General features: G+C 70.9%; 31 protein-coding genes (1 of these 31 only partly in view). 9 read left to right on the top strand and 22 right to left on the bottom strand.

The window, feature by feature from the left end; all coding sequences use genetic code 11:
* Nucleotides 1-21,542, bottom strand: partial view of a non-ribosomal peptide synthase/polyketide synthase gene (locus MT347_RS12730; RefSeq protein WP_243501557.1) — the 5' portion only. Its footprint begins 3,958 nt before the window's first position; only the first 21,542 of its 25,500 coding nucleotides appear in the window; the start codon lies at nucleotides 21,540-21,542; its stop codon lies beyond the left edge, outside the window.
* Between the two features lie 165 nt (nucleotides 21,543-21,707).
* Here MT347_RS12730 and MT347_RS12725 point away from each other — a divergent pair, with 165 nt between their 5' ends.
* The gene (locus tag MT347_RS12725; RefSeq protein ID WP_243501556.1) at nucleotides 21,708-28,004 is read left to right on the top strand and encodes a non-ribosomal peptide synthetase; all 6,297 of its coding nucleotides are present in this window, start codon (nucleotides 21,708-21,710) and stop codon (nucleotides 28,002-28,004) included.
* Between the two features lie 11 nt (nucleotides 28,005-28,015).
* Nucleotides 28,016-28,951: a methionyl-tRNA formyltransferase gene (locus tag MT347_RS12720; RefSeq protein ID WP_243501555.1), complete on the top strand. Its 936-nt coding sequence runs from the start codon at nucleotides 28,016-28,018 to the stop codon at nucleotides 28,949-28,951.
* 22 nt (nucleotides 28,952-28,973) lie between these two features.
* On the opposite strand, the gene MT347_RS12715 is transcribed toward MT347_RS12720, so the two are convergent.
* On the bottom strand, nucleotides 28,974-30,719 hold the full coding sequence (locus MT347_RS12715) for an ABC transporter ATP-binding protein (protein WP_243501554.1): 1,746 nt from the start codon (nucleotides 30,717-30,719) through the stop codon (nucleotides 28,974-28,976).
* The gene (locus tag MT347_RS12710) at nucleotides 30,716-32,362 is read right to left on the bottom strand and encodes an ABC transporter ATP-binding protein (protein WP_243501553.1); all 1,647 of its coding nucleotides are present in this window, start codon (nucleotides 32,360-32,362) and stop codon (nucleotides 30,716-30,718) included. Before MT347_RS12710 ends, MT347_RS12715 begins: the two co-directional genes overlap by 4 nt.
* Before the next feature lie 150 nt (nucleotides 32,363-32,512).
* Between MT347_RS12710 and MT347_RS12705 the strand changes: the two genes are divergently transcribed.
* Nucleotides 32,513-33,403, top strand: a complete 891-nt coding sequence (locus tag MT347_RS12705; protein WP_243501552.1) for a siderophore-interacting protein — start codon at nucleotides 32,513-32,515, stop codon at nucleotides 33,401-33,403.
* Here the strand turns inward: MT347_RS12705 and MT347_RS12700 are convergent.
* The 5 genes from MT347_RS12700 to MT347_RS12680 all read right to left on the bottom strand — a co-directional run bounded on the left by MT347_RS12700 (nucleotide 33,370) and on the right by MT347_RS12680 (nucleotide 37,846).
* Nucleotides 33,370-34,083, bottom strand: coding sequence for a formyltransferase family protein (locus MT347_RS12700; protein WP_243501551.1), 714 nt, complete (start codon nucleotides 34,081-34,083; stop codon nucleotides 33,370-33,372). The two genes, MT347_RS12705 and MT347_RS12700, sit on opposite strands and share 34 nt — an antisense overlap.
* The gene (locus tag MT347_RS12695; RefSeq protein WP_243501550.1) at nucleotides 34,080-35,699 is read right to left on the bottom strand and encodes a (2,3-dihydroxybenzoyl)adenylate synthase; all 1,620 of its coding nucleotides are present in this window, start codon (nucleotides 35,697-35,699) and stop codon (nucleotides 34,080-34,082) included. Before MT347_RS12695 ends, MT347_RS12700 begins: the two co-directional genes overlap by 4 nt.
* A complete protein-coding gene (gene panD / locus MT347_RS12690; protein WP_243501549.1) occupies nucleotides 35,690-36,112 on the bottom strand; it encodes an aspartate 1-decarboxylase in 423 nt (140 codons plus the stop codon). Before panD ends, MT347_RS12695 begins: the two co-directional genes overlap by 10 nt.
* Nucleotides 36,113-36,129: 17 nt before the next feature.
* A complete protein-coding gene (locus MT347_RS12685) occupies nucleotides 36,130-36,396 on the bottom strand; it encodes an MbtH family protein (RefSeq protein ID WP_243501548.1) in 267 nt (88 codons plus the stop codon).
* Between the two features lie 88 nt (nucleotides 36,397-36,484).
* Nucleotides 36,485-37,846, bottom strand: a complete 1,362-nt coding sequence (locus MT347_RS12680; protein ID WP_243501547.1) for a lysine N(6)-hydroxylase/L-ornithine N(5)-oxygenase family protein — start codon at nucleotides 37,844-37,846, stop codon at nucleotides 36,485-36,487.
* Nucleotides 37,847-38,104: 258 nt separating this feature from the next.
* On the opposite strand from MT347_RS12680, the gene MT347_RS12675 reads away from it, so the two are divergent.
* The gene (locus MT347_RS12675) at nucleotides 38,105-38,797 is read left to right on the top strand and encodes a metal-dependent transcriptional regulator (RefSeq protein WP_243501546.1); all 693 of its coding nucleotides are present in this window, start codon (nucleotides 38,105-38,107) and stop codon (nucleotides 38,795-38,797) included.
* An 18-nt stretch (nucleotides 38,798-38,815) separates the two neighbouring features.
* On the opposite strand, the gene MT347_RS12670 is transcribed toward MT347_RS12675, so the two are convergent.
* On the bottom strand, nucleotides 38,816-40,384 hold the full coding sequence (locus tag MT347_RS12670) for a helix-turn-helix domain-containing protein (protein WP_243501545.1): 1,569 nt from the start codon (nucleotides 40,382-40,384) through the stop codon (nucleotides 38,816-38,818).
* A 275-nt stretch (nucleotides 40,385-40,659) separates the two neighbouring features.
* Between MT347_RS12670 and MT347_RS12665 the strand changes: the two genes are divergently transcribed.
* The 4 genes from MT347_RS12665 to MT347_RS12650 all read left to right on the top strand — a co-directional run bounded on the left by MT347_RS12665 (nucleotide 40,660) and on the right by MT347_RS12650 (nucleotide 44,763).
* Nucleotides 40,660-41,700: an ABC transporter substrate-binding protein gene (locus MT347_RS12665; RefSeq protein WP_243501544.1), complete on the top strand. Its 1,041-nt coding sequence runs from the start codon at nucleotides 40,660-40,662 to the stop codon at nucleotides 41,698-41,700.
* Between the two features lie 79 nt (nucleotides 41,701-41,779).
* Nucleotides 41,780-42,841, top strand: a complete 1,062-nt coding sequence (locus MT347_RS12660; protein WP_243501543.1) for an iron ABC transporter permease — start codon at nucleotides 41,780-41,782, stop codon at nucleotides 42,839-42,841.
* On the top strand, nucleotides 42,838-43,911 hold the full coding sequence (locus MT347_RS12655) for an iron chelate uptake ABC transporter family permease subunit (protein WP_243501542.1): 1,074 nt from the start codon (nucleotides 42,838-42,840) through the stop codon (nucleotides 43,909-43,911). The genes MT347_RS12660 and MT347_RS12655 overlap by 4 nt, the downstream gene beginning before the upstream one ends.
* Before the next feature lie 30 nt (nucleotides 43,912-43,941).
* Entirely contained in the window at nucleotides 43,942-44,763 is an 822-nt protein-coding gene (locus MT347_RS12650) for an ABC transporter ATP-binding protein (RefSeq protein ID WP_243501541.1), read from the top strand.
* A 300-nt stretch (nucleotides 44,764-45,063) separates the two neighbouring features.
* On the opposite strand, the gene MT347_RS12645 is transcribed toward MT347_RS12650, so the two are convergent.
* The 6 genes from MT347_RS12645 to dnaB all read right to left on the bottom strand — a co-directional run bounded on the left by MT347_RS12645 (nucleotide 45,064) and on the right by dnaB (nucleotide 50,858).
* Complete coding sequence (locus MT347_RS12645) at nucleotides 45,064-45,876, bottom strand: ABC transporter permease (RefSeq protein WP_243501540.1); 813 nt, start codon at nucleotides 45,874-45,876, stop codon at nucleotides 45,064-45,066.
* The gene (locus MT347_RS18415; RefSeq protein ID WP_243501539.1) at nucleotides 45,873-47,609 is read right to left on the bottom strand and encodes an ATP-binding cassette domain-containing protein; all 1,737 of its coding nucleotides are present in this window, start codon (nucleotides 47,607-47,609) and stop codon (nucleotides 45,873-45,875) included. The genes MT347_RS12645 and MT347_RS18415 overlap by 4 nt, the downstream gene beginning before the upstream one ends.
* The gene (locus MT347_RS12635; protein ID WP_243501538.1) at nucleotides 47,606-48,058 is read right to left on the bottom strand and encodes a MarR family winged helix-turn-helix transcriptional regulator; all 453 of its coding nucleotides are present in this window, start codon (nucleotides 48,056-48,058) and stop codon (nucleotides 47,606-47,608) included. Before MT347_RS12635 ends, MT347_RS18415 begins: the two co-directional genes overlap by 4 nt.
* Nucleotides 48,055-48,480, bottom strand: a complete 426-nt coding sequence (locus MT347_RS12630; protein WP_243501537.1) for an ester cyclase — start codon at nucleotides 48,478-48,480, stop codon at nucleotides 48,055-48,057. The genes MT347_RS12635 and MT347_RS12630 overlap by 4 nt, the downstream gene beginning before the upstream one ends.
* 210 nt (nucleotides 48,481-48,690) lie before the next feature.
* Nucleotides 48,691-49,389 (bottom strand): class I SAM-dependent methyltransferase, encoded by a 699-nt coding sequence (locus MT347_RS12625; protein ID WP_243501536.1) that lies wholly within the window; start codon nucleotides 49,387-49,389, stop codon nucleotides 48,691-48,693.
* A gap of 101 nt (nucleotides 49,390-49,490) precedes the next feature.
* Nucleotides 49,491-50,858: a replicative DNA helicase gene (gene dnaB, locus MT347_RS12620; RefSeq protein ID WP_055952596.1), complete on the bottom strand. Its 1,368-nt coding sequence runs from the start codon at nucleotides 50,856-50,858 to the stop codon at nucleotides 49,491-49,493.
* 614 nt (nucleotides 50,859-51,472) lie between these two features.
* Here dnaB and MT347_RS12615 point away from each other — a divergent pair.
* Entirely contained in the window at nucleotides 51,473-51,994 is a 522-nt protein-coding gene (locus MT347_RS12615) for a hypothetical protein (RefSeq protein WP_243501535.1), read from the top strand.
* Between the two features lie 190 nt (nucleotides 51,995-52,184).
* On the opposite strand, the gene MT347_RS12610 is transcribed toward MT347_RS12615, so the two are convergent.
* From MT347_RS12610 to rpsF, 7 genes are all read right to left on the bottom strand, one after another.
* Nucleotides 52,185-52,928 (bottom strand): amino acid ABC transporter ATP-binding protein, encoded by a 744-nt coding sequence (locus tag MT347_RS12610; protein WP_243501534.1) that lies wholly within the window; start codon nucleotides 52,926-52,928, stop codon nucleotides 52,185-52,187.
* Complete coding sequence (locus tag MT347_RS12605; RefSeq protein WP_243501533.1) at nucleotides 52,925-53,791, bottom strand: amino acid ABC transporter permease; 867 nt, start codon at nucleotides 53,789-53,791, stop codon at nucleotides 52,925-52,927. Before MT347_RS12605 ends, MT347_RS12610 begins: the two co-directional genes overlap by 4 nt.
* 5 nt (nucleotides 53,792-53,796) lie before the next feature.
* Nucleotides 53,797-54,663, bottom strand: a complete 867-nt coding sequence (locus tag MT347_RS12600; protein ID WP_243501532.1) for an ABC transporter substrate-binding protein — start codon at nucleotides 54,661-54,663, stop codon at nucleotides 53,797-53,799.
* Between the two features lie 823 nt (nucleotides 54,664-55,486).
* Nucleotides 55,487-55,939, bottom strand: a complete 453-nt coding sequence (rplI, locus tag MT347_RS12595) for a 50S ribosomal protein L9 (protein ID WP_243501531.1) — start codon at nucleotides 55,937-55,939, stop codon at nucleotides 55,487-55,489.
* 10 nt (nucleotides 55,940-55,949) lie between these two features.
* Nucleotides 55,950-56,204, bottom strand: a complete 255-nt coding sequence (gene rpsR / locus MT347_RS12590) for a 30S ribosomal protein S18 (RefSeq protein WP_055832386.1) — start codon at nucleotides 56,202-56,204, stop codon at nucleotides 55,950-55,952.
* A gap of 101 nt (nucleotides 56,205-56,305) precedes the next feature.
* Nucleotides 56,306-56,839, bottom strand: coding sequence for a single-stranded DNA-binding protein (locus tag MT347_RS12585; protein ID WP_243501530.1), 534 nt, complete (start codon nucleotides 56,837-56,839; stop codon nucleotides 56,306-56,308).
* Nucleotides 56,840-56,844: 5 nt separating this feature from the next.
* On the bottom strand, nucleotides 56,845-57,237 hold the full coding sequence (gene rpsF, locus MT347_RS12580; protein WP_058622540.1) for a 30S ribosomal protein S6: 393 nt from the start codon (nucleotides 57,235-57,237) through the stop codon (nucleotides 56,845-56,847).
* Between the last annotated feature and the right edge of the window lie 434 nt (nucleotides 57,238-57,671).

The raw sequence follows: 57,671 nt of genomic DNA, 5'->3' as shown, positions 1-57,671 counted from the left end.
ACCCGATGCTCGGGGCGCACGCCCTCGGCCAGCAGCAGGCGCGCGTAGCGGTTCACCTCGGCCGAGAACGCGGCGAACGTGAAGCTGCGGTCACCGGCGACCAGCGCCGTATCGCCCGGCGAACGCCGCACCTGCTCGTCGAGGAGCGCCGCCACGGTGCGCTCGTCGACCGGCACGGCCGGCCACTGCCGCGGATCGAGCGACCACCCCGCGGGGCCGGCGGGCCGTCCACGCTCGGCCGGCAGCAGCACCGAGAGTTGTCCGACGGGTGTGTCGAGGCGGCGCACGAGCGCGCGCAGCACCTGGGTGTAGCGGTCGAGCACGTGCTGCGCGGCATCCCTCTCGTACGCATCGAGGCGGTACGACAGTCGCACGTGGAGGTGCGCCTGGCCGTCGCTCTGCCACGGGTTGACCGCGAAAGTGACCGGGTAGTGCGTGGCGTCGTCGATCGAGCCGCCCACCACGCGGATGCCGCCGACCTCGTGGTCGGACTTCACCCGCGAGGGGTGGTTCTGCACGACGAAGAGGGTGTCGAACAGTGCGCCGAGACCGACGGCGGTCTGGATGCCGGTGAGCGAGGCGTACGGGTGCTCGATGACGCGCAGCTGCTCGTGCTGCACCCGGGTGAGCAGGCCCTGCACCGACTCGACGGGCGAGAACCCCACCCGCATCGGCACGGTGTTGAAGAGGAGGCCGATGATGCGGTCGCCGTCGGCCAGCTCGGGTGGGCGCCCGGAGACGGTGTTGCCGAACACGACGTCGTCGCTGCCCACCAGGCGGCCGAGGGTGATGCCCCACGCCGTCTGCAGCACGGTGCCCACGGTGACGCCGGCGCGACGGGCCGCGTCGTAGACGGCGGTGGCATCTGCCGGAGCGAGATCGTGGTGCAGCTCGCCGGTCTCGACCCGCGCGTCGCCCTGGCTCGCGCCCTGCGGCCAGACCAGGGTGGGCCCCGAGAGGTCGGCGAGATAGTCGGCCCACGACGACTGCGCGACGTCGTGATCCTGCTCGTCGAGCCAGTCGAGGTAGGAGCGGAACGACGCCGGGCGCACGCGCTGGGCGTACCCGGGGTCGGCGTAGACGGCGAGGATCTCATCCAACAGCGCGTTGAGCGACCAGCCGTCGAGCAGCACGTGCTCGAAGGTCATCACGAGTTTCCAGCTGTGCGCCGCGTGCTCGATGAGCGTGAAGCGCAGCAGCGGCGGCTCCTCGAAGTCGAACGGCTCCTGCCGCTCGGCCCGGAGGAACGGGGCCAGCTCGGTGCCCCGCGCGGCCCAATCGGTCGAAGCGATGATGCGGAACGGCACCTCCACGCCGGCGGGCACGACCTGCGCCTGACCCGACGGCAGGAAGGCCGCCCGCAGGTGGGGGTACCGGCCGACCGCGACGCGCGTGGCCTCGCGGAGGCGCTCGGCGTCGACCGCGCCGCTCAGGTCGCGGGTGGCCTGCGAGACGTAGGCGTTGCGATCGCCCGATTCGCGGGCACGCACCATGTGGTACACCAGGCCGCGCTGCAGCGGGGTGAGCGCGAAGAGCTCTGCATCGGCGCCGTAGCGGTCGCGGGCGGCCGCGTCGTCGGCCGACGACAGCGCGAGGCGGTCGACGCGGCCGAGCCGCAGCAGCGCGGGCGCGTCGGGCACGGCGATGCCGGTGGACTCGATCGCCGCCGCGACCGCCGCGGCGAGGGCGTCGGCGTCGACGCGCAGGCCCGAGGCCGTGTCGACCTCGACGCGCACCGCGCGGAGTACTGTCACGTCGGCGGGGATGCCGGCATCCGTCTCGTCAGGCGAGGGTGCCACCAGCACGCGCACCGAAACCGGCACGGCGGGGGCATCGGCGACGTGGCCCTCCGCATCCGAGGCGAACATCGCGACGCGCACCTGCGCGGGTGGCACGTCGTCGAAGACGGCTCCGAATCGGGGATGCCGCGCCAGCGCGTCGCAGGTGGCGGACCGCTCCGCGAGGGGGGCGATGACGGCCCGGAGCTCCGCGGCGTCGTCGAGGCCGGGCGCGACCACGACGGGGAAGACGCGCACGCCGGCATCTCGGCTCGGCTCGACGATCTCGACCACGAGGTCGGCGTCGACCCGCAGGGTGCGCGCCACCGCGGCCACGACCTCCGCCCACGTGTCGGCACGATCGGCCGCCGCACGTGGGGACGCGGAGAGAGCGACTCGGGCGTGCGCGGGTGCGGCCGCGGCATCCGTCTCCACATCGGCCGGATCGGCGTCGGCGAGGTCATCGATCAGGTCGGCGAAGAACGGGTCATCGAGCGCCGCCGCGAGCTCGGCTTCGGTGAGCGGCGCCTCCGACGACACGCGCCGCTGTACGTCCATCGGCGTGGGCGTGCGGTAGGCGGCGACCAGCTGCGCTGCGGCGGTGCGTGCAGCATCCAGCAGCTCGGGGTTGTCTGCCCGGCCGATCAGCGCACCGCTGCCGTCGTCGCGCACACCGAGGCGCAGGTCGAGTCGCACGCTCAGGGCGGTCTGGGCGATCGCGGCGCGCCAGAGCGCGTCGTCGCGCACGTCGAATGCCGGCAGCGCGAGCGTGTACCCGACCGCGTGTGCGGCGTCGTGTGAGACGTCCGCGCCGGTGAGAGCGGCCTGCACGAGACGCGCCAGGTGCGGCACGGGCAGTTCGGGGTGGCGCGCGCCGAGCACGAGGAAGAGCCGGCTGCGCTCGAGCAGGCGCTCGATGGTCGCGGGGGCGAACAGTTCACGGGCGGCGTCGAGATGCAGCGCGAGGAAGCCCGCCTCGTCGCGGCGGATCGAGAAGACGAGGTCGAACAGCGCCGGCGCCTGGTCGGCAGCGGGGTCGGCTGCGGGGTCGGCAGCGGCGGCATCGCGACCGGCACCGGGGGCGAGGTGGGGGGTGAGCGTGCCGGGCGAGGCGTCGTCGTCGGCGTCGGCGTCCGGCGCGTCGAAGTACGCCGCCATCACCTGGAACACCGGGCTCACTCCCGGCAGGCGCGGTGGCCTGGTCGCTTCGACGATGCTCTCGAACGGCACGAGCGTGCGTCCGGCGGCGTCGATCACGCGATCGCGCACACCTCGCACGGTGCCCGCGAAGCCGGCTGTCTCGTCGATGTCGGCACGCACCACGACGGTGTCGATGAAATAGCCGATCAGATCGGTGAGCGCCGGGTCGTCGCGCAGACTGACCGGCGTGCCGATCGGGATGCTGCGCCCCGCCCCCTCGTGCCACAGCGCGAGGGTGATCGCGGTGATCAGTGCCTGCAGCGGCGTGGCGCGTTCGTCGCCCAGCAGTTCGTCGAGCTCGACGCTCTCGTCGAGGGTGAGCTCGCCGCGCGCGACGCCGATCGTGCGCTCGACCGCCTCGTCGCGCGGACGATCCAGTGGCAGGGCGGTCTCGGCGGGGAGGCCGACGAGCACGTCGGTCCAGTGGTCGAGTTCGGTGCGGAAGGGCGAACCGCTGTCGGCGGGGTCGCCGAGCACGGCCCGCTGCCACACCGCGAAGTCGGCGTACTGCACCGGCAGGGGGTCGAGGACGGCGGGCCGGCCGGTGAGCTCGGCGGTGTAGAGCGCGTCGAGGTCGCGCAGGAACGGGTCGGACGATTGCTCGTCGGTGACCAGGTGGTGCCCGTACGCCACGACGACGTCGTGCGCAGCGGTGCGCAGCAGCGCGAAGCGCAGCCCGAAGTCGGTGGCGACGTCGAGGGGTTCGGCGAGCAGCTCGGCGATGCGGGCATCGACGTCGGCCTCCCCGAGTTCTTCGACCCTCAGCAGGGTGGCGGCGGGCGTGGCGTGCACGTGCTGACGCAGCGTGCCCGAGTCGTCGTCGAAGGTGAACGTCGTGCGCAACACCTCGTGCCGCTCGACGAGTCGCCCGACCGCGGCGACCAGCGCATCGACGACGGCCGGCTGCGTGAGGCGCAGGACGAACGCCGTACGGTAGATGCTCCGATCAGCGACCTGTTCGGCCAGCCAGAGGGATTGTTGTCCGTAGGAGGCGGGGATGGTGTCGGGTCGGGCGAGGTCGCCGACGCGCAGGGTCGTGGCAGCCGGGGTCTCGATGTCGACTCGAGCCGCGAGGGCGGCGATGCTCGGGTGGTCGAACACGTCGCGGAGGGTGAGGGCGGCGTGCAGGGTGGCGTTGGCCTTGGCGACGACGCGGGTGGCGAGGAGGGAGTGTCCGCCGAGGCGGAAGAAGTCGTCGTCGACCGACAGGGCGGTGGCGTCGACGCGGAGCACGTCGGCGAACACCGCGGCGAGAGCGCGCTCGGTGGTGGTGTGCGGAGCGCGGCCCGTGGATGACGTGGTCAGGTCGGGCGCCGGGAGGGCGCGGCGATCGAGCTTGCCGTTCACCGTGACCGGGAACGCCGCCAGCACGGTGACGGTCGCCGGGACCATGTAGTCCGGCAGAGCGGCTGCAGCGTGCACACGAAGGTCGCCGGAGAGCGCAGAGTCGTCTCTGACAGAGTCGCCCACGACCGTGACATAGGCGGCGAGGAGGGTGCCCGCAACCGGGTGCTCCACCGGCACCACAACAGCGGCGGTGACCGACGGATGCCGCTCCAGTACGTGCCGGATCTCGTCCAGCTCGATGCGGAACCCGCGCACCTTCACCTGATCGTCCCCGCGGCCGAGGTACTCCAGCACCCCGTCACCGTTCCACCGGACCAGGTCACCCGTGCGGTACAGACGTGCGCCGTCGTCGGTGAAGGGATCGGCGACGAACCGGTCCGCCGTCAGCGCCGCGCGGCCGACGTACCCATCGGCGAGCTGCACACCCCCGAGGTAGAGCTCCCCCGCAACACCCACCGGCACCGGACGCAGCCACGAATCCAGCACCCGCACCGTCGTGTTCGACACCGGACCACCGATCGGGACAACGCTCTGGCCGTCCAGAGAGACCTCCGACAGGGCGACACCCGTGGTCTCGACCGCGGCCTCCGTGGGCCCGTACGTGTTCCACACGTTCACCTTGGTGCCCGACAGGGCGACCCCCAGCGAAGCCGGGAACGCCTCCCCGCCCACCGACAGGTGACGCACCTGCGACGCCGCAAGCTCGAACCCGTCATCGAGCATCGCCTGCAGCACGGTCGGGACGAGCTCCACGAACCCGACGGGCTCCGTGGCGAGAGTCGCGGCGAGGAAGCCCGGGTCTTTCTCCGCCCCCGCCGGAATCAGCCGCACCGTCGCGCCGACGGCGAGAGGCCAGAACAACTCCGGCACCGACACATCGAACCCGACCGACGTCTTCTGCAACACCCGATCACCGACCGCCAACGGGAACACGTCCTGACGCCACCCGATGAGGTTCACGATCGCCTCATGCGACACCGCGACACCCTTCGGGCGCCCCGTCGTCCCCGACGTGAAGATCACATACGCCGCATCCCCCGGGGTGAGCGGACGCGACAACACCGGCGCCGACACCTCGGCCGACGCATCCACTGACAGAACCGCACGAACATCCGCGTCGTCCACGACCAGCAGCTCGAACGCCGACAGCGCGCCCACGTGCCCGGCCGCCACGACCTCCGAGGTCACGACGACCGACGGCGCAGCATCCTCCAGAATCACCGCGACACGATCCGCCGGATACCCCGGGTCGATCGGCACATACGCCGCCCCCGCCCGCACCACCGCAGCCACCGTCACCACAAGATCGACCGAACGACCGAGGAGCACACCGACCCGATCCCCGACGACCACTCCGCGCGAGACCAGCAGCGACGCCAGAGCATTCACGCGTGCGTCGAACACCGCGAACGACAGCTCGGCACCATCCGCCGACACGACCGCAACCGCATCCGGCACCACGGCCGCACGCTCCCGCACCAGAGCATCCAGGGTCACCCCCGACGACGGCACCACCGCACCGATGCACCGAAGGGCGCCGGCGAGGTCGTCCTCGGACGCCGCCGGATCGAGCTCGGCGACCGGCAGCGACGGGTTCTCGGCGATCGCGGTGAGCACCCGGCGCAAGACGTCGAGGAAGCGCTCGGCCGAGGGGCGATCCAGCACGTCCGTCGCGTAGGTGAGGGAGCCGCGGAGTCCGGCGGGCGTCTCTTCGAGGCTCAGATCGAGGTCGGTCTTGGCCGCGCCGAGGATCCCGGGCAGGACGCTCGCCGTGAGACCACCGCCGAGATCGAGCCCGTTCTCGTGCTCGCCGAGGAAGTGCGTGAGCATGACCTGGAACAGCGGGGTGCGGTTGGTGGAGCGCTCGGCGCCGACCGTGGCGGTGATCAGCTCGAACGGCGCCGCCTGGTGCGCGAACGCGTCGAGCACGGCCGACTTCGCCGACCGCAGCACGCTCTCGAGTGTGTCGCCGGGGGCCAGGCGATACCGGATCGGGAGGGTGTTGACGAAGTATCCGACCATCTCGTCGAGGCCCTCGATGTCGCGTCCGCCGACGGGCGATCCGATGACGAGGTCGTCGCCCCCGCCGAGCGCCGAGACGGTCAGCGCGACCGCCGCGTGCGAGAGCATGAACATGCTGACGCCGTGCGCCTCCGCGACCTGCCGGAGCGCGGCGGTGGTGGCGGCCGCGACCTCGAACACGACATCGTCGCCGCGGTGAGTGGGGTCGCTCGGGCGGGGCCGGTCGAGCGTCACCGTGGACTCGTCGGGCGCGTCGGCCAGCGCATCGCGCCAGTGGTCGAGGTGCGCGGCGAGAAGGGGTGACGGCTCGGCGGGGTCGCCGAGCACCGTGCGCTGCCAGAGCGCATAGTCGGCGTACTGCGTCGTGAGCGGCGCCCATCGCGGCGCGTCGCCCGCGGCACGGGCGCGGTAAGCGGTCGAGAGATCGCTCATCAGCGACGGGAACGACCACTCGTCGACGGCGTGGTGGTGCACGGCGAGCACGAACACCCACTCGCGCCGGCCGGTGCGCAGCAGCCCGGCGCGCACCGGGAGGTCGGCGGCCAGGTCGAATCCGCGCTGCACCAGCTCGGCCACACGCGCGTCGACCACGGCGGCGTCGGCGTCGCGGAGGTCGTCGGTGATCAGCTCCACCCCGGCGCGCGCCTGCTCGACCGGGACGATGATCTGTCGCAGCTCGCCGTCGTGCGAGGCGATCAGGGTGCGCAGCGACTCGTGCCGCGCCACAACGTCGCGGAGGGCCGCCTGCAGCGCGCCCGCGTCGAGATCCGCCCCGGTGATCCGCAGCACGGTCGGCACGACGTAGAGCGAGCCGGGCCCGCCGAGCTGTTCGATCAGCCAGAGCGACTGCTGTCCGTACGACACCGGCAGCACATCGGGGCGGGCGATGTCTCCTACGCGGGGGGCCGCGGTCACGCGCTCGCTCCGAGTGTCGACCGCCAGGGCGAGCGACGCGAGGGTGGGGTGGTCGAACACGTCGCGCAGGGTGAGCGCGGAGCGCAGGGCGGCGTTGGCCTTGGTGACGACGCGGGTGGCGAGGAGGGAGTGTCCGCCGAGGCGGAAGAAGTCGTCGTCGACCGACAGAGCCGTGGCATCGACGCGGAGAACCTCGGCGAACACCGCGGCGAGAGCGCGTTCGGTCTCGGACTCTGGGGCACGACCCGCGCTGCCGAGATCGGGAGCGGGCAAGGCGCGACGATCGAGCTTGCCGTTGATCGTGACCGGAAACACGTCGAGCACGGTGATTGTGGTCGGCACCATGTAGTCGGGCAGGGCCGCTGCCGCATGACGGCGAAGTGCGTCGGCAGAGTCCTCCCCCGGGCCGGTGACATAGGCGGCGAGCAGGGTGCCCGCGACCGGGTGCTCCACCGGCGCCACAACAGCGGCGGTGACCGACGGATGCCGCTCCAGTACGTGCCGGATCTCGTCCAGCTCGATGCGGAACCCGCGCACCTTCACCTGATCATCGCCGCGGCCGAGGTACTCCAGCACCCCATCGCCGTTCCACCGGACGACGTCACCGGTGCGGTACAGACGTGCGCCGTCGTCGGTGAAGGGGTCGGCGACGAACCGGTCCGCCGTCAGCGCCGCGCGGCCGATGTACCCCTCGGCGAGCTGCCTGCCCCCGAGGTAGAGCTCACCCGCAACCCCCACCGGCACCGGCCGCAACCACGAATCCAGCACCCGTGCCGTGGTGTTGCTGACCGGACCGCCGATCGGGACGACGCTCTGGCCGTCCAGGGAAACCTCTGACAGGGCGACACCCGTGGTCTCGACCGCGGCCTCCGTGGGCCCGTACGTGTTCCACACGTTCACCCCCGTGCCGGACAACGCGTGGCCGAGAGAAGCCGGGAACGCCTCCCCACCCACTGACAGGTGCCGCACCTGCGACGCGGCGAGCTCGAATCCGTCATCGAGCATCGCCTGCAGCACCGTCGGCACCAGCTCCACGAACCCGACCGGCTCCGCCGTGAGCACCCCCGCGAGGAAGCCCGGATCTTTCTCCGCCCCCGCCGGAATCAACCGCACCGTCGCCCCGACAGCGAGAGGCCAGAAGAACTCCGGCACCGCCACATCGAACCCGACCGACGTCTTCTGCAACACCCGATTCTCGACGCCGAGCGGGAACACACTCTGACGCCACCGGATCAGATTCACGATCGCCTCGTGTGAGACCGCGACACCCTTCGGGCGCCCCGTCGTCCCCGACGTGAAGATCACATACGCCGCATCCCACGGCGACACGGGACGCGACAGCACCGGCGCCGACACCTCGGCCGACGCATCGACCGACAGGGCGGCGAGAATTTCGGGCTCATCGACGATCGCCACCGCCGGCACAGCCTCCAAAGCGCCCGCGAGTGATCCCGCGACGGCGGTCGAGGTCACGACCACCGACGGGACGGCATCCTCCAAGATGACCGCGACACGATCCGCCGGATACCCGGGATCGATCGGCACATACGCCGCCCCCGCCCGCACCACCGCAGCCACCGTCACCACAAGATCGACCGAACGATCGAGGAGCACACCAACCCGATCCCCGACGACCACTCCGCGCGAGACCAGCACTCGGGCCAGGGCGTTCACGCGTGCGTCGAACACCTCGAACGACAACTCGGCACCCTCCGCCGACACCACCGCAACCGCATCCGGCACCACGGCCGCACGCTCCCGCAACAGATCGTCGAGGGTCACACCCGGAGACGGCGCCGCGGCGCCGGCACGGCCGGCGACGGCATCCGTCACCCGAAGCTCTGCCACCGGGAGCGTCGGCGTCTCGGCGAAGGCGGCGAGCGCCCCCTGGAAGACCGTCACGAACCGGTCGGCCGATGCCCGGTCGAGAACATCGGTGGCGAAGGTGAGGAACCCGGTCAGGCCGTCGGGCGCCTCCTCGATCGTCAGATCAAGGTCGGCTTTCGCGGCGGCGAGAACGCCGGCCTCCGCCGCGACGACGGTGTTCTCACCGAGGTCGAGGGCGCCGCCGTGGCCCCGGAGGAAGTGCGTCAGGAGAATCTGGAACAGGGGGGTGCGGCTCGCGGTGCGTTCTGCGGAAACCGCGGCGGTGATCAGCTCGAACGGCGCCGCCTGGTGCGCGAACGCGTCGAGCACCGACCGGTGAGCATCGCGCAGCACCTCGTCGAGGCGCGCGTGTCGGGCGAGCCGGCGCCGGATCGGCAGGGTGTTGACGAAGTAGCCGACCGTGTCTTCGACGCCGTCGGCGTCGCGACCGCCGACGGGCGAGCCGATGACGAGGTCGTCGCCGCCGCCCAGCGTCGACACCGTCAGTGCGAGTGCCGCGTGCGCGGTTGTGAACATGCTCACCCCGTGCGCCGCGGCGACGCGGCGCAGCCCGTGGGTGGTCTGCGCGTCGACGGTGAAGACGAGATCGTCACCGTGCGAGCTGGGGACGCTCGGCCGGGCGCGATCGAGGGTGATCGTCGACTCGTCGGGCGCGTCGGCCAGCGCCTCGCGCCAGTAGTCGAGGTGACCGGCGAGCACCGATGACGGGTCGGCGGGGTCGCCGAGCACGGCGCGCTGCCACACCGCGTGGTCGGCGTACTGCACTGGCACCGACTCCCACCGAGGGGCCCCACCCGAAGTTCGGGCGCGATAGGCGACCGAGAGATCGCCGAGCAAGGTGGGGAACGACCACTCGTCGACGGCGTGGTGGTGCACGGCGAGCACGAACACCCACTCGCGTGCACCGGTGCGCAGGAGCCCGGCGCGGACGGGGAGGTCGACGCCCAGGTCGAAACGCTGGTGCAGCAGTTCGGCGACGCGCGCGTCGACCGCGTCGGGGGCGAGATCCTGTGCGATGAGGGGCAACCGCGCCGCGGAGGTGTCGGGGTCTGCGATGACCTGCACGAGGTCGCCGTCGTGAACGGCCAGCAGAGTGCGCAGCGACTCGTGCCGCGCGACGACGTCGCGCAGGGCCGCGCCGAGTGCCTCCTCGTCGAGCTCGCCGGAGATCCGCCGCACGGTCGGCACGACGTAGAGCCCTCCGGGGCCGCCGAGCTGTTCGATCAGCCAGAGGGATTGTTGTCCGTAGGAGGCGGGGATGCTGTCGGGTCGGGCGAGGTCGCCGACGCGCAGGGTCGTGGTGGTCCCGGTGGTGCTGCCTTCGACCCTCGCGGCGAGGGCAGCGAGGGTGGGGTGGTCGAACACGTCGCGGAGGGTGAGGGCGGAGCGCAGGGCGGCGTTGGCCTTGGCGACCACGCGGGTCGCGAGGAGGGAGTGCCCGCCGAGACGGAAGAAGTCGTCGTCGACCGACAGGGCGGTGGCGTCGATGCGGAGCACGTCGGCGAACACGGCGGCGAGAGCGCGCTCGGTGGTGGTGTGCGGAGCGCGGCCCGTGGATGACGTGGTCAGGTCGGGCGCCGGGAGGGCGCGGCGGTCGAGCTTGCCGTTCACGGTCGTCGGGAACGCCGCCAGCACGGTGACAGTGGCCGGGACCATGTACTCCGGCAGGACCGCCGCCGCATGGGTGCGGAGCGCGTCGGTGAAGGCAGAGTCCTCCCCCGACACTCCCGCGACCGTGGTGACGTAGGCGGCGAGCAGGGTGCCCGCGACAGGGTGTTCCACCGGCACGACGACCGCGGCGGTGACGGAGGGATGCCGCTCCAGCACGTGTCGGATCTCGTCGAGTTCGATGCGGAACCCGCGCACCTTCACCTGATCGTCGCCGCGGCCGAGGTACTCCAGCATCCCGTCGCCGTTCCACCGGACGACGTCACCGGTGCGGTACAGCCTCTGCCCCGAATCAGAGAAGGGATCGGCGACGAACCGGTCCGCCGTCAGTCCCGCGCGACCGATGTACCCCTCCGCGAGCTGCCTGCCCCCGAGGTAGAGCTCACCCGCAACACCCACCGGCACCGGCCGCAACCACGAATCCAGCACCCGCACCGTGGTGTTGCTGACCGGACCACCGATCGGAACCACCGCGACGTCTGTCAGATCGAGGTCGGCGAGCCGCGCCCCGGTCGTCTCGACCGCGGCCTCCGTGGGCCCATACGTGTTCCACACGTTCACCCCGGTGCCCGACAGGGCGACACCCAGCGAAGCCGGGAACGCCTCCCCACCCACCGAGAGGTGACGCACCTGCGACGCGGCGAGCTCGAATCCGTCATCGAGCATCGACTGCAGCACGGTCGGCACCAGCTCCACGAACCCGACCGGCTCCGTGGCGAGGGTAGCGGCGAGGAAGCCCGGGTCTTTCTCCGCCCCCGCCGGAATCAACCGCACCGTCGCACCCACAGCGAGGGGCCAGAAGAACTCCGGCACCGACACATCGAACCCGACCGACGTCTTCTGCAACACCCGATCACCGACCGCCAGCGGGAACACACCCTGACGCCACTGGACCAGATTCACGATCGCCTCGTGCGACACCACGACGCCCTTCGGACGCCCCGTCGTCCCCGACGTGAAGATCACATACGCCGCATCCCCCGGGGTGAGCGGACGCGACAACACCGGCGCAGACCCCGCGACGGTCAGAGCCGCGCGCACCTCGGCCTCATCCACGACCAGCAGCGCCGCATCCGCCAACGCCCCCGCGTGAAGGGCGGCGACCCGGCCCGACGTCACCACGACAGTCGGCGCGGCGTCCTCCAGAATCACCCCGACACGATCCGCCGGATACCCGGGATCGATCGGCACATACGCCGCCCCCGCCCGCACCACCGCAGCCACCGTCACCACAAGATCGACCGAACGACCGAGGAGCACACCAACCCGATCCCCGACGACCACTCCGCGCGAGACCAGCAGCGACGCCAAAGCACTCACCCGCGCATCGAACACCGCGAACGACAACTCGGCACCCTCCGCAGACACCACCGCAACGGCATCCGGAACCGAAACCGCACGCTCCCGCACCAGAGCATCCAGGGTCACCCCCGACGACGGCACCACCGCACCGACACGGCCGGCGACGGCATCCGTCACCCCCACCTCCGCCACCCGCGTCGACAGGTCCGCCGCGATCGCGGCGAGCACGTCGTCGAGCGCCGAGGCGAACCGCTCGGCGGTCGCACGCTCGAGGGCCTCGGGCGCGTAGGTGAGGCAGAAGTCTGTGCCGCTCGGCTTCGGCAGCACCGAGAGCGTGAGCGGGTAATGGGTCGAGTCGCGGGCATCCACGCCGGTGAGCGACACACGGCGGCCGACGACCGGCGCGGTGAGAGCCGACTCGTCGAGCGGATAGTTCTCGTAGACGAAGAGCGTGTCGAACAGGCGGTCGAGACCCGTCGCGCGCTGCAGGTCGGCGAGCTGCACGTGGTGGTGATCGAGCAACGCGGTGTTCTGCTGCTGAACGGCAGCGGCCACGTGCGCGAAGGTCTCGTCCGGGGCGAACGTCACCACGGTGGGCACCGTGTTGATGAAGAGGCCGACGGCGTCTTCGATGCCGTCGAGCTCGGCCGGGCGCCCTGACACCGTGGTGCCGAATACGACCGTGCGCTGGTCGGAGACGCCGCGCAGCACCAGCCCCCACGCGGCCTGCACGAGGCTGCTCAGCGTGACTCCGGCGGCCTGCGCCGAGGCGCGCAACGCCTCCGTGCGTGTCGCGTCGAGGCGCAGCACCACGTCGTCGGGAAAGGCCGTCGCCCGCCCGGCCGCGTGGGCGGGGGCGACGAGGGTGGGCTCGTCGAGGGCGCGGAGTGCCGGCATCCACTGCTCGATGGACGCCTCCGCATCGCCCTCGTCGAGCCACTCGACGAATCGCGTGAATCCGCGGTGCGGGGAGATCCTCGGGGCCCCGCCGTCAGCGTCGGGCCCGGCCAGCGCGTCGAGCAGGTGCCGCACGATCCGCGGCATCGACCAGCCGTCGGCGAGCACGTGGTGGAGGGTCAGCACCAGCGCGTGCGTCGTGGCGTCCGTGCGCACCAGGCTCGCCCGCAGAAGGGGCGCGGCTGTCAGATCGAAGCGGATGCCACGGTCGGCGTCGGCGACCTCACGCACTGCCGCGTCGGTGTCGGACGAGCCCGAGGCGTCGTGGTGCGTGATCGGCACCGTGACGGTGCGCGGGATCACCGCGAGGTGATCGCCGGCGCCGGTGACCGCGATCGACGCGCGCAGATTCGGGTAGCGCTCGAGGACGGCGGTGAGAGCTGCGGCGACCCCCTCGCGGTCGACCACACCGGTCAGGTGCAGGGTGGTCTGTGTGACGTAGCGGTCCACGGTGTCGCCCGCACCCGACGCGAGCAGCGACTCGAAGACGATGCCGCGCTGCAGCGGGGTGAGCGGCAGCACGTCGGTGAGCTCGCCGTGTCGGTGGGTCCAGGCATCCAGCTCGGTCTGCGTCACGGCAGCGACCACATCGGCCGGCGAGCGGCGCACGGCCGGCGCCGTCTCGGCGTAGGCGCGGAGGTTGCCGAGCGCCTGCGCCCACAGCGCGCTCAGCTCGCGCACGTCGGCCTCGGCGACGATGCCCGGGGCGTAGGCGAAAGAGCCCTGCAACGTGACCTCGCCACGGTCGCCGATGGCGGCGACGTTGATGTCGATCACGGCGGGCAGCGGCATGACCTCGGGAGTGTGGCCGCCGAGTCCGGGTGCCTCGGGCGCCGAGCCCCAGGCGACGGCCTCCGCCACGGCGGCGAACTGGCCGAGGTAGTTGAAGCCGATCTGCGGTTCGGCGGCAGCGGCGAGCCCCGCTGCGGCGTCGGGGGCGAAGTACCGCAGCAAGCCGTAGCCGAGGCCGCGGCCGGGCACCGCGCGCAGGTGCTCCTTGACCCGCAGCACCGCATCGGCGGTTGCTGCGGGCGTGGCCAGGGCGGCCGTGGGATCGATGTCGTCGGTCGACAGCGCCACGGGGTAGCGGCTGGTGAACCAGCCGACCGACCGCGACAGATCGGCGCCGGGCACGAGGGATTCCTCCCGGCCGTGCCCCTCCAGCCCGATCACCGCGCGACGGTGGGCGATACCGCGGCGGGCGCGCCAGGCGCCGACGGCGACCGTGAGGGCGCCCAGCAGCAGGTCGTTGACCTCTGCCGAGAGGGTGTGCGCGGCATCCGTCAGCACGGCGCGCGTGACGTCGGTCGGAACCTCGATGTCGATGCGCCCGGCGGTAGCGTAGGTGTCGGCGGCGGCGAGCGTGCGCGAGCCGAGCAACGGGTCGGTGGCGGTGACGACGTCCGTCCAGTACCCGGCCTGTGCGGCGAGGTCGTCGTCGGTGGCGCGGGCAGCGAGCGCCGCCGACCAGGTCGGAAGGCTCGTTCCGGCGTCGTGCAGCGGGTCGGTGGTCGCGCCGGTCTCGAGCGCCCAGGCATGCGCGAGGTCGTCACCGATGATGCGCCACGAGACACCGTCGATCACGAGGTGGTGCACCACGAGCAGCAGGCGCCCGCTCCGGTCGGCGTCGCTCGCGCACCACACCGCACGCCAGAGCGCCCCTGTGGCGGGATCGAGCGACTCCGAGAGCTCTCGCGTGAGCTCGGTGAGCCGACGGCGCCATTGCGCCGACGACCACAGCGCGTCCGCGCGCTCGATCGTGACGGCGTCAGCCGCCGGTGCGGCACCGCCGATCTCGAACCGCGGGGTGGCATCGCCCTCGCTCACGAGCCGACCGTCGAGCACCGGATGCTGCGCCACGACCCGTGCAAGCACGCGCCGCACGGCGACCTCGTCGGCCTCGACCGGCGTGGTGAAGACGAACGACTGCGTGAACGCCGCGAAGCCCGGCTCGCCCACCCGCTGCGCGGCGATGGGCCAAAGCCCGGCCGCCGTGACGGCAACGGGTGTGGCATCCGTCCCGGGTCCACCCGGCGCACCGCTCGCCGCACGCTCATCGGCGAGGCTCGCGAGAGCTGCGATCGTGCGCCCCGTGAACACCTCGCCCGCGGTCACGGCGACCCCCGCGCGCCGCGCGCGCGAGACCACCTGGATCGACAGGATGCTGTCGCCGCCGAGCCGGAAGAAGTCGTCGTCGACGCCGAGTGCGGCATCCGCGTCGAGATGCAGCACCTCGCGGAACACCGCCGCCAGTGTGGTCTCGGTCGGGGTTTGCGCGGCACGGCCGCCCGATCGCGACCCGCCGCCGAACTCGGGAGCCGGGAGCGCACGGCGATCGAGCTTGCCGTTGGCCGTCACCGGGAAGGTCTCGAGCACCGTGACGGTGGAGGGCACCATGTAGTCGGGCAGGGCCGCCGCCGCGTGCGCCCGGAGCGAGTCGACGGTGACGGTGTCGTTCGCGGTGACGTAGGCCGCCAGGAACGTTCCCGCGACGGGGTGGTCGGCGGCGATCACCGCGGCACTCGAGACGAGGGGATGCTGCTCCAGCACGCTGCGGATCTCATCGAGCTCGATGCGGAAACCGCGCACCTTCACCTGGTCGTCGCTGCGGCCGAGGTACTCCAGCACTCCGGTGGTACTCCACCGCACGATGTCGCCGGTGCGGTACAGCCGCTCGCCCGCCGCGCCTGACGGGTCGGCGACGAAACGCTCGGCGGTGAGGGCCGAGCGGCCCACGTACCCGTGCGCCACCTGCACGCCCCCGAGGTAGAGCTCGCCCGCGACACCGACCGGCACCGGCCGGAGCCAGCCGTCGAGCACCCGCACCGTCGTGTTCGCCACGGCGGCGCCGATCGGCACGACCGCGGCGCCCTCGAGAGCACCCCGGTCGACCCGGTGGGCGGTGACGTCGACGGCCGCCTCGGTGGGTCCGTAGAGGTTGTGCAGACCCGCGTGCGCGAAGAGACGATCCGCCTCGATTGCTGCGGCGGCCGGCAGCGCCTCGCCCGAGAAGAAGACGTGACGCAGCGACACGAGGTGTTCCGGGTCGGGTTCGGCGCCGAGGAACGCCTGCAGCATCGAGGGCACGAAGTGGGCGGCGGTGACCCGCTGCCGGCGGATCACCGCCGCGAGGTACTCGGGGTCTTTATGGCCGCCGTGCGCCGCGACCACGACCGCGGCGCCGGTCATGAGCGGCAGGAAGAACTCCCACACCGACACGTCGAAGGTGTCGGGCGTCTTCTGCAGCACGCGATCGGCGGCCGTGATGCCGTAGTCGTCGCGCATCCACCGCAGCCGGTTGACGATCGCCTCGTGCGAGACGGCGACACCCTTGGGGCGGCCGGTCGTGCCCGAGGTGAAGATCACGTACGCGGTGTCGCGGCCGGTCAGCGGGCGGTCCCGAACGGGACGCCCCGCTCCCGCCGCGTGCAGCCGGACGGCGACCGCCTCGTCGTCGCAGATCAGCACGCGAGTGCCGGCGAGAGCCGCGGCGTGCGCGGTCGCGGTGGCGCGATCGGTGAGCACGACGGGCGGTGCGGCGTCCTCGACGATCCGCTGGATGCGGTCGGACGGGTAGTCGGGATCGAGCGGCACGTAGGCAGCTCCCGCGCGGATCACGCCGGCGAGCGCGACGACGAGGTCGGCTGAGCGAGGCAGGAGAACGCCCACCAGGTCGCCGACGCGCACCCCCTCATCGACGAGCAGTGCCGCGAGGGCGTTTACGCGCGTGTCGAGGGCGGCGTAGTCGAGAGTCGCGCCGTCGGAGTCGTCGACGACGGCTGCGGCCGCCGGGGTCGCGGCCGTCGTCGCCGTGAGCAGAGCGTCGAGCGTGGTGGGCGGCGCGGCGAGCTCCCGCCCCACGGAGGCGGTGGCCACTAGCGCGCAGTCGGTCGCCGACCGCGGGTCGAGATCGGCGATGCGGGCACTCGCATCACCGAGGAGCGCGTGCAGGATGCGGCGCAGCACCGCGACGAACCGATCCACGGTCGCGGGGTCGAACAGCTCGACCGCGTAGGCGAGCGAGCCGCTGAGCCCGTCGGCGGTCTCGGTGAGGTACAGGTCGAGGTCGGTCTTGACCGCGTCGAGGTCGGCGATGTCGACCGACACCGAGCATTCACCCCACCGTAGATCGGCGGCATGGTCGCGGGTCTGATGGGTGAGCATCACCTGGAAGAGCGGGTTGCGGCTGATCGACCGCGGGGCGCCGACGGCGCCGACGATCTGCTCGAACGGCGCCGCCTGGTGGGCGAGGGCGTCGAGCACGGTGGCGCGTGTGCGGGCGAGCACGTCGGTGAGGGTGTCGTCCGCATCGAACCGGTGCCGCAGCGGCAGCGTGTTGACGAAGTAGCCGACGAGCCCCTCCATGCCGTCGGCGGTGCGCCCGCCGACGGGCGAGCCGATCACGACGTCGTCGGTGGCGCCGAGGGTTGCCACGGCCAACGCGGTCGCGGCGTGCAGCAGCATGAACGTCGTCACGCCGTTCCGCTCGGTGGCCCGGTGCAGCGCCTCGGCCGTGACGTCGACGTCGACGGTGAGAGTGGCGGCCCGATGGGTCGGGGCGGTGGGCCGCGCGCGGTCGGCGGGGATGGTCGACTCGTCGGGGGCGTCGGCGAGTGCCGCGCGCCACGCCGTGAGGTGTGCGGCGAGCGCGGAGTCGGGGGCGTCGGCCGACCCGAGCGTGTGACGCTGCCACACGGCCACGTCGGCGGGCTGCGCCGCGAGCGGCTCCCCGCCCGGTTCGTCGCCGGCGAGTCGCACCGCGTAGGCGCTCCCGAGGTCGGCCAGCAGCACCGGCACCGACCACTCGTCGATCGCCGAGTGGTGCATGAGCAGCACCAGGACGTGGGCGGTCGCATCGACGCGGATCAGCTCGGCGCGGATCGGCAGGTCGCCCGCCAGATCGAAGCCGGGGGCGCTGAGCCGCGCGACTCGCTCCTGCACCGCACCGCCATCGGCACCCGGCAGCTCGGCCGTGCTCCACGCGAACCTCTCCCGCGCGGCATCCGTCGTCAGGACGACCTGCCGCAGCGCGCCGCCGTCTTCGACGATCAGCGTGCGCAGCGCCTCGTGGCGCGCGATCACGTCGTGCAGCGCCCCGCGCAGCGCGTCGGCGTCGAGCACTCCGTCGAGCCGCAGGGTGAGCGGCACGACGTAGCGGCCGCCGGCGCCGCCCACCTGCTCGATCAGCCAGAGCGCCTGCTGCCCGAACGAGACGGGAAGCACCGCCGGGCGCGCGAGGTCGCCGACACCCACGACGGATGCCGCACCGGCCGGCGCCGCCGCCGATGCCTCGATCAGAGCGGCGAGCGCCTCGACCGTGGGCCGGTCGAACACGTCGCGCAGGGTCAGCTCGGCGCCGTGCGTGGCGTTCATGCGCGCGACGACGCGCGTGGCCAGCAGCGAGTGGCCGCCGAGGCGGAAGAAATCGTCATCAGCGGCGAGCGCCGCATCCGGGGCCAGGTGCAACACGTCGCGGAACACCTCCGCCAGTGCGCGCTCCACGGCGGAACGGGGCTGTCGGCCGCCACCCGACGAGCCGGCACCGAGATCGGGTACGGGGAGGGCCCGCCGGTCGAGTTTGCCGTTGGCCGTCACCGGGAACTTGGGCAGCACGGTGACGGTGCTCGGCACCATGTAGTCGGGCAGTGTTGCTCTGGCGAACGCCGGGAGCTCGGCGTCGTCGAGGCTCGCGCCGGCCGTGACGGTCACGTACGCGGCGAGGAACTTCCCGCCGGCGGGGTGATCCCACGCGACGACCGCCGCGGCCGAGACCAGTGGATGCTGCTCCACGACGCTGCGGATCTCGTCGAGCTCGATGCGGAAACCGCGCACCTTCACCTGGTCGTCGCCGCGTCCGAGGTACTCGATCTGGCCCTGGGCGTTCCAGCGCACCACATCGCCCGTGCGGTACAGCCGGTCGCCCGTGTCGGAGAACGGGTCGGCCACGAATCGGTCGGCCGTGAGGGAGTACCGCCCGACGTACCCGTCGGCCAGCTGCTGACCGCCGAGATAGAGCTCTCCCGCGACGCCGATCGGCACCGGCCGGAGCAGGCCGTCGAGCACGAGCGCGCGCACACCGGGCGCGGGCCGGCCGATCGGCACCACCGCGAGGCCCGCGGGCACGCCGTCGGCGAGGTCGAGCGAGGTCACGTCGACCGTCGTCTCGGTCGGGCCGTAGACGTTGTCGATGCGGGCCGTGCCGAACACCTTTCGCGCCTCGACCGCAGCCGAGGCGGGGAACGCCTCGCCCGAGACGAACACCTGGCGCAACGACGACAGCCGTGCCGGATCGGGGTCCGCGGCCAGGAAGGCCTGCAGCATCGAAGGCACGAAGTGCGTGACGGTGATGTGGCGGCGTTCGATCACGTCAGCGAGATAGGCAGGGTCCTTGTGCCCCTCGTCCTTCGCGACGACGACGGCGCCCCCGACCAGCAGCGCGACGAAGAACTCCCACAGCGACGCGTCGAAGGTGGCGGGTGTCTTCTGCAGCACACGGTCAGCGGGGCCGAAGCCGTGCACCTGCACGGCCCAGCGCAGCCGATCGACGATGCCGCGGTGCGTGACCCGCACGCCCTTCGGGCGCCCGGTCGTGCCCGACGTGTAGACGAAGTAGACCGTGTCGGCGGGCGTGAGGGGGCGCGCGAGGGCCGGAGGCTCCTGCGCGCCCTGGCGCAGTGCGGCGCGCACGACCGGGTCGTCGAGCAGCATCCGCGACGCGGCGAGGCCCTGCAGTCCGGCCTCGTGGGCGGCGGCGGTCGCGGCATCGGTGACGACGACGCTCACGCCCGCGTCGGTGAAGACGTACTCGACGCGGTCGGCGGGGTAGGAGGTGTCGACCGGCACCCACGCGGCACCGGTGCGGATGATCGCGGCCAGGGTGACCAGCAGATCGGCCGAGCGCGGCAGCAGCACGCCGACGCGGTCGCCGACGGTGACGCCTCGCTGCGCGAGCAGCGCCGCGAGCGCGTTCGCCCGCGCGTCGAATCCGGCGAAGGTGAGCTCGGCGCCGTCGGCACCCTCGTCCACGACAGCGACAGCATCGGGTGTGCGCGTCGCCTGCGCCCGCACCAGCGCATCCAGGGTCGCCGCAGCAGGGTCGCCGCCCGGCCAGACCTCCAGCTCGGCGCCGTTCGACCACCCCGCCACTCGTGCGCGTTCCTCCGGGAGCCCGGTTGGTGGCAGCTCGGCGACCCTCTGTGCGGTGACGTCGCCGGCCACGACGGCGGCCACGAACTGCGCGAATCCCTCCGCTCGCGCGGACAGCTCCGCGGCATCCATGAAATGCTCGTGGCTCGCCAGCTCCATGTACGAGCCGTGCACGGCGTCGGCGTAGACGGTCAGGTCGAGGCGACCGACGGGACCGGCGTTGACGGTCTCCTGACGGGCGATCAGGCCGCCGAAGTCGGCCTCGTAGTCGAACGCCTTGATGTTCACCAGCGGCAGCGTGCGGTAATCGGCCTCGCCTCCCGGCCACTGGCGGGCGACGATCTCCTCCGACAGTCGGGTCTCGCGGCTCGCGCGGCGCAGCTGGTCGGCGATCGTCTGCGCCAGGGCGGCGACCGTCATTCCCCCCGCCAGATCGGCGACCACGGGCAGTGTCGTCACGAGCATGCCGGGAGTGCGCAGCGCTGCCGCATCGCCGCGCATCATGAACGGCACCCGCACGACGAGCTCGCGCCGCCCCTCCGCCAGTGCGGTGTACGCGCCCCACAGCGTGGTGAGGTAGGCGGCCCAGTTCACACGGGCGTCACGCGCCGCACCCCGCAGCAACGGCCACGCATCGGCGGGCAGCGCAACGGTGGTGCGCTGGTGCGACCGGTGGAACAGCTCGTCGGTGTGCGACGCCGACGCGTACCCGAGCGGCTCGGCCGCGCCGAACACGGCGGCCCCGTCAGCGGGCAGGGTCGCCGCGGCATCCCCTCCTCCGCCGGTGAGGAGGCTCGCTCCGGCATCGGCACGGGCCACCTCGGACCACGCACCGAACGAGCGCGCCGGAGCCTCCTCCCCCGCCTGCGCGGCGGTGTAGAGCTCGGCGACCCGGCGGGTGAAGAGCGACTGGCCGTAGGCGTCCACGCGCAGGTGGTGGGTCGAGAAACTCCAGGCCCACCCGCCGTCGGCACGGCGGAGGAGAGTGGAGGAGGCGAGGTCGACCTCGCCCTCGTACGTCTCTCGCACGCGCCGACGGATGGCGTCGTCGGCCGCGGGCTCGTCGACGACCATCGTCGTCAGCGTGGCCGCGGTGTCGATCCATTGCCACGGGATGCCGTCGTCGTCGGTGACGCGGGCGCGCAGCGCGTCGGTCTCGGCGAACGCGCCGGACACGGCTGCGGCGAAGAACTCGGCGTCGATCGCGCCGTCGAGCCACACGATCTGGCCGATCCGATAGGCCGTGGCGGTGGGGTACAGGCGCTGCGCAGCCCAGACTCCGCGCTGTGCACGCGTCAGAGGGAAGTGGTCGTGCGACATGGCGCCTCCATCGTTTACTTAGGCAAGGCTAATAAAACTTTCCCACGGAAGCCAAGTCGCCGATCGGCGTTCATCGTGCGCTCACGCTCCGCTTGACACCGCCCCCGACGATCACCACAGTAGATCAGGATAGGTTTGGCTAAGCTAATTTTGGGAGCACATGACGTGAATGGCGCTGCGCTGCACGAGCGGTGGAACGACCGTTCCGACCCGGCGGCGACGGCGACGATTCCGGAACTCTTCCAGCGGTCGGTGCACGCGCATCCCGACGCGATCGCCCTCGTCGACGGCGGCCGCCGACTGACGTATCGCGAGCTGTCGCTCAAGGCGGCCCAGCTCGCGCACCACCTCCGCGACGCCGGCATCGGCACCGAAGACATCGTCGGCATCTGCCTTCTCCGCTCGGCCGAGATGGTCGTCGGGGTACTCGCGGTCGTGATGGCCGGCGGCGCCTTCGTGCCCGTCGATCCGGCCTGGCCCGCGTCGCGCCGCGAATCGGTAGTGACGGATGCCGCGGTGCGGGTCTGTCTCGTCGCACCGGACGGGCCGATGACCGCGCCCGCCACCGCGCTCGTGGTCGACCTCGACGACTGGGGTTTCGGCGACCGCCCCGCCGAGCCGCCGCGCCCGACGATCTCCGGGTCGCAGCTGGCATACGTGATCTTCACCTCGGGCTCGACCGGCACACCCAAGGGCGCCATGATCCGCCACGAGGCGATCTGCGAACGCCTGCTCTGGCAGCGCGATGTGGTGCTCGGCTTCGGGGCCGGCGATGCGTCGCTCTTCAAGGCGCCCTTGGCCTTCGACATCTCGATCAACGAGATCCTCCTGCCGCTGATCTCGGGCGGCCGGGTGGTGCTCGCGGCTCCGGGCAGTGAGAAAGACCCCGACTACCTGCTCGACCTCATCGCCGCTGAGCACGTCACCTTCCTCTATCTCGTCTCGTCGATGCTCGACGCGATGCTCGCCCTCGACCTCGAGCGGGCCGCGCGCGGCGCATCGGCGCTCGGCGACGTGACCCACATCTGGTGCGGCGGCGAGGTGCTCACTCCCGCGCTGTTCGACCGGTTCCGCCGACAGCTCACGACGACCCTGTACCACGGCTACGGCCCGGCCGAGGCGACGATCGGCGTCTCGCACGTCATCTACCGCGACACCGCCGAGCGCATCGCCACCTCGATCGGTCGGCCGAACCCGCACACGCAGCTGTACGTGCTCGACGACACGCTCACTCCGACCGCGCCGGGCGTCGGCGGCGAACTGTACGCCGCGGGCTTCCTCCTCGGCCGCGGGTACGTCGGCAGCCCCACCCTCACCGCATCCGCGTTCGTCGCCAACCCGTTCGACCCCTCCGGCTCCCGCATGTACCGCACCGGCGACCTCGCCCGGTGGACCGACGACGGGATGCTGGAATTCCTCGGCCGCGCCGACAACCAGGTGAAGATCGGCGGTCGCCGCGTCGAGCTGGAGGAGATCGAGGCCCAGGTCTCGCAGCACCCGTCGGTGGCCCGCGCGGTCGTCACCCAGGTACGCGCGCGGTCGGGGGCCGACGCCCTCGCCGGGTACGTGACGGCGATGGCCGGCCGGACGATCGACGTCGACGAGCTGCGCGCCTGGTGCGGCATCCACCTTCCGGACTACATGGTGCCGGCCACGCTGATCGCGCTCGAGCACCTGCCGCTGACCGCCAACGGCAAGGTCGACCGGCGCGCCCTGCCCGACCCGCACGCCGCACCGCCCACGGCCTCGGACGCCGGCCCGCGTTCCGCCGACGAAACCGCCGTGTGCGCGGCGTTCGCTCAGGTGCTCGGGGTCGCCGACATCGCCGTCGACGACGACTTCTTCGCCCTCGGCGGCGACAGCATCGTCGCCGTGCGGCTCGTGCTCGCCCTCCGCGCGGCGGGGTACGCCGCACGCGCGAAAGACGTCGCCACCGCCCGCACCCCCCGGCAGCTGGCGGTCGCGATCGCGGCGGCTCCCCCCGCCCCGGCGCCCGGCCTCGAGATCGCACTGATCGACCTCGACCAGACCGACGCGGCCGATCTCGCGGCCGCGTCGCCCGGGCTGCGCCGTGTCCTGCCGCTCACGGCGGTGCAAGCCGGCATCCTCTTCCTCTCGCTCTCGGTGCCCGAGGGCGGGCACGACCCGTACATCGTGCAGCAGGTGGTCGACCTCGACGGCCCGCTCGACGCCGACCGTCTACGGCGTGCGACGCACGCGGTGATCGAGCGCCATGACGCCCTGGCGGCCGGCTTCCACGTCACCCGGTCGGGGCGGCTCGTCTCGGCGATCGACGCGGCGGACGCCCCCGCGTTCCGCACTCTGCTCGTCGCGGGAGACGACCCCGACGCGTTCGTCTCCCGCATTGCGCGCGAGGAGCGCGACCGTGGCTTCGACCTCGCCCGCCCGCCGCTCATGCGGTACACGCTCGTCTCGCTCGGCCCCGAGCGCCATCGCCTCGTGCAGACGGTGCACCACCTGATCGCCGACGGCTGGTCTGTCGCGCTGATCTGGGACGACATCCTCACCGCCTACCGCGGCGAGGCCTTCGCCCAGCCCGCCCCGCAGTCCGACGCCTTCCTGCGCTGGTGGACGCACGGCCGCGACCGCCCGCGCGAACTGTCCGCGTGGAAGACGTATCTCGACGGAGTCGAAGCGCCGCTGCTGCTGGCCGACCATCTGCCGCCCGCCGCCTTCGCCTCTCCGGGCGACGGGTTCGGCCGCCGGCGCCGCGCGCTGAACGACGCGCAGCGCACGGCACTGCGCACCTACGCTCGCGCCCGTTCGGTGAGCGAGGGCGCCGTGCTCACGGCGGCGTGGGGCCTCACGCTCGGTGCCGTCATCGCGGGCACCGACGTCGTGTTCGGGTCCACCGCCGCCGGCCGCGGCGAAGACGTCGAGGGCATCGAGCGGATCGTCGGGATGCTGCTCAACACCGTCACCACCCGCGTGCGGTGGTCGGCGCGCGACACCCTCGACGACGTGGTGACTCGTTTCGCCGAGGGTGAGGCTGCGGTGCTCGACCACCCGCACCTCCCCCTGGCCGACGTGCACGCCGCACTCGGGGTGCGCGAGCTGTTCGACTCGCTGTTCTCGATCGAGAACCTGCAGCGCCCCGCCGAGACCGTCGACGCCGGCGGACTGCGGCTCGGCGAGATCGAGTACCTCCAGGCTCCGCACTACCGCCTGACCGCCCTGGTGACCCTGCACGAGAAGGTGTCGGTCGCCGTCACCAACGACCGCGGCCACATCGACGACGCGCTGGCCGATCGCCTCGCCGAGACGTACCTGCGCATCATCGGGCTGATCGTCGAGGGCACGACGTCACTGGCCGTGATGGTGCTCGCAGCGGCCTGGATGCCGGCGGCCGAGGCGGGCGCGGTCGCCACCGGCGCGGCGGTTGCGGCGGGCGAACGTCCGCAGCGCTCCGCGACCCTCGACGGGCTCCTGCGGGCGCGCGCCGCGGCATCCCCCGCATCTGTCGCAGTGATCGACGACGAGACGGGCGCGCAGACCTCCGCCGCCGACCTCGACGCCCAGGTGAACGCGTTCGCCGCGCTGCTGCACGCCGCTGGCGTCTCGGTCGGCGACCGGGTGGCCGTCGTGCTGCCGCGCTCGACCGAGCTCGTCATCGTGCTCGCGGGCATCCTGCGCGCGGGGGCCGCGTACGTGCCGATCGACCCCGACTATCCCCCCGCACGCGTCGCCGCCATCCTCGACGACGCCGCTCCCGCGCTCGTGGTGACCGATGCCGCCTCGCTCGGCGAGCGACTCGCGGCCGACCGTGGCCTCGCCGGCGCGAGCGGTTCTCATGGTTCTGGGGTCCTGCGCATCGACGAGCCCGCCGTCCGCGCGGCGCTGCGGCTCGGCATCCCCACCCCGCCCGCGCTCGACCGCCCGCTCGCCGCCGACGACACGGCGTGCGTCATCTTCACCTCGGGCACGACCGGCCGGCCCAAGGGGGTGGCGCTGTCGCACCGCGCGCTCGCGAGCCGTCTCACCTGGGGCGCGTCGCGCCTCGGGCTCGACGAGACATCGGTCGCCCTCGCCAAGAGCGGACTGGGCTTCGTGGATGCCGCGACCGAGCTCCTCGGCCCGCTCACCGCTGGTGCCCGGGTCGTGGTGGTGCCCGACCGCACCGCCCGAGACCCCGACGCGCTGGCGGCCACCGTGCACCGGCACGGCGTGACGCATCTGCTCACGGTGCCGGGCCTCGCCGAGGCGATCGCGGGTGTCGCGGACGCCCCGACTGCGCTGCACTCGCTGCGGGTATGGGTGACCTCGGGCGAGGCGCTCCCCCCGCAGACCGCGCGCGCGATCGTGCAGGCCGCCCCCGGCGCAGCGCTGCACAACTTCTACGGCTCGACCGAGATCACCGGCGACGCCACGGTCGAGGACGTCATCACGGGGCCGAAGGGCGCGTCACCCGACGGCACGATCGACCGCGTGCTCATCGGGGCTCCGGTGCCGAACACGGTCGCGCGAGTGCTCGACGCCTGGCTGCGACCGGTCGCGCCGGGCGTGGTCGGCGAGCTCTACGTCGGCGGTGTCCAACTCGCCGGCGGCTACATCGGCCGCGCCGCCCTCACCGCCGAGCGTTTCGTCGCCGACCCGCTCGGTCGCAACGGTGACCGTTTGTACCGCACCGGCGACCTCGTGCGCGCCGACTCCGACGGCCGTCTCGACTACCTCGGCCGCGCCGACGACCAGCTCAAGATCCGCGGAATGCGGGTCGAGCTCGGCGAGGTGCGCAGCGCCGTCGCCCAGCATCCGTCGGTCTCCGACGCCGCCGTGCTGGCGGTGCCCCACCCGTCCGGCGGCGTCCTCCTCGCCGCGTACGTGGTGGCGGATGCCGACGACGACGCCGTGCTCGAAGACGCGGTGCGCGCTCACGCGAGCGCCCTACTGCCCGAGTACATGGTGCCGTCGGCGATCGTCCGGCTCGACGCACTCCCGGTGACGGCGAACGGCAAACTCGACCGCCGGGCGCTGCCGGTGCCCGACCTGTCGGCCGGTGGCGGTGCCCGCGGACGCGCGCCCGAGTCCGACGGAGAGCTCGCGGTGGCAGCGGTGTTCCGCGAGGTGCTGCACCTCGACGCCGGTGCGCCCCTAGGAGTCGACGACGACTTCTTCCGACTCGGCGGCGACTCGATCCTCTCCATCCAGGTCGTGCGCCAGGCTCGTCAGCGCGGGCTCGAGCTGACGATCCACGACGTGTTCGCCCTGCGCACGCCCGCCCGCCTCGCCGCGGGCCGCGAGCTGCGGATACCGGGCGCCGAAGCATCCGCCGCGCCCACCACGCCCGCGGCCATCGCGGTCACGCCATCGATCGTGCAGCAACGGCTGCGCCTGTCGGGGATGCCGCTCGAAACCTGCGTCTACACCGAGGTCGTCGAACTCGACCGACTGCCGGATGCCGCCAGCGTGCGGGCGGCCGTCGACGCGCTGCTCCACGCGGTCGACGGTCTGCGCCAGCGCGTCACGCCCACGCATCGCCTGCTCTGGACGACAGACATCGACGCGCACACCCCCGCGCACGCCGATGCCGCGGTGACCGTCGACGACTGCTCCCCCCTGTCCGCCGACGAGGTGATCGCCCGCCTGCGCCGCGACGCCGTCGCACGCGTCGATGTCGTCACCGCGGGCCGCGCGCTGCAGGTCGCCGTAGCGACCTCGCAGCAGGGTGCGCACCTGCTCGTCGCCGCGCATGGCCTGGTGGCCGACCGCCGCAGCCTGCACCGCATCACCACGTATCTCGGCGAGGTGCTCCGACACGGTGCGACGCCGACGTTCGCTTCGGCACCTCCGGCGGGCGAGACGACCGGCCTGCTGACGGATGCCGCGCACTCCCCCGCCTCCGAGGCGGCCCTGTCCGAGGGGCTCGATCAGGTCCTGGCGTTGTCCGCGGGTGCGCGAACGCGCGCCGGCGCGGAGGCGGGAGGCGCGGCATCCGCCCCTGCCCTCGCGACCCGCATCCTCGCCGGCCCGGCTCCCGCACCGGCCGCCCTCGAGGCGGCGTTCCTCGCCGCGATCGCGCGCGCGGAGGGCGCCGACACCGTCGTCGACGTCGAGGTCGACCTGCGCGCGCACCTGGGCCCGGACTCCGAGCAGACGCCGGGCGCGCTGACCGGGGTCGCGCCGCGTCGCGCCGCCGATCACTCCATGCCGTCACCGGCATACGACCCCTGGCACGACCTGTGGCGCTATGCGCACACGACCGCCCGCAAGAAGCTGCGGCGTTCGGGGACGGCCAGCGTGCTGATCATGCGCATCTACGGACGCACGCCCGACCCGACCGTCGCCGAGGGCTTCGAGTCGCTGTACCGCGTCGTGGCGCGCTACGCGATCACCCCCGCCGGCACCGAACTGCACGTGCGCGGCTCCGACGACCCGGAGCGTCTGATCGAGTACTGGGCCGACGAGATCGGCGCCCGAACCCCCGCCGCCAGGGCGCAGAGCTGAGGAGCAATCAGATGCGAGTCGTCGTCTTCGGATTCCAGACGTGGGGTCATCGCACCCTGCGCGCGATCATGGATTCGTCCCACGAGGTGGTGCTGGCCGTCACCCACCCGGTCGGCAACAGCGCCTACGAGCAGATGTGGGCCGACTCGGTCGAAGACCTGGCACGTGGCGCCGGCATTCCGGTGCACGTGACCAAGCGCCCGGATGCCGCGCTGATCGCCCTCATCGACGACCTCGACCCCGACATCATCGTGGCGAACAACTGGCGCACCCTGCTGCCGCCCGAGGTCTACGACCGCCCACGACGGGGCACCCTCAACATCCACGACTCCCTGCTGCCCGCGTACGCGGGGTTCTCGCCGCTCATCTGGGCTCTCATCAACGGCGAAACGCATGTCGGGGTGACGGCCCACCTCATGGACGAGCGACTGGATACCGGACCGATCATCGCCCAACAGTCCATCGCCGTCGGCCCGACCGACCGCACCGTCGATCTCTTCCACCGCACCGTGGACGTCATCGAGCCCCTCGTGGTGCACGCTCTCGATCTGCTCGAGCGCGGCGAGGCGGTCCCCGTCGCGCAGAACCCGGCGAACGCCAGCTACTTCCACAAGCGCACCGAGCGCGACAGCCGCATCGACTGGACGTGGCCCGCCGATGCCATCGAACGCCTCGTGCGCGCGCAGTCCGACCCCTACCCCAACGCCTTCACGCACTTCCGCGGGCAGCGCGTGCGAGTGATCGAGGCATCCGTCTCGTCGGGCCGGTACGGCGGTACGCCCGGGCGTGTGACGGTCGAGGAGGGCGATGGCGTCGCGGTCGTGGCCGGCCCCGACGCTTGGCGGGGCCGCAACCGCGCCGTGCTCCTTCGCACTCTGCGCCTCGACGACGGGACCGAGGTCTCCGCCCGGGCGTTGATCGGCGACTCCGGCGCGTACCTCGACTGACAGCCGCGAAGCGACGCGGCGGCTACCGGGCGGCGTCCGGCTCGTCGACCGGGCTCCAGCTGTCCCAGAGACGGCGGTAGGCGCCGCCCGCGGCGAGCAGTTCGGCGTGCGACCCGCGCTCGACGATGCGGCCGGCATCCATCATCACGATCAGATCGGCGGATGCCGCCTGGTCGAGCCTGTGCGCGATGGTGATCGTCGTGTAGCGCGCGGCGAGGTGGGCGGCGGCTGAGCTCAGCGCGTCGAGCGATCCCGCCTCGGAAGCGGCCTCGTCGAGGATGAGCACGTCGGGATCGTGCAGCGCGATACGGGCGAGAGCGACCTGCTGCCGCTGCGCGTCGGTGAGGGGGAGGCCACCTGCTCCGACGACGGTATCGAGACCGTCAGCCAGCGCGAGCGCCCAGGCGGCGCCGGCCGACGTGAGCGCGTGCCGCATCTCCGCCTCGGTCGCCTCGGGCGCCGCCAGCGCGAGATCGGCACGCAGGGTGCCCGAGAAGACGTGATTCTCCTGGCTGACCAGGCCCACGCGGGGCTGCTCGACCGCGAAAGAGAGGTGTCCGCGGGTGGGATGCAGCTCTCCCGCGACGAGAGCTGCGAGCGTGGTCTTGCCCGCGCCGCTCGCCCCGACGATGGCGACGTGACCGCCCACCGGCACCTGCAGCGTGACATCCGTCAGCACCTCCCGATCGCCGTAGGCGAAGGCGGCCTCGTGGAGCGTCACGGCTGACGTGGCTGTGCCGGCCTGCCCGCCGGGGGAGACGGATGCCGCGGGGCGGGGCGGGGCGGTCGGCTCCTCGAGCACCCCGACGAGCCGCCCGAGGCTCGCGCCCGCCCGCTGCAACTCGTCGAAGCTCGCCAGCACCGTGCCGATCGGCCCGAAAAGCTGCATGAACACCAGCGCCGCCGCCGTGGCCGCGCCCACCGTTCCGATGCCCGTTGCCACGATCACCCAGCCGACGGCGAGGATGGCGCCGAGTCCGACGAACTCGGCCATGTTGAGGCGCCCCCAGAACCGGGTGCCCACGCGGGCAGCCTCCACCTCCCGTTCCGCTTCCCGGCACGCCTGCTCGTCGATGAGGCTCTCCCGCTCCGGACCGATGCCGAACGCGATCACCGTCGATCGGCCCTCCAGCGCTTCCAGGGTCAGCTGGGAGCGTGCTCCCGACGCCGCGCGCGCCGCGCGATAGAGGGGCTGCGAGCGGCGGAGGTAGGCGCGCACCGCGATCACCTGCACCGGCACCGCGAGGAGCGCCGCCAGGGTGAGGCGCGGGTCGATGACCCCGAGTCCTGCCGCCGACATCGTGATGAGGAACGCCGCCGACGCCGCCCCGGGGAGCACCGACGCCACCGTCTCACCGACGATGGCGACGTCGCCGGTCACGCGGGAGATCACCTCGCCGCGCCCGGCGGCCTCCACCCGCCGCGTGGGCAGAGCGAGCACATGCTCGAACACCTCACCGCGCAGGCGCGTGAGCATGCGTTCACCGACGCGGGCCACCGCGATACGCGACCACGCCGCGAGAAGCCCGACCGCCAGCGCCAACGCGCCGAGCGCGATCACCAGTGGCACGAGCCGCGTACGCGCGGCGGGCGCGCCCGTCACGGCATCGACGACCTCGCCCAGCAGCAGCGGAGTGGCGACGGTCGCCGCGGCGGCCAGCGCCAGCGCGATGACGGCGATCGAGAACCCGCCGGCGTGGCGGCGGACGAGGCGGCCCAGTACTCGGCGGGTATCGGCGGCACCCGCGACCGGCAGCGGTTGGCTCACGACCGGACTCCTCGATCGGACGTAGACAGGGGAGGGACCACGGATGCCGCGACCACACGATCACAGACAGACAGCAGAGCGGGGCTCGCTGTCAGCAGCAGTGTGGTGCGGTCGCGGCGGTGACGACGGATGCCGTCGGCCAGCCGGGCCTGGGTGACGGCGTCGACCGAGATCGCCGGTTCGCGTAGCACCAGCACCGGAGCATCCGCGGCCAGCGCGCGGGCGAGGCCCACCCGCTGACGCTGGCCGCCCGACAGGAGGCGCCCCCGCTCGCCCACGTGACGCGTCCAGCCGTCGATCGACAGCACATCGTGAAGAGCCGCAGCCTCCGCTACCGCGTGGAGATCCGCGTCCTCCCCCGTGCCGGCCTCGGCGCCCGCACCATCCGGCGCGCTCGCCGGCCGCACGTTCGCGGCGACATCGCCGGTGAACAGCGCGATCTCGTGCGGCGCGGCGAGGACCGTGGGCGGGTGCCCGGCCGCGGGCGGTCCGCTCAGGACGGCTCCATCGATCGAGAGCGTCGCGGTACCGGCATCCCCCGTGCCGGCGAACTGCGCCAGCACCGCGGTGGCATCGGCTTCATCGAGCGTCAGCCCCACCAGCTCGCCGGCGCGGACGTCCAGGTCGAGCACCGTGCCCGACGGCAGCGCGAGCCCCCGCACCCGCACTCGCCCGGGGCCCGCCGGCAGGTGCTCTCCCTCGTCCGACGGGGCTGACAGCAGCGCGTCGACACGGCGCCGCGACGCGCGGGCGCGAGCGAGCTCCGCTCCGACGAAGCCGAGCCCCGCGATCGGGGTCTGCAGGAACTGCGCGAGGCCGATGACGATCACCAACTGTCCGGGTGTGATCTCGCCCGACAGCACCGAGCCCGACGCGAGAGCGGCCAGCAGCACGACGAACGCCCCCGAGATGAAGGCGCTCACGCCGGCGAAGGCTCCCTCGGCGTTCGCGGCGCGCAGCGCCGCCGACATCGCGCGCATGTTCATCGCGCGGAAGCGGCGGATCGCCTCGTCTTCGGCCGACAGCCCTTTCACCGTGCGCAGCCCCGACAACAGGTCGCCGACGAGCGCCGATGTCTCGGCCAGCGCCGCCTGCTCCCCCGCACTGCGCCGCTCCAGTGGGCGCGTGACGACGTGCATCACGAGCATGAGCACGGGCGTACCGACCAGCACGAGCACCGCCAGCAGCGGAGAGATCAGCAGCAGCGCGATGGCGGCGGTGACCGCTGCGGCACCCGAGGCGATGCCGCGGGAGATCGTCCAGACGACGGTGGCCTCCTCGTCGGTATCGGAGCCGATCGTCGACAACGCCTCGGCGCCCGTCCCGTCGTAGCCGCTGCGAGGAGCGAGCAACCGGCTCACCAGGGTGCGGCGACGCGCGTACACGCGCTCGACGAACGCGGCGACGGCGGCGAGCTCTCCCATCCGCCACATGAATCGCAGCACCACGAACACCGCGGCGAGGCAGACGAGGGCGAGCGCCAGCATCCACGGGTCGGACGGTGCGATCGCGATGTCGATCGTGATGCCGACCACGATGGGCACGAGAGCCTCACATGCCTGATGCAGAGAGAAACCGAGGGATGCCAGGAGCACACGCCCGCGACGGGGGGTGGGTCGGGACCCGAAAGGACGAGGGGGCACGATATCTTAGCTTAGGCTGACCTTACTTACGACGGCAAGACAAGAGCCGGACAGATGATGTCGGCGAACGGACAGGATCGTCACGGACGAGCCCGCCCCGGGCGAATTCGTCGGCGCACGGCGTTTCACGCCGAGAAGGGATACCCACGAATGAGCGTCAATCTCATCCACCGCCTCGAGGTGCTGCGCACCGAACGGCTCACCCCGGGCATGGTGCGCGTGGTGTTCGGCGGCGACGGCCTCGACGGGTTCGTCTCGACGGGGGTGGGAGACGAGTACCTGCGCATCTTCTTCCCGCTCGATCAGCGCGGCGAGCCGACCCTGCCGTTCGCCACGGACGACGGGCACTGGGACTACCCCGAGGGCGTCGAGCCGGCACCGATGCGCACCTATACGGTGCGCGGGTGGAACGAGGCGTCGCGTGAGCTGACCATCGACTTCGTCGTGCACGACGGCGGCGTGGCCGCAGCCTGGGCGCTCGCCGTGCAGGCCGGCGACGTCGTCGGCGTCAACACGCCCCGTGCACTCTACGACCCGCCTGCCGACATCACCTGGCAACTGCTGGTGGCCGATGCCACCGGGCTCCCGGCAGCGGCCCGACTGGCCGAGAACGCCCCCGCCGGTGTGCGCACCCGGATCGTCGTGGAGGTCGCCTCGCCCGCGCACGAACAGCCCATCGCTCTCTCCGACGGCGCCGAGCTGCACTGGGTGCACGGCGGCAACGGACACGGGCCCACGCGCATCGAGGAGATCGTGCGCGCCGCCGATCTGCCCTCGGAGCCCGGCTATGTCTGGGTGGCCGGCGAGACGAAAGCGACCCGCGGTATCCGTCGCCTCTTCCGTCACGAGCTGAGACTGCCCCCGACCGCCTACAAGATCGTCGGCTACTGGACCGAGAACGCCGAGCAGTGGCGTGAGCGCTACGACGCCCTGTCGGAGGCTGATCAGGACCGCCTCGCGGCGATGTGGGACGACGACTCGCGTGCCATCGAAGACATCGAAGACGACTATGAGGCCGAGCTGGAGAAGCTGGGCCTGTAGGAGAGTCTCGCGGCCGAGAAGACACGCGCTTCCTCGGGGTAGAACTCCGCCATCACGCCGAGGTGGGTCGCCCGCGCGTAGCGCGGGTGGTCCGCCTGCGCGGCCAACTCCGGGAGCCGCGCGCGACCGAAGTACTCCCCCGAACGCGAAGACACGGCATCCGCCGGCTCCCGCCCAAGGTCGGAGAGGTTGTCGACGAACAGCGCGTGGCACGCCTCGGTGACGGTGAGGGTGAGCTCCTCGAGGGTCACCTCGTCGCGCAGCGGGAATGTGTGGCGGTCGATCACGGCGCCCGTGTCGATGCCGGCGTCCACGCGATGCAGGGTCGCCCCGAACACGGTCTCGCCGCGCAGGAGGGCGAATGCGCCGGCGACGACCGGCAGCCCGCGGTAGCCGGGCAACGGCGCGCCGTGCACGTTGACGATGGTGAGCCCCATCTCGAGCACCGGCGCACGGAACAGGAACGGGTTGCCGGTGGAACAGATGATCCCGTCAGTGGATGCCTCATCGATCACGTCGGCGAGGAGATTGACGTCGACGGTGGCGAGGTGGTCGATGCCCGCCGCGAAGGCGGGCACCTCCTCGCCCTGGGGGTGCAGCACGAGGTCGACGTCGACCCCCGCATCCGCGGCGTGCGCCGCGGCGCGCCAGACGAGTGCGCCCGAGCCGACGAGGATCATCGACGCTGCATCCGCTTGCTCACCTTGCCGACCGCTGTACGCGGGAAGTCGGCGACCACCTCGACGATGTCGGGCATCTTGTAGGCGGCGAGCCCTCGCGCGCGCAGGTGTCGGCGGATGGATGCCAGCCCCACCGCTACCGGATCCGTACCCTCGCGCGGCACGACGAAGGCTTTGACCCGCTCACCGAGCACCCGGTCGGGCACGCCGACCACCGATACGTCGTGCACCCCGTCGAGGGCGAGGATCAGGTTCTCGACCTCCTCGGGCGGGATCTTCTCGCCGCCGCGGTTGATCTGGTCCTTGGCGCGGCCGACGACGGTGAGATACCCGCGCTCGTCACGTTCGACGATGTCGCCGGTGCGGTAGTAGCCGTCGGGCGTGAAGCTGTCGGCGTTGAGCTCGGGCGATCGGTAATACCCGCGGATGGTCGCGGGGCCGCGAGCGAGTAGGTGGCCGGGCGTGCCCGTCGGTACCGTCTCGCCCGCGTCGTCGACGAGGCGCAGTTCGTCGCCGGGCGATGACGGCAGACCCTGCGAGCGCACGGCTGTCGCCTCGTCGGCGTCGAGCCGCACGTAGTTGACGAGCCCCTCGGCCATGCCGAACCCCTGCTGCAGGAACGCGCCCAGCTCGGGGCGCACGCGACGCGCGGCTTCTTCGCTGAGCTTCGCCCCGCCCACGTGCAGCGTCTCGAGGCTCGACAGGTCGTACTGCTCGCGGAGGGACGAGTTGAGCCACGCGAGCAGCAACGGCGGCACGATCGACGCCTGTGTGATGCCGTGCTCCTGGATGAGCGGGAAGACGGTGTCGGGGCTGCCGTCGGGAGCGAGCACCACGGTGCCGCCGGCACCGAGCACCCCGAGGAAGCCGGGGGAACGCACCGACATGCTGTGGCAGATCGGAACCGCGATCAGCTGCACGGAGGCATCCGTGATTCCGCACAACGGCGCACTCACCCGCACCGAGTGCGTGTAGGTCTCGTTCGTGTGAGGGATGAGCTTCGGATGCCCCGTGGTGCCGCCCGACATCTGCAGCAGGGCCACGTCGCTCGGCAGCGAGCGACGCCGGTGTGCGATCGGCTCGTGCGCGAGCAGGGCGTCCATCGCCGAGCCGCCGCCGGCCGCGTCGAGCACGATGAGGTGCTCCAGTGACGGCCACGCCTGGTGCAGCTCGGCGGCGAGCGCGGCCAGATCGGTACCGTCGTGGTGGGCGACCGTGACGTAGGCGCGTGCGCCGGTGATCTCGACGAAGTGCTCGATCTCGGTACGCCGGTGCGCCACGGGCGAGAAGACGGGAATCGCCCCGAGCTCCCAGAAGGCGTAGACGAACACGATGAAGTCCGACACGTTGGGCAGCTGCACCACGACGCGATCGCCGCGTCGGATGCCGCGCTGCTCGAGCCCCGCGGCGACCCTCAGCACGCGATCGGTGAGCGCCGCATAAGAGATGTGCGCGTCCGCAGAGATGACGGCGGTGCGTTCCGGATGCCGGCGCGCACTGTCGAAGAGCGGCTCGGACAGCGTCTGGTCGATCCAGTAGCCCTCCCGGCGGTAGTGCTCCGCCACGTCGGGCGGGTAGGGGGTGAAGCCGTCGGTGACGAGCGGGGTCAGTTCCACGTCGTCTCTCGCGATGAGATCTGGTCGATCGCACCGGGAACGGCCTGAGCGAGGTCGGTGCCGAGCTCGACGATGCGGTTGCCCTCGTCGACGTGCACGACGCGGGGCTCGTGGGTGAGGAGTTCGGCGTCGTCGGCCATGACGTACGACATGATGATCACCAGATCGCCGGGGTGGATCAGGTGCGCTGCGGCACCGTTGACACAGATCTCGCCCGAGCCGGCGCGGCCGGTGATGACGTAGGTCTCGATGCGGGAGCCGTTGGTGATGTCGACCACGGCGACCTTCTCGCCCTCGACGAGGTCGGCCGCGCGCACGAGGTCTTCGTCGATGGTGATCGAGCCGACGTAGTGCAGATCGGCCTGGGTGACGGTGGCGCGATGGATCTTGCTGCCGAGCACGGTGCGGAACATGGGTGCGAGTCTCCGGATCAGCCGGCCGTGAGCGCGGCTCGGTCGGCGGGGGCGGCGGTCTCGTACTCGGCGATGAAGTCGCGCAGCGACTTGGGACGCAGGTCGGTCCAGGCGGTCTCGATCCAGTCGAGCACCTCTTGACGGGGTGCGCCGTCGGGGCCGCCGTAGACGATCGTCCACCCGCCGGGCACGGGCTTGAACGTGGGCCACAGCGAGTGCTGCTCCTCATGGTTCACGAGGGCGTAGAAGCGGCCCTCGTCGTCGTCGAATGGGTTCTTGGCCATGGCCGTCTCCTTCGGATGCGGGGTTGCGCGGCACGGCGGCCGCGGCGCGGTTCGGGGGTGTCGTGGGGCGGACGTGGGTCGGCGGGGGTCAGCGTGCGCCGACCGCGGGCGTCAGCCGCGGACCGGAGCGAGGGACCGGGGCGCGGACGGCTGCCGCGAGGATTTCGGCGGAGCGCACCGACAGGTTCGACAGCAGTGACGAAGTCAGCCCGTGGCTGTGCTGCACTCCCCCGTTGAGGAAGACGCGACCGTCGAGGCCCGGCAGACACAGACTGTAATCGCGGGCGACCACCGGCTGGTCGCCGTCGAAGGCGTCGTCGACGTCGATGCCCGCGCCCAGAAGGTCGCGCGGGTCGCCCGGGCGGAAACCGGTGGCGAACACGACCGCGTCGACCTCGAGGGTGACCGAGCCCCGGTCGCCCAAGTCGCGCAGCGTGACCGAGACGCCGTCGGGGCCCTCGCTGAGCTCGGCGATCTCGGTGGTCTTATGCAGGAAGAGCCGGCGCCGGCGGGTGAGCGTCTCCTCGTATTCGCGACGGTAGAGGTCTTCGATCAGATCGGCGTCGACGGCGGCGTAGTTCGTCGATGCGTGCGCGCGGATCAGGTGCTCGCGCAGGCGCGGCGGTGCCGTGTAGTACTCGTCGACGGCGGCGGGGTCGAAGATCCGGTTGGCGTACGGCGTGTCATCCGAGGGGATGTACCCGAAGCGGCGGATCGAGGAGTGCACCTCGGCGTCGGGGAAGCGGTCGTGCAGGAAGGCGGCGACCTCGGCGGCGCTCTGCCCGGCGCCCACCACCAGGAAGCGGTTGTACGACGTCGAGGGCAGCTGATCGAGGTGGGCGAGCAGCCGGTGGTTGTGGAACACGCGCGTGCTGGCGGAGATGCCGTCGGGCAGCACGGCGTGGATGCCGGTGCCCAGCACGATCGTGTCGGCGGCGATGCGCTGCGGCCGCCCATCTCCCCCGTGCGCCGAGACGACGAATCGGTGGTCCTCGCGGTCGATCGCGGTGGCGGTCGTGCCGTACGACACCGGGACGCTCACGCGCCCGGCCGCCCACGACAGGTAGTCGTGGAACTCGCGGCGCAGGGGGAAGAACGTCTTCAGGTTGATGAAGTCGGTGAGGCGCCCGCGTTCGTGCAGATAGCTGAGGAAGGAGTACGTGCTGGTCGGGTTGCGCAGCGATACGAGGTCTTTGAGGAAGCTCACCTGCATGGTGGCGCCGGGCAGCAGCATCCCGTCATGCCAGCCGAAGTCGGGATGCTTCTCGATGAAGCGCGCCCGCACGCGCTCGGCTGCCGGGAGCGACTGGTTGTGCTCCTCGATGGCGATCGCGAGGCTCAGATTGGCGGGTCCGAAGCCGATGCCGACGATGTCGACCCGGTCGTCGGGACCGTCGCCCGAATCCGACATGTCGAAGTCGCGGATCGTCGTCGCGTCGGTCGCAGGCATCGCGATCGTCCTCCCTTTCGCTCGGTTCCGGTGGGGGTTTCCGGACCGTTCGCACCGACCGTAGCAGGCGAAGTTAGGAAAGGCTAAGTTCATTTCTGGCAGGATCGCGACCGCTTACCGCGTAACGCGGGACAGCGTCAAGTCCGCGCCGTCACACGGTGAGTTAGGCTGATTCCTCGTTACGCACAGCCTGCAGACGGCTGACGATCGCGCTCGCACAGCGGGATGGGGGAGCCCCACGCGCGGGGTAGGGGAAAGATGACCGACCTCATCAATGTCACCGAGATGTACCTCAAAGCGGTGCTTGAGATCCACGAGACGCGCATGCCCAAGCGTCGGGTGCACATCGCCCACAGGCTCGAGCAGTCGGGCCCGACGGTCACCAAGACCGTCTCGCGCATGCAGCGTGACGACCTGCTGTCGTTCTCCGAGGAGAGCAAGGTGATCGACTTCACCGATCGCGGATTCCGACTCGCGACCGACGTGATGCGCAAGCATCGCCTCGCCGAAGGCTTCCTCCACGACGTGATCGGCCTCGACCTCGACCTCGTGCACGAGGAGGCGTGCCGGTGGGAGCACGTGATGAGCGACGACGTCGCCGATCGCATCGACGACCTGCTGCATCGGCCCCTGCACTCGCCCTACGGCAACCCGATCCCGGGCAAGGAGGCGGCGCGCTGGGATCCCCTGGGCGACGAGCCCGACGTGAAGAACCTCGTGCGGCTGCTCGTCGAGACCGGCGCCGAGCAGCACGTGACGATCGCGTGGATCGGCGAACCCGCGCAGGCGCAACCGCTGGTGCTGACGCAGCTGCGGTCGGTGGGCGCCCTGCCCGGCGCGCGGGTGCGGTGCGCCCTGCACGGGTCGGCGGTGATGGTGCACGCGCAGCACGGCACCGAGGTCATCGAGCTTCAGCTCGATTCGGCCGCCCAGCTGTTCGTGCGCGCCTGAGTCGACCGCGACCCTGACTCAGTCGCGGCCCGCCTCTCGGCGCGCGTAATCGCGCGGCGACAGCCCGTGAGCGGTCGCGAATGCCCCGCTGAACGCCGGCGCGCCCGCGTACCCCAGGGCACGGGCCACCTCCCCCGGCGGGGAGCCTGCGCGCAGCAGCTCGCGCGCGACATCCATCCGGACCTTCGCCCGCCAGCGCGGAAAGCTCTCGCCGGCCTGGGTGACGAACTCGCGCCCGAGCGCGGCGGAGCCGACGCACAGGTGCGCCGCCCAGTCGGCCAGTCCCCGCCGATCCGCGGGGTCGCGGCGCAGCACCAGCGCGATCTCGCCGAGCGCTCCGTCCGCGCCCTCCGCGCCCGCGCGGCCCGGCGCGAACTGCGCGCGGAACATCGCGTTCACGAACGCGCCGTTTCCCGCCCCGTGACCCGTGTCGGGGCGCAGCGACGTGTGCTCGCCGACCATCGTGTGCAGCAGGAGCCGTTCGGCGTGAGACGGCACCGAGATGATCTCGAGGTCACCGACCCTCGTCGCCACCCGCCCATGGGCGATGCCGACCGTGAGCATCAGGGCGCCCGCGGTGAAGTCGATCGCGTGCGGCAGCCCCGCCGGCACCCAGATCGCCTGCCCCTGTCGCATTACCCACCGGCGCGGCCCGATCCGCAGCCGCACCTCGCCGCGATACACCCAGAGCAGTTCGTGGTGATCGGCGACGGCGGTCCAGAACGACCGCATCGGTACCGGCGGAGGGGGAACGGATGCCGCGGACACGACCGGCGACACCCGATCCCTGTTCTCGGGGCCGCCGGCCACCCTCCCGGCGCGTCCCCCGGCGGCACGTGCGCGAGCGCGCGGGGTGACACCCGCCTGCCGGCGGAAGGCGCGGCTGAATCCCGACGGCGTGCGGTAGCCGACGCTGCGGCCGACAGCCTCCGCCCCCTCGCCGGCGTCGAGGCGCCGCGCGGCGGCAGATGCGCGCGCCCGCGCCCGCCACGTCGAGAACGACAGGCCGGTGTCGCGCACGAACTGGCGCTGCAGGGTCCTTCCGCTCACGTTGTGCAACGCCGCCCAGCCGTCTATGCCGCGGGCGGAGGCGGGCTGGCGCAGCACGGCGCGCGCCACCTCGAGCGCCTCGGGCGAACGCGGCAGCGGCGGAGGCGACAACGACGCGGCCGGTGAGGGGTCGGGCGGCGTCAACCGCTCGAGTTCGGTGCGAAGGTCACCCGCCCCCGGCGTCTCGTCGGCGGTGAGGGTGTTGTCGTCCCAGCGGTAGATCATCCACGCTTCCCACGACCGCGGGATGACGACCACCCGCACGTGCGCCCACCCGCTCCCCCAGCGCGCCGGCGCGACCAGGTAGGGGAACAGCACCGCGTCCGCCTCCGCCTCGGCGCGGTGCTCCACGCCGGGCGGAATCCAGATCGCCTCGCCGGCCGCGAGCTCGTGTCGCGCACCCGCCGCCTCCACGGTCGCCGATCCGGAGTGCAGCCACAGCAGCACGCCGTCGAACGGCTCCGTGATCGGCCCGATCGCGGTGGGAGGCAGCGCCGCACGCGCGGCAGTCGGGTCGGCGACCTCGAATGATGGCATCCGCTCTCCGCGTCATAGTAAGAACTCGTCCGATCCGGAAAAGCCGCGAGCTTAGGGCAGCCTAATCTAAGAGGGCAGTCCTCCTCTCGTGCAGGTCTCCACCCGTTCCGATTGCTGCGCGCTCGGCGCGTCGCCCACGGGTGGAGCCGCGCCGGACGCAGCCATCGAGGGCAGCCTGCCGTGCATCCGGTAGTCCCCTCGGCCGTTGCCGTCCGCAACCCACGACGAGAGCAGCACGCGCGACTGCCGCACCCGAATCGAAGGACACAGCCCGCATGACGTTCACCGCACCCACCGGATCGCGCCGCCGCGCCGCGCTGACCGCCGGCGTGATCGGCGCCGCCCTCGCCCTGGCCGGCTGCGCCGGCAGCACCCCGGCGGCGAACGACACGGCAGCCGCCGGCGACGGCACCTTCCCGGTGTCGATCGACACCGCCTACGGCGAGGTCACTGTCGACAAGAAGCCCGAGCGCATCGTGGTGCTCACGAGCACCTACCTCGAGCTGCTGCCCTACATCGACGAGAAGCCGATCGCCTCGTCGGAGGACGACGCCTCGATCCGCGACTACTCGCCGTGGCTGAGCGACGTCGATCGCGGAGAGGTCACACCCGACCTGGTGGATGCCGACTATGCGCCGTCACCCGAGGCGATCGCCGCGCTCGCGCCCGACCTGATCCTCACCGACATCTGGAACACCGACGAGGCGCTTTACGAGCAGCTGTCAGAAATCGCTCCCACCTACGTAGGCGTCGAGACCGACACCCAGACGAGCTGGCAGGACCACCTGGCCTCGATCGCCGAGCTCACCGGCCACGACCCCGCTGTCGTCGATGACGTCGAGGCAGACCTCGCCGCCGACTTCGCCACGGCCGCCGCGAAGCTGCCCGGCCTGCAGGGAAAGTCGTACATCGTTCCCGTGTACTTCACCGACAACCAGTTCTGGCCGACCGAGTACGGCAACGACCCGCTGATGGCCATCGGCCTCGTGCCCAGCGACCAGCAGCCGCACGGCGACGTCACCTCCGACGAGGTGGGCACCATCTCGCAGGAGAACATCGACAAGCTCACCGAGGACGTCGTGTTCGTGGCCGCCTCGGGCGCCGTCAGCGAAGAGGTCATCGACCAGACCTTCGCGGCTCTCGAGGCCGACCCGCGCGTGGCGGAGCTACCGGCAGCCAAGAACGGCACCTGGCTCTACCTCACCGGTCCGCAGTGGACCGCGATCAACGGCGGCACCCCGCTGAGCTACCGCTGGTGGCTCGACCAGGTGATGCCCGAGCTGGAAGCCTCGGCACTGAACCAGAGCGCGCAGTAACGCCACCCGTCCGCGTGCCCGGTCGTCGTCTTCCGGCTATGCCGGGCACGCGGCACGTCCAGCCCTTCGAGAAACCGTCATGACAGCATCCGCCCCGCCCGTTGCGACCGCGAGCGATGCACGGCGCGCACCGCGCCTGCCGCGGTCGCTCACCGCCCGCGTGATGGGCCTGATCGTGGCGATCACCCTGCTCGCGGTGCTGCTGCTGCTGAGCGTCGCGGTCGGTTCGAAAGACATCGCGCTCGGCACAGTGGTCGACGCTCTCGTGCACAACACCGGGAACGGTGACGCCTACGTCGTCTGGGACCTCCGCGTGCCTCGCACCGTCGTGGGGCTGAGCATCGGCGTGGCGCTCGGGGTCGCCGGAGCGCTCATACAGGCGCTCACCCGCAACCCGTTGGCCGACCCCGGCATCCTCGGTGTCGACGCGGGCGCCGCATTCTTCGTCACCCTCGGCATCGCCGTCTTCGGGGTCACCTCCGTCGGCGGCTACGTGTGGTTCGCCTTCGCCGGGGCACTCGTCGTGACGCTCGTGGTCTACGTGATCGGGTCGGGCGGGCGCGGAGGGGCCGACCCCCTCCAGCTCACCCTCGCCGGCGTCGCCCTCGGGGCGGTGCTCTCGGGCATCGTCACCGCGATGGTGCTCATCGACCCTGCGACCTTCGACCAGATGCGCGGGTGGAATGCCGGCAGTATCGTCGGGCGTGGATGGGACATCTTGCTCCCCGTCGCACCGTTCCTGCTGATCGGCGTGGTGGTGGCGCTCCTGGCCACGCCGTCGCTCAACGCGATCGCCCTGGGCGATGACCTCGCCACCTCGCTCGGCGCGAACATCACCCGTACGCGCGTGCTCGTCGTCGTCGCCGTCACGCTGCTCGCCGGGGGGTCGACCGCGATCGCCGGCCCGGTCGGGTTCGTAGGGCTCATGGTGCCGCACGTGGCCCGCTGGTTCACCGGCCCCGATCAGCGCTGGATCCTCGCCTACACCCTGCTTCTCGGCCCCTCCTTGGTGCTGGCCGCCGACATCATCGGCCGCGTCATCGTGCGCCCGGGCGAGATCCCGGTCGGCATCGTCACCGCCTTCCTCGGCGCACCGGTGCTGATCCTCCTCGTTCGCCGCAGGAAGGTGAGCGGGTTGTGAGCCAGACGGATGCCGCGCCCGCCCGCGTCGACTTCGGTCACCGCACGCTCGTGCTGCGCCGCGGCGGCGCGGCGTTGCGCTGGCGCCTGCGCACGGTGCTCGTGTGCGCTGCCCTCGGCCTGCTGACCCTCGGCGTCGCGGTGTGGTCACTGTGCGTCGGTGAGTACCCGCTGTCGCTCGAGCAGGTGTGGACGGCGCTCATCGACGCCCCCGACGCGGGGTTCGCGCGCACGGTGGTGGTGGAGTGGCGGGCGCCGCGGATCGTCGCGGCCATCGCCTTCGGCGCCGCGCTGGGGGCGTCGGGCGCGATCTTCCAGTCGCTCACGCGCAATCCGCTCGCCTCGCCCGACATCATCGGTTTCTCGGCCGGGTCGTACACCGGGGCGCTCGTGGTCATCATCCTCATCCACGGCACCTATCTCGAGCTCGCCGGCGGAGCCGTCATCGGCGGCATGGCGACCGCCGCCGTGGTCTACCTGCTCGCGTGGCGGCGCGGAATGCATGGCTTCCGCCTCATCATCGTGGGCATCGCCGTCTCCGCGATGCTGGGCTCGTTCAACACGTGGCTGCTGCTGTCCGCCGACCTCGAAGTGGCCATGTCGGCCGCCGCCTGGGGCGCGGGCTCACTGTCGGGCACCGGCTGGACGCAGGCGTTCGCGGGCACCGTCATCATCGGCATGCTGCTGGTCGTCGTCGCCGCCCTCGCCCCCGGGCTCCGCCAGCTCGAACTGGGCGACGACGCGGCGAAGGCCACCGGCATCCGCACCGGCCCGACGCGCCTGTGGCTGATCATCACCGGCGTCGCGCTCGTGGCGGTCGTGACGGCCGCGGCCGGGCCGATCACCTTCGTCGCCCTGGCCGCCCCTCAGATCGCCCGGCGCGTCGCCCGCACGCCCGGCGTGACCGTCGCCCCCGCGGCCGTCATGGGCGCGCTCATGCTCGCCGGCGCCGATCTCATCGCGCAGCACGCACTGCCGGTCGCCCTCCCCGTCGGGGTGGTCACGGTCGTCCTCGGCGGCGCCTACCTGGTGTGGCTCATCATCGGAGAGGTGCGTCGCCGCCATGTCTGACCCGACCTCGACCTCGAAGGAGCGTTCCTCGTGACGCCGCCTCCCACCGCCGCGTCGCGCCTCCGAGCGGATGCCGCCACCATCGGCTACGACAAGCGTGTCATCAGCGAGCAGCTGACCGTCGAGATTCCCGACGCGTCGTTCACGGTCATCGTGGGGCCGAACGCGTGCGGCAAGTCCACGCTCCTGCGCGCGCTCTCTCGGCTGTTGAAACCCGCTGCGGGTCGCGTCGTGCTTGATGGCTCCGACATCCATTCGCTCAAGGCGAAGGAGGTGGCGCAGCGGGTGGGGCTGTTGCCGCAGTCTTCGATCGCGCCCGACGGCATCACCGTCGCCGACCTCGTGGCCCGCGGCCGCTACCCGTATCAGAAGCTCATCCGGCAGTGGACGGATGCCGACGAGCACGCCGTCGCCGGCGCCTTGGGCGCCACGGGGATCACCGAGCTGTCGGGTCGTCTGGTCGACGAACTGTCGGGGGGCCAGCGTCAGCGCGTGTGGGTGGCGATGGCGCTCGCGCAGGAGACCGGCATCCTGCTACTGGACGAGCCGACGACCTTCCTCGACATCACTCATCAGATCGAGCTGATGGAGCTGTTCACCGACCTGAATGAGCAGGGCCGCACGCTCGTCGCGGTGCTCCACGACCTCAATCACGCGGCGCGTTACGCCACACACCTCATAGCGATGCGCGACGGCCGGGTGGTCGCCGAGGGTGCGCCGGCCGACATCGTGACCGCCGAGCTCGTGCACGAGGTGTTCGGGTTGCGCTGCATCGTCGTTCCCGACCCCGTCGTGGGCACCCCGCAGGTCGTGCCGATAGGTCGTGACCGCGGTCGCGCGATCGCAACCTGAACGCGATCACGAGCTGAAGAGGAGCAGGAAGCGCCCCCGCAATGAAGCGAGCGAGGTGTGGGAGCCGACACGCAGACGGCATCTCGACCTGAGGTGCGACGTGCGCGGTGGAACCGACACTCCTGTAGGAACCTCTTAGAAATGTCGATTGTGTTTCGCTGGTTCGGCGCCTGGTCGCCCGGAAATGTCCACCGCGGATCGTCCGTTCCTCGGACGGAGTTGTCCGAGGAATGGATCGTGGCGCTCGGGGAAGACTCGGCGCCATCGTGATGACGGCGGCGCCGTGACGAGCATCTCGAACTACCGGGTGCGGTTGTATGCGATGAGAGAGAGCGGAGCAAAGATCACGACGAAAGCGGCCATCCAGATCAGTGTGAGGGTGACCGGTTCTGCAACGGGGCCTCCCATCATGAGGCCGCGTACGGCGTCGACGAGGTGGCCTACGGGGTTCCATGACGCGAAGGTCTGCATCCACCCGGGCATGGTGTCGACGGGGACGAAGATATTGCTGGCGAACGCCAAGGGGATGATGAGCACGGCGCCGAGCCCCTGGACTGCTTGGGGCTCTTTGATCGCTAGGGCGAGGAGGACGAGCGCCCACGAGATCGACAGTGCGAACGCGATGGCGAGGGCGCAGGCCGCGAGGATTGACCACAGGCCGGTCTCGAACCGCACTCCGAGCAGCAGTCCGAAGCCGATGAGGGCGGTGAGGGAGACGAGTTGGCGCACGATGTCGCTGCCGATGGCCCCGATGAGCGGGGAGATCCTTGCGATGGGCAGGCTTCGGAATCGGTCGAAGATGCCGTCTTGGAGGTCGGTGCTGAGGGAGACACCGACGCCCATGGTGGCGAAGAGGGTCATCATGCCGAGGATGCCGGGGAACACGAACTGCAGGTATGCGCTGGTGTCGCCGGAGATGGCGCCGCCGAAGACGTAGCCGAACAGGACGAGGAAGATCGCGGGGCCGATGATGACGTCAGCGAGTCCGGCGGGGTGGCGGCTGATCTTGACGATGCCCCGCCACGAGAGCGTCCCGGAATGGGTGATGATCTGTCCGAGTCCGACACGGTTTCTGAGGTCGGCTCGGGAGGCGGTGAGCGTGGTGGTGGTCATGCTGCTGTCGTCTCTGCGGTCGTGGTTGGTGTGGCGGCGGACGCGGGGTGGCCGGTGAGGGTGAGGAAGACGTCGTCGAGGCTGGGGAGCCGGAGCGAGAGTTCACTGACGTCGATCCCGGCTTCGTCGAGGCTCCGCACGATCGCGGGCATGACCTCACCGGCGGTCACGGCCGCGCTGAGTCGTCCTGTTGGCGCGTCCATGACGGGCGTGACGCCGATGATGCTCTCGACGCGGGCGGCGGCCTCGGCGAGTCGGTGCGGGTCGTGGAGCCTGACGTCGAGTGTTTGGCTGCCCAGGCGTCGCTTAAGGTCGTCGGGGGTGCCGCGGGCGACGATGCTGCCGGCGTCGATGACGATGATGTCGTTGGCGAGGTGATCGGCTTCCTCAAGGTATTGCGTCGTGAGGAGCACAGTGGAGCCTTGCGCCGCGAGACGTCGGACCATCGCCCAGGTTTCCCCTCGCCGGGCCGGGTCGAGGCCTGTGGTCGGTTCGTCGAGGAACACGACAGCGGCTTCGCCCATGACGCTCGCGGCAAGGTCGAGGCGTCGACGCATTCCACCCGAGTAGCCCTTCGCGGGTTTGGTGGCGGCGTCGGCGAGTCCTGCATCTTCGAGTAGCTCGGTTGCTCGGCTCTTCGCCTGCTTCCGCGACATGCCGAGCAATCGGCCGATCATCGTGAGGTTCTGGTGGCCGGTGAGGTCTTTGTCTACAGAGGCGTACTGGCCGGTGAGTCCGATCAGCTGGCGCACTGTGGAGGCGTCTCGGGACACGTCGTACCCGCAGATGCGGGCTGCGCCCTCGTCGGCTTTCAGCAGCGTCGCGAGAATCCGCACGGTTGTGGTCTTGCCTGACCCGTTGGGGCCGAGCAGCCCGAGCACCGCGCCTGGTGCGACGGTGAAGTCGATGCCGGCCAGAGCGGTCGTGTCCCTGAATCGCTTGACGAGCCCGCTGACCTCGATCGCGGGACCGTTGTTGCTGTACTGAGCCATGCGCTCTCTCCGCTCCTTGTCCTGGACCGCTTGGGCGCGAGCCTTCTTCGCTGCGACGCTCTGCTCGGGTGACCCGATGTGTTCGCCGACTGCCACGAGGAACTCCTTCGGGGTGTCGGTCCAGAGGTAGATGCGGTCGACCACCTGCTCACCCCCCTTGGGCGCCAACCCGGGGAGTGTGACCGTGGTGGGGCGCTCGAGGACGATCTCGATGTTGGTGTGGTCGCTGATACCCATCACCAGCGCACGGCCGCCCTGGTCGTCGATGATGCTCGGGGTCTTGGGCTCGTAGCTGCGACTATTGAGAGCCACGGAGTAGACGTCGTCCCAGGTAACGTGCGCGTCCATGTCCAGCCCGTCGCGGACGCGCACTCCCTCCGATCCGACGGTGTGCGGTCGCATGAAGTGCGCGCACAACAGGCCGGTCATCCACACCAGCCCCCAGATGCCGATGACGAGCAGCGGGATCCGCACCCAGAGCCATTGATGCACGATCAGGTCGATGATGACGATCTCGAGGGCCGAGAGCACGATGAAGATGAACAGCACCGCGAGGCTCTGCGAGTGGTAGTAGAACCCCTGCGCATCCGGTGCTTTCCATGGCCGCCGCGTGATGGCGCGGCCGATCGCGTCGTAGATGATCTTCTCGATCCCCGCGCCTCTAGCGAAGAGCGCTTGCGTGCGCGTCGGCTCAGGCTTCTCGGCGCGCATCTCGGTCTGGGGAAGCTTGATGCCGCTCACGTCGCATCCCCCGCGGCCGCCGCTTCATCGACCAGCTCGCTCAGTCGGGCGGCGATCGCGGTCACCCCGCGCTCCACGGTCGCGACATCGCCGGGAGAGACCGCCGCCACCAGGGTTTCCGCCAGCTGGGCGTGCTCCCGCTCCATCTTCGCCATCAACGCGTTCGCCGAGTCGGTCAGTTCCAGCAGCACAGCACGCCGGTCTGTCGGGTGCTTCGCTCGATGCACATAGCCGGCGGATTCGAGCGCGTCGACCAGCAAGGACACGTTCTTCCCGCTCACTCTGAGCGCGACCGCGACATCCCGCTGCGTCGACGCACCTGACACCCGCAACGTCCACAACACCGCCACCCGCGACTCCGTCAACGGCGTGCCCGCGAAAGCACGCGCCATATCGCGACGCATCAGGTCGCCGATCGCAAGAAGCTGATTCAGCAGCTCCGCGCTCATGAGATCTGTCCGAAGAGTGTGCCCGTGTCCGTGACGATCCACGCCTCCACGATCCGTCCTGACTCGATCCGGTAGAAGTCGTTGCTCATGACCTCGATCGAGCGGCCCGTCGCAGCCAGCCCGTTGAACCGTCCCGAGTGCGTCCCCCGCAGCACAGACCTCACGGCTACCACGTCGCCCTCGCATACCGCATCGACCACGGTCGTCTGCAGATCCGGGAACGCAGCCGCCATCTCAAGCACCCCGCCAAGCCAGTGCTCGCGGCCGACGATCGGCTCCGACACCCCAGCCAGCGTCACAACGAGATCCAGGTGCATGAACTCCTCGAGAGACTCCCGATCCCCGGCATCGGCAGCCGCCAAAGCCCGCCGAACGAGACCCAGGTTGGACGCTGAAATCTGAGACATCGCAAGAAACTCCATCTGTTACCAACGGTATTGAATACCAATGGTAACAGACTCGCGAACCCAGTTCCGCTCATCACCACCCAGCACCAAAGGTGCCTCCTCGACCCCTAGGCTCTCAGGGCCTGGACATGGCGCAGGGACATCTCGGATGCGCGGTTGCCGCGAGTGCCTTGTCTGCGATGAGGGGGACGACCGCGGGACCAACTTGCCCCAACGGGAGGGTGCTCACACGGCGCGCAGAATGTACTTGGCAAAGATCCCGTCGTCGTCATACTGGGCGTCCTCGATAACGAAGCCGGCCTCGCCCATCATCGGCTCAAGAAGCCAGGTGAAGGTTGAGTGCTCGTCGCGCACATGCTCCTCGAGATCGGCGCGCGTCCACCCGCCTTCCATGGCTGAGTAGCCGGTTGAGCACCAGTGCTCGATGCGCTCGATCGCTTCGTTGAGTGGGAAGTGGTAGACGACGTCCCACAGGCGCAGGATGCCACCAGGGCGGAGCATGCGGCGGATTCGAGCGAGGGCTATCGCCTTCCAGAAGTCGGGCAGGTGGTGCAGCGCGAATCGCGAGTAGGCGAGATCGACTGACTCAGAGGCGCGCTCGTAGGTGAGGTATCCGTCCTCGACGATATACAGCGACGAACCCGCCGCGGTCGCTTTCTGACGGAGGTGGTCGAGCATTACCGGTGAGGGATCGACGGCCGTGACGTTCTCCCAGCGCTCCGCTGCGAGGAGCGCGAACTGTCCCGTTCCGGCACCGAGATCGACAACATCCGCGGTCGTCGCGGGGAGTAGCTGTCCAAGCGTGACGATCTCAGCGGCAGCCCCGGCATCTTCCTTCTCGTCATAGTGCGCGACGTGCTCAGGATCGGTGTTCTCCCTGCCGAGAGAAGTCGTCTCGTCCAGGAACCACGTCGGTTGCGGCATGCCGACCACCCTAACGATCGGCGCCGAAATGTCCCGATGGACATCGCGTGGACATGTCACCCGCGAAAAGGACATCTCAGAAAAATCCCTACAACTCCGAACTACATCCCCGGCGCCATATCCGCGAACCGCGAATAGTGCCCCTGGAACGCCACCGTGATCGTGTCGGTCGGCCCGTTACGGTGCTTCGCCACGATCAGATCCGCCTCACCCGCGCGGGGCGAGTCCTTCTCATATGCGGCCTCGCGGTGCAGCAGCACGACCATGTCGGCATCCTGCTCGATCGAGCCCGACTCACGCAGGTCGCTCAGGGCCGGCTTCTTGTCGGCGCGCTGCTCGGCGCCACGGTTCAGCTGCGACAGCGCGATGACGGGAACCTGCAGCTCCTTCGCCATCAGCTTCAGCGCACGCGAGAACTCGCTGACCTCCTGCTGGCGCGACTCCACGCGCTTACCGCTCGTGAGCAGCTGCAGGTAGTCGATGACAACCATCTTCAGACCCTCGCGCTGCTTGAGGCGACGGCACTTGGCGCGGATTTCGACCAGCGTCATGTTGGGGCTGTCGTCGATGTAGAGGGGGGCGTCGTTGATGCGACCGCGCGTGGAGGCGACGGTGGTCCAGTCGCGCGAGTCGAGCGTCCCCTTGCGCATGCTCTGGAGGGGAATCGAGCCCTCGGCGCTGAGAAGGCGCATGGCGATCTCAGAGCGACCCATCTCGAGCGAGAAGAAGATGCACGGCGCGTTCGACTTGATCGCGGCTGCGCGGGCAAAGTCGAGCGCGAGCGTGGACTTACCCATGGCGGGGCGCGCGGCGAGCACGATCATCTGACCCGGGTGCAGACCGTTGGTGAGCTGGTCGAGACCGGCGAAGCCGGTGGGGATGCCGGTCATCGACCCGTCGCGACCGCGAGCGGCCTCGATCTCCTCGACCGCGGCATCCACCGCCATCGTCAGGGGGATGTAGTCGTCGGCGCTGTCATCGCCCGAGACGTTGTAGATCTCGGCCTGGGCGCTGTTGACGAGATCGACCGGGTCGCCCTCGCCGGCGTAGCCCATCTGCACGATGCGCGTGCCGGCCTCGACCAGACGACGCAGCAGCGCGCGCTCGGCGACGATCGAGGCGTAGTAGCCCGCGTTGGCGGCCGTGGGCACGATAGAGGTGAGCGTGTGGAGGTAGTCCGCTCCCCCGGCGCGCTGGAGCTCGCCGGTCTTGATGAGCTCGTCGGTCACGGCGACGACGTCGGTGGGCTCGCCGTGCGAGTAGAGCGTGAGGATGGCCTCGAAGATCAGCTCGTGCTTCGGCACGTAGAAGTCGCCCCCGCGGAGCGTCTCGATGACATCGGCCACCGCATCCTTCGACAGCAGCATGCCGCCCAGAGCGCTCTGCTCGGCGAGGATGTCGTGCGGGGGCGTGCGCTCGGGACGCGGTGCTTTTCCGAGACGCTCCTCGGCGATGTCAGCGATCGACACGGGCTCTCCTTCTGCTCTCAGGCCGCCCCTGCGCCCCCCTCACGCGCGCGCGAAGGATGCGATGGCGAGAGGTGAAACGACCTCGGGAGCATCAGATCACCGACGTCCGACATCGACGCGCGCGGCAGGGTGACACGGATGCCCGAGGGGCTGCCCCCACGGTAGATACCACCTTCGACCCACGCAAATGTGCCTGTGGATAACTCTGTGGAGAGTGTGCGGGAAACGCCGCAGTCTCTGTGCACAACTCCTGTGGACAAGTCGGTGGATGACTGTGGATTTGGCTCCGTATATGGCCCTTCATCTGGGGTTTATTTGTCCACAGGTTGTGTGGTGAAATCCCGGTTGAAGTAGGCCTTGAAGGTTTCCCGACTTGACAAATGCATGTGTACAACTCGGGGGATAACTCGCGGTCGGCCTACCGATGCGGCATCCGATGTCAAATCTCCCGACGCCTGGGCGTGTCGCCCCCGCCACCCGCTCGTCACGTCAGCACTACTCAGAGTTCACCCTCCCTCTTTCGCCCGCGCGGATCCAGGCGTATCGTCGCCGACCTGAGTCACCGACGATTCACCTTTGGGGGGCGAATCATGGATGCCACACTGAGGACGGGGATGCCACGCACTCTGCGCGTGTTCCTGCTCGGTGTGCTCGTGTCCCTCGCCACCGCCGTGCTCTCGCTCTTCGCCACCTCGATGTCGGCCTCCGCGGACGACTCCGGGTCGGGTCTGCTGGGGGCCGTCGGATCGACGGTGAACGGCGTGACCGACACCGCCGGGGACGTCGTCGAGCCGGTCACCACCGCCGTTGTGGAGCCGGTCGCGAACGTGACCGACGTCGCCGGCTCGGGCGTCGTGGGCGCGATCGTCGACCCTGTCGTCGCCACCGCCGGATCCCTCCCCATCGTCGGTCCCGTCGTCGAGCAGAGCGGCCTAGGTGGCGTCGTCACCGGCGTGGCCGGGGCTGTCGACGAAACGCTCCCGGTCGTCGTCGGTACGGCGCCCGAGATCGCTCCGGTCGTCCCGTCGCTCCCCGGCGACGGCGGCGAGGTGCTCTCCCCTGCACCCGGCGTCACGGCTCCCCCCGTGACGCCGCCGGCAGCCCCCCTCGGGCATTCCGACACCGGCCGCACCTGAGGCTCTCGAGACGGTCACGGCTCCCCCGTCGCCCGCCGTCTCCGCCGCGGCCGTGACGGCACGCGTGGTGACGTCAGTTGCGCAGATCGTGCGCTACTTCGAGGCCGTGGCCCCGGCATCCATCCCCTCCCAAGCAGCGGGAGCGCCCCGATGGGGTGGCTGCGCCTGCCGAAACCTCTCTTACCCGCCGCTAGAGCGCTCCCCCGCGACGCTCGCGCTCGAGGAAGGCGATGGTGTCGGGATGTTGCGGGGCGTCGAGGATCTGCGCGGGCGCGCCCTGCTCGACGACGCGTCCGTCCTTCAGGAAGACGATGCGGTCGGCCACCTCACGAGCGAACGACATCTCATGCGTCGCCATCAGCATGGTCGACCCGCGGTCGCGCAGCACCCGCACAAGGTCGAGCACCTCGCCGACGAGCTGCGGATCCAGCGCCGACGTGATCTCGTCGAGCAGCAGAAGCTCGGGGTCGGTCATCACCGCGCGCACGATCGCAACGCGCTGCTGCTGACCGCCGGAGAGACGGTCGGGGAACTCCCGCGCCTTGGCCCCGAGACCGAGCTGCTCGAGCAGTTCGGTGCCGCGGGCGTACGCGTCGGATTTCGGCATCCGGTGCACTTTGCGCGCGGCGAGCGTGACGTTGTCGATGACGCGCAGGTGCGGGAAGAGGTTGAAGTGCTGGAAGACGACGCCGATGCGTGCGCGGGCGGAGTCCTCGTCGACGCGGGGATCGGTCAGGTCGTCGCCGTTGAGCAGAATCTGTCCGTCGTCGACACGCTCGATGAGGTTGATGGTGCGCAGCAGCGTCGACTTGCCCGACCCCGACGCGCCGATGAGCACGACGACCTCGTGCTGGTCGATCGCGAGGTCGACGCCATCGAGCACCACGTGGTCGCCGAAGGTCTTTCGAACGCCGCGGACGTCGAGCACGCTCACACGACCCCGCCCATCTGCTCGCGCTTCGCCAGCCGCGCCGAGACGTGGTCGGTGAGCCGGATCATGGGCAGCGCCATCGCCACGAACAGCAGCGCCGCCACGATGTACGGCGTGAAGTTGTAGTACTCGGCCGCGGCGATCCGCGCTGCGCTCACGGCATCCACCGCTCCGAGAACCGAGATGAGGCCGACGTCCTTCTGCATCGACACGAAGTCGTTCATGAGCGCAGGCACGACCTTGCGCACGCCCTGCGGGATGACGACGATGCGCAGCGTTTGTCCATGGGTGAGGCCCATCGAGCGCGCGGCGACCCGCTGCGAGGGGTGCACCGCCTCCATTCCCGCGCGCAGCACCTCGGCGATGTAGGCCGAGTACGTCAGCACGATCGCGATGGTGCCCCACAGCACCACCGGCACCCGGCCGAAGACGCCCAAGGCCGGGATTCCGAAGCCCACCAGGTACAGCACGATCAACAGCGGGATGCCGCGGAACAGATCGGTGTACACCGTGGCCAGGGCGCGCAGCGGGAAGAACACCGGACCGCGCAGCGACCGCAGCACCGCGAGCGTCGTACCGAGGATCGCCACGGCGAACGCCGCGACGAACAGCACCTGGATGTTCAGCCACAGCCCGACCAGGATCGACGGAAAGCTCGCGATCGCGATGTCGACGTCGAAGAAGCTGCGGCGTACGTCTTCCCACCCGGGGCTGGAGAGGACAGCCCACCCCACCACGACGACGAAGACGAACGAGCTGACGAACGCGATCAGCACCGACTTCGTCGACTGCTGACGCCGCGTGACGCGCCGACCGAGTTCGAGCTCGCTCGGACGCCACTCGGCATCGAGGGGGATGGATGCCACGGCTGTTACTTCAGTACGGGAGCGGCGGCCGTGCCGCCGAGCCACGTCTGCTGCAGCTCGTCGAGCGTGCCGTCCGCGCGCAGAGCGTCGACGGCCTCGCTGACCGCGGTGGTCAGCGCCGAGTCTTTGGGCAGCACGAACGCGAGCTCGTCACCGCCGACCGAGGAATCGGGCAGCTGGCCCACGACCTTGCCGTCGTCGAGCACGGCACCGGCGAGGTAGAACGCGGTGGGGAGGTCGACGATGATCGCGTCGACCTGGCCCGCCTGAAGTGCGGCGACGGCGTCGTCGTTTGAGTTGTAGACGCTGAGGTTGGCGGTGCCGAGCTGGTCTTCGGCGACCTGGTAGCTGGTCGTGGCGCTCATGACGCCGACCGGGATGCCCTTCAGCTCGTCGACGGTGGTGGCGGACGTAGCCGGCGACGACCCGGTCGTCACGACGGCCTGCGTGGTCGTGTAGTAGGGCGACGAGAAGTCGACGGCGTTCTTGCGCTCGTCGGTGATCGAGAACTGCTGGACGTTGAGGTCCCAGTCCTTCGGGCCCGGAGCGATGGCGCTGTCGAATGTGGAGCGCACCCACACGACGTCGTCCTTCGAGAAGCCGAGCTGCGTGGCCACGGCGTCTGCCACGGCCGCTTCGAAGCCCTCGCCCGAGGCGGGATCGTCGTTCTCGACCCAGGGCGAGAACGCGGGTTCGCCCGTGGCGATGGTGAGCTTGCCCGCGGTGACGGTCTGCAGAGCGCCCTCGGAGGCGGGGGCTGCACCGGCGTCGGAACCGGTGGGGGCGAACGCGCAGGCGGTGAGCGAGACGACGGTGGCTGCGGCCACGGCGGTCAGGGCGGCGGCGCGGCGCAGGCGTGCGAAAGCGGTCACGATGTCTCCTCGTGGACGTATCGGGGGCATCCCCGGAGTGCTGTGTGGAGCAAATCGTACCTAAGCGGCGAGGCTCCGGTCGTCGGTGAGGAAACCCGACGACACGCGGCGGGCGTTGCGCGGGGCTCGTGATGGCGTCTGCGGCATCCCTCGGCCCCTCAACCGGCTCGGCGCCTACCACCGCACACGGGTCCGGGCCGATTCGCCGCGTTCGTACGGGTTCTGTGCACCACCCCCGGCTACGGGGCGTTCCATGTGCAACGGGGCGGGCGACGGACGCCCCGTTGCACGTCACGCGCCCCAAAATGCCCGTCGCCCCCTCCCCCGCGCTACCTCAACGGATGCCGACACACCGTCCCACGCACATACCCGCACCCACCGCCCGCTTCGGGGCGTGCCATGTGCGCTGGGGCGAACAACGGACGCCCCGGTGCACATCCAAGGCCCCACAACGCGGCGAACCGCCCGCACGCCCCTCGACGGGCCCGGGCCCCCACACCACGCGCCTATTCGGAGCAGATCTCCCACCTTCGGGGCGGGCACTGCGTGTGCGCCGTCGGGGCGGGCACTGCGCACGCGCCTTCGGGGCCGGCACTGCGTACGCGCCTTCGGGGCCGGCACTGCGTACGCGCCTTCGGGGCGGGCACTGCGTACGCGCCTTCGGGGCGGGCATTGTGCACCGGGTCGGGCAGGAACCGCCCCGCTGCACATCCCGCGCCCCGAAGCGGACGAGGCAGCCGCGGCCACCCAACGCCGCCGCGGGAACGCGGAACGGCCCCGGCCTGCCGGAGCAGGAACGGGGCCGTTCTCGAGATGCAGCGAATTACTTCGCGGCGACCACCTGGAGGGTGATCACAGCGGTGACGTCGTCACGCAGGCGAACGGTCGCCTCGTGCTCGCCGACCGACTTGATCGCGGAGGTGATCTGGATCTTGCGCTTGTCGAGCTCGCCGAGACCGGCGGCCTTGACGGCGTCGGCGACATCGGCGGTCTTGACCGAACCGAAGAGGCGACCCTCGTTGCCGGCCTTGACGGCCAGCTTGACGGTGTTCGACTCGAGCGAGTTCTTCAGCGCCACGGCGTCTTCGTGGTCGTGGATCGCGCGGGAATCGCGGGCGGCGCGAATCGACGCCACCTGCTTCTCGCCACCGCGGCTCCACGACACGGCGAAGCCCTGGGGGATGAGGTAGTTGCGGGCGTACCCGCTCTTGACCTCGACAACATCACCGGCGCTACCGAGCCCGGTGACCTCATTCGTGAGAATCAGCTTTGCCATCGGGTGCTCCTTAGCGGCCGGCGCCGGCGTAGGGCAGAAGAGCCATCTCGCGCGCGTTCTTGATGGCGCGGGCGATCAGGCGCTGCTCCTGCACGGAGACACCGGTGATACGACGGGCGCGGATCTTGCCGCGCTCCGAGATGAACTTGCGGAGGGTGGGGACGTCCTTGTAGTCGATGACGCCGACGCGGATCGCCTTCGCGGGAGCTGCGTTCTTCGCGCCCTTCCGCGGCTTGCGGCGGTCGCCAGTGGCCTTTCCAGCCATGCTTCCTTCTTTCGTGTGGTTCGGGCGCCGAGCCGATCACGTGGACCGTGCGCTGGCATCCGGAATTTCGGGGGTCGTCGCGCTCGAGAGCGCAGCGAAGATCAGAACGGGGTGTCGTCTCCGTAGGAACCGGGAGCGCTCCACGCGTCGGCGCCGCTGTTGCCGCTGTTGCCACCGTTGCCGCCATTGTTCGACCCGGGGGTCGACCACGGCTCGTCGTTGGACTGCTGCACCTGCGGGCGCTGACCGCCTCCGCCACCCCCGCCGCCACCGGCGGCACGGGTGACCTGAGCGGTCGCGTAGCGAAGCGAGGGCCCGATCTCATCGACTTCGAGTTCGATGGAGGTGCGGTTGTTGCCCTCGCGGTCCTGGTACGAACGCTGCTTCAGGCGACCGGTCGCGATGACACGGCTGCCCTTCGTCAGCGAACCGGCGACGTGCTCGGCGAACTCGCGCCACACCGAGGCGCGCAGGAAGAGCGCCTCGCCGTCCTTCCACTCGTTCGCCTGACGGTCGAACGTGCGGGGGGTCGACGCGATCGTGAAGTTCGCCACCGGCAGACCGTTCTGCGTGTAACGCAGCTCGGGGTCGGCGGTGAGGTTGCCCACGACGGTGATGACGGTTTCGCCGGCCATCGTCGTTACTTCGCAGCCTTCTCGGCGGACTCGACCTTGCGGGGAGCGGCGGCCTTGCGGGCGGCCTTCTCCTCGGAGCGCTTGGCCTCGGCGGCGACCTGGGCGATCGCTTCCTCGGCGCGCAGGACCTTGGTGCGCATGATCTGCTCGTTCAGCTTCAGCTGACGGTCGAGCTCGTTCGTGGCCTCGCTGGTCGCAACGAAGTTGACGACGGCGTAGATGCCCTCGTTCTTCTTGCGGATCTCGTAGGCGAGACGGCGGCGGCCCCAGATGTCGATCTTGTCGATGGTTCCTCCATCGGCCGTGATGACCTTGAGGAATCCGTCGAGCTTCGGAGCGACCTGGCGCTCGTCGACCTCGGGATCGAAGATGACCATGAGTTCGTACTGGTGCGTCACTAACCCACCTCCTTCGGACTAGAACGGCTGACGGGCATTTCCCGGCAGCAGGAGGGTGTGGTGCACGTCGTCACGGGCTCACACGCGCATGGGCGTCGCCGGACAACCTTCGTAGTCTAGCGGATGCCACGCGTGCCGCGGAATCGCGGGGCGCCGGATCGTCCGGGGGCGCCGGATCGTCCGGGGGCGGCGGGCGGGGGTTTGGCGTTTGGGGCGCGGACTGCTCGTCGTCGCGGGCGGGGCTCTTGGGTTCGGGGTGCATTCTGCTCTTCGGGGCGGGCGACGGCCGCCCCGGAAGCACGAAACACGCCCCAATGCGGGTCCGACGACGCAGCGGCTCCGGGCCCGCACGCGAGTGCAACGCGCGTCGAGACGGCAGCGACTTCAGGCCGACCCCGGGTTCGGGGCGCATTCCGCTCTCCGGGGCGGGCGAC

It is taken from the genome of Microbacterium sp. VKM Ac-2923 (genome assembly GCF_022815605.1).
In the GTDB taxonomy this organism is placed as follows: Bacteria; Actinomycetota; Actinomycetes; order Actinomycetales; family Microbacteriaceae; genus Microbacterium.
Note: the sequence above shows the minus strand (reverse complement) of the source record. Positions and strands in the feature narration are given on the sequence as shown.

Excerpts from the sequence above, each read along its gene's own strand:
- MT347_RS12635 (WP_243501538.1), bottom strand. The coding sequence starts at position 48,058 with ATGAGCGCGGAGCTGCTGAATCAGCTTCTTGCGATCGGCGACCTGATG.
- MT347_RS12630 (WP_243501537.1), bottom strand. The coding sequence starts at position 48,480 with ATGGAGTTTCTTGCGATGTCTCAGATTTCAGCGTCCAACCTGGGTCTC.
- rpsR (WP_055832386.1), bottom strand. The coding sequence starts at position 56,204 with ATGGCTGGAAAGGCCACTGGCGACCGCCGCAAGCCGCGGAAGGGCGCG.
- MT347_RS12705 (WP_243501552.1), top strand. The coding sequence starts at position 32,513 with ATGAGCGTCAATCTCATCCACCGCCTCGAGGTGCTGCGCACCGAACGG.
- MT347_RS12585 (WP_243501530.1), bottom strand. The coding sequence starts at position 56,839 with ATGGCCGGCGAAACCGTCATCACCGTCGTGGGCAACCTCACCGCCGAC.
- MT347_RS12680 (WP_243501547.1), bottom strand. The coding sequence starts at position 37,846 with ATGCCTGCGACCGACGCGACGACGATCCGCGACTTCGACATGTCGGAT.
- MT347_RS12645 (WP_243501540.1), bottom strand. The coding sequence starts at position 45,876 with ATGACCACCACCACGCTCACCGCCTCCCGAGCCGACCTCAGAAACCGT.
- MT347_RS12625 (WP_243501536.1), bottom strand. The coding sequence starts at position 49,389 with ATGCCGCAACCGACGTGGTTCCTGGACGAGACGACTTCTCTCGGCAGG.
- rplI (WP_243501531.1), bottom strand. The coding sequence starts at position 55,939 with ATGGCAAAGCTGATTCTCACGAATGAGGTCACCGGGCTCGGTAGCGCC.
- MT347_RS12665 (WP_243501544.1), top strand. The coding sequence starts at position 40,660 with ATGACGTTCACCGCACCCACCGGATCGCGCCGCCGCGCCGCGCTGACC.
- panD (WP_243501549.1), bottom strand. The coding sequence starts at position 36,112 with ATGTTCCGCACCGTGCTCGGCAGCAAGATCCATCGCGCCACCGTCACC.
- MT347_RS12685 (WP_243501548.1), bottom strand. The coding sequence starts at position 36,396 with ATGGCCAAGAACCCATTCGACGACGACGAGGGCCGCTTCTACGCCCTC.
- MT347_RS12675 (WP_243501546.1), top strand. The coding sequence starts at position 38,105 with ATGACCGACCTCATCAATGTCACCGAGATGTACCTCAAAGCGGTGCTT.
- MT347_RS12720 (WP_243501555.1), top strand. The coding sequence starts at position 28,016 with ATGCGAGTCGTCGTCTTCGGATTCCAGACGTGGGGTCATCGCACCCTG.
- MT347_RS12615 (WP_243501535.1), top strand. The coding sequence starts at position 51,473 with ATGCCACGCACTCTGCGCGTGTTCCTGCTCGGTGTGCTCGTGTCCCTC.
- MT347_RS12660 (WP_243501543.1), top strand. The coding sequence starts at position 41,780 with ATGACAGCATCCGCCCCGCCCGTTGCGACCGCGAGCGATGCACGGCGC.
- MT347_RS12700 (WP_243501551.1), bottom strand. The coding sequence starts at position 34,083 with ATGATCCTCGTCGGCTCGGGCGCACTCGTCTGGCGCGCCGCGGCGCAC.
- MT347_RS12670 (WP_243501545.1), bottom strand. The coding sequence starts at position 40,384 with ATGCCATCATTCGAGGTCGCCGACCCGACTGCCGCGCGTGCGGCGCTG.